The following is a 57,671-nucleotide window of genomic DNA, read 5'->3' as shown; positions in this document are numbered from 1 at the left end:
TTATCGAGTTCAACTTTTAATACCACGCTCTTTTTTTCCTCTTCAGTTAAAGGCACGAAAAAACTATTTTTCGTATAAACATGATTAGCATATTTCTTTTCATTTATTTCAGCGAGTGCTCCTTGTCCTAAAACTTTCGTTTGCTTGAAACGTTCAAAACCTTTGTCAAATAAATTCATATGATCATCCCAATCACTAGAAGCACTCAAAGTTACGACAATTAAATCTAGTCCATCTTTTGAAGCTGTCGTAACAAGTGTCCGTCCTGCTTTCTTCGTAAAACCTGTCTTTCCTCCTGTTGCAAATTCATAATAAGATGTCACAAGCTTATGTTTATTTTTCCACGGATAATCCCAAGAATCTGATTTATACGTTTTTGTTCCAAAAATTTTCTTAAAGGTCTCGTTCCCCATTGCATATTTCGTTAATAATGCCATATCATAAGCCGACGAATAATGCGATCCATCCCCATCCAAGCCATGCGGGTTTGAGAAGTGCGTATCTTTCATTCCGATTTCTTTCGCTTTTTCATTCATTAAATATACGAACCCTTCTATACTTCCTCCCACATTTTCAGCAATTACTTGTGCTGCATCATTACCTGATCTAAGCATTAATCCGTAGACTAAATCTTCTAACTTCACTTTTTGTCCAGGTTTTAAATAAATTGCTGATCCTTCTACTCGTACTGCTTCATTACTCACCGATACTAGTTCTTTCATTTTTCCTGATTCAGCAGCTAACAATGCTGTCATAATTTTTGTTATACTCGCAATTTTTTGTGGCTCATGTTCTAATTTCCCATAAAGTACACGACCAGATTGTTGCTCCATTAAAACTGCGTTACGAGCACTGACACCACCGTTCATTTTTGCATATGTAGGAATCGGCATAACGCTTGCATACATTATAATTAGCGTAATTATTATACAAATTCGTCTCATATTTCCCCCCCACGTCCTTTTGGCACTTTTTGTACAAGTGTATGCTTGGCCTTTTAAAATATGAACGAAATCTTCCTTCCACCTCCAATAAAAAAGACGCATGGGATATGCGTCTAATACGGCGTCCATTCAATTTGCTTTGCACTTTCAAATCTCTTTTCTACATCAGGCCAATTTACAACATTCCACCAATTTTTAATATATTCATCTTTTCGATTTTGATATTGTAAATAATACGCATGTTCCCATACATCAAGTACAAGGAGTGGTATCGTATCCCACTGTGTAAACAATTGATGAAGCGTGCTTTGCAAAATTTCTAACCTTCCTGAACGGGGTACCCATACAAGAATCGCCCATCCTGAACCTTCCACTTTAGAAGCTGCTTCTGTGAAATGCTTTTGAAAACGTAAAAAACTTCCGAAATCTTGCTCAATTTGTTGTGAAAAAGCCCCTCTCGGACTTCCACCACCATCTTTTTTCATGTTATTCCAAAATATCGTGTGTAAGTAATGACCTGATCCATGAAAAGCCGCTTCTCTTTCCCAATGCTTAATTAAATCAAATTGATTTGTTTTTCTCGCTTCTTCCATCATCTTCTCTGCTTTATTTAATCCTTCCACGTAACTACGATGATGTTTATCATGGTGTAACATCATAATTTCTCGTGAAATGTACGGTTCTAACGCACTATATGGATAAGGTAATGGTGGGAGTGTATGCCCCCCAATCGGAACAGCTCGTTCGCTATCCCCTCTTTCACATAGTTCATATTCCTCTCCTTCTTGCACAAATACCTCCTGTAAATGGTGTTGAATATGTTCTACATCATCACTTATTTCATACATAAACTCGGCATCTGTGTCGTATTCATGCTCTTTCATACGATCTAATAGCGTTTGAATTTTATAAGCAAGCATATGGACATCATACACTTCCATTGCACGGCTATCTAATACTTGAAGAACACTTTCACACCAACTTTCTACTTCATGAAAGTAATCTGTAAATACACCTTGCTGACTCATGTCACACCTCCTTGATGCTATCCACTTTAACTATATTCAATTAAAATCCCTTATATAACTGGACAAAAGGAAAAGAAGCTAAGTGTCCTTAGCTTCTTTTCCTTAATCAATATTTGTGCAACATTTTTGTTTGATAATCTGTCTCATAATATTCTAGTTCTTCACGCATCAATTGAAATTTCCCTTCTAAATCCTTCATCATTCGTTCTATAGATCCAGGTGGTGTTTGCTGAAAAACAATAGAATTTTCCCCTGTATAAGCGGAACGACTATTTTCATACCAATGATCATTCTTTGGTGAAAAAAACTCTGCAATTACTTGATGATAAATCTTATATAAAACTTTTTCAGCTGCTGTCTTTCGAAATGGCTGGCTATTCAGCAAAACAAAACATGCATCAAGTCCTTCTTCACAAAAAACAAGAAGTCTCCTTATTGACCCTAATATCCCTTTATAATATTGCTCGTTTCCTGTTGGTGTTTCCTCCAATAAAGAAGGTAATGTATGATAATTTACATAATTAGTTATTAAGGAAATGACATCTTCTAAAAATATAGAAACTTGTTCTGTTTGATTTTCAACCATCAAATTAGACATGGCTTCTCTCTCCTTTGCCGTTTTACGCTATTTCCACTCTTTTATTTTTATGTAATTCAGCTAATATTTCTTGTACTTTCACCACTGTTCCTTCGTCAAAGTATCGTTGAAAGTCTGTTACTTCATTGAGATACAAGCGCTTCTGCGCGCGTAGCTCTTTATTGTTCACTAAACAAGCGATTGCTACAATATCTCGTAAATATACGTCTTGTTCTTCTACTTTATAAACTGGATTTCCTTCAAAAGGGGTAATTTCTTGTAAAATTTCTTCAAAATATCGAACATATAAGACAGAAAAGGTTTTCTCTTGATTATTTAATACATATGTCACTTCAGATCTATTAAAAAAATCTTCTGATGTATTCGGTTTTGCTTTTTCTAACTCATATCCTGCATAACCTATTATAACCATCTACTTCCCCTCTCTTCCTTCTTTCACCTTATTTTAACCCAATTTTCCGATAAACGAAATATTCTTTTAAATATAACCTATATAAAAAATAGCTTCCCTATACAGGAATTTACCTTTTTATTTTTCTTGAAGTTTGTCATAATAATATTATTGTCTCAGTTTTCTTACACAAGGAGAGTTGTATTTATGTCGTTTTCATGGAAACGTTTCTTACAGATTGGGAAAATCATCTTCCCATTTGTTGTCTTAACAATTGTATTCTTTCAGGCTAAAAAAGAATTAGCAGGTATTTCTTTTTTAGAAGCGATCCAAACCATTAAAAACATTCCAACTGGAGGAGTCTTTTTAGCAATTACACTCGGTGCATTTGCCGTATCAACAATGTTCTTTTATGACTTTGTTATGCTTCGTTACTTAAAAGCAGATATACCTGTACAAAAGATTTTCCGCATTTCATGGATTGCTAACACTTTAAATGGATTTATCGGTTTTGGTGGTCTTGTTGGAGCTGGTGTACGTACAATGCTCTATCGTCCGCATATAAAAGATAATGGAAAACTTATTAAAAGCATTGCCTGGATGACAACTGCATTTATTAACGGATTAGCTATTCTTTCATTCCTCGGTCTCATCGGAATATTAGATACAAGATTTATTCTGCACGAAAAACCGTGGTTATGGCCTGTTCTTATCTTCTTTGCTCTTTTCGTTCCTATATATATTGGGTTTTCTAAAATTAAAAATAGAAAAACAAAACAAACTGAAGGACAAGAGAATGATGAAGAAGAAGAGAAAAATCCAACTGTTTTATATTCATTAGTTTCATTAGTCGAGTGGGTCTCTGCCGGCATTGTTATGTATGTCATATTAATATTGTTTGGAATTGATATCGACTTTCAAAAGTTTTTAGGTGTCTATGTAATTGCGGCTTTAGCCGGTGTCGTAAGTCTTGTGCCCGGTGGCCTTGGATCGTTCGATCTTGTTTTCTTAACTGGACTAGGACAATATGGCGTTGATACAGGGGTACTACTACCTGCTATGTTATTATATCGCCTTGTCTATTACATATTACCATTCTGCCTTGGTCTCATTTTTGCAGCCTTTGAAATGACAGGAGCGGCCATTAAAAAAATTGAAGATAAACCATTTATTGCACCTGCTTTAGAAACAACTGGTGTGATTTGGACTTTACAACGTGATTTTTTAGGGAAATTAGGTTCATGGGCATCCGCTGCTTTAACAGTATTTGCAGGCTTAATGGTTATTTTGTCAACCATTCTACCAACAAGTATCAATCGAGCTCACGCCTTACATATTTTAGCTCCAAAGCATCTAATTCAATTTTCTTTTAGCTTATCATTAACATTTGGGATTCTCCTCCTTATTCTTTCACGAGGAATATATTATGGAACAAAGCGTTCTTACTATATGACGATTGTTTCTTTAATTGGAGCGGCAATCTTTAATACCTTAAAAGGAATTGATATTGAAGAAACCTTTATTTTATTAATCGTACTTGCTGTATTATATATGCTTCGTAAAAGATTTGTACGAGAAAAAATGGAAGTCTCTCTTTCTGATGTCGTAAAAGTTCTTCTATTCTTATTGCTAACGTTATATTTATATAAAAACTTAGGTATTTTATTTGCAGGTGCAAAAGAAGCTTTCAAACCTGATTTTGTCGTTCGGAATATTACACAAGTTAAACGAAGTGCATTAGCAGCCGCCTTTTTCGTTCCTACTTTTTTACTTATCGGTTCACTAATTGCCAATCGTTACCGTAGTGAATTTCCCGGGCAACCAGCCAATGATAAAAGGTTAGAAAACTTCTTAGAGGAACATGGCGGGAATGTACTTAGTCATTTAGGTTTTTTAGGAGATAAACAGTTCTTCTTTAGTAGTGATGGAAAAGCACTTCTTCTCTTTTCAATTACTGGAAAACGTCTTGTTGTACTTGGTGATCCAATTGGTGATCCATCCTCCTACCGTACTGTGTTGCAAGAATTTTTAGCTGAAGCTGATCGATTTGGGTATATTTGCGTATTTTATCAAATTGAAAGTAAATGGATGAGCTTATACCACGATTTCGGCTATAACTTCTTTAAACTTGGCGAAGAGGCTGTCGTTGATTTAAATACGTTTACAATAACAGGGAAAAAACGTGCTGGTATGCGAGCTACTTTCAACCGTTTTGAACGAGAAGGTTATACATTCTCTATTCATGAGCCACCATTCTCAGACGAATTATACGAGGAATTAAAGAAAGTGTCTGATGCTTGGCTTGGCGGAAAAAAAGAAAAAGGATTTTCACTTGGGTACTTCGATCGTGAGTATATTAGCCGTGCCCCTATCGCTACTTTATCTGATGCAGAAGGAAAAATAATTGCCTTTACAACCTTTATGCCAGTATATCAAAGTGGCATATTATCTGTTGATTTAATGCGTTATTATCCAGACGCTCCTAGCGGCATCATGGATGCAATTTTTATCCACTTATTCCACTGGGCAAAAGAAAATGAATACCATTCCTTTAATATTGGTATGGCACCACTCTCAAATGTCGGTTTATCAACGCAATCGTTCTGGTCTGAACGAGTTGCCGCTGCAATATTTAATAACGTTCGTTACACATATAGCTTCAGCGGTTTACGACATTTCAAAGAAAAATACAAACCTGCATGGAGTGGAAAATATTTAGCATTTCGAAAGAATCATTCTTTACCAATTACAATGCTCGCTGTAACAAAATTAATAGGAAAACGAAAAAACAGCTAAGTACTTAGCTGTTTTTTCGTTTTTGCACTTGTATACTAAACTCTTTTGTATACTTCTTACCATTTATATAGAAATCTCCCCATATTTTATATGTTCCTTCTTCAGGAAATGTAATTCTATATTGTAATTGTTCATCCATATCAACAGGAATCGCGTATAAAAAATGCTCCCTCGTCTCATCAACTATATAAAGAGCGTTGACTTCTCCTCTTCCTGAATTTAATTTCAACTTTTCTCCCTTTTTCGCTTGAAACTGAAATGTTAATGTCGTTGCCTCATTCGGATGTAATGCACCAAATAAAAGAGACACTTGATGCTCTCCTATATTTTTTGTAAGTACAGTATCGACAGGTAGTTTCTTTTTATTCTTGTCCTTGTTTTTCTCCTTTTTTTCTTCACCAAAATCTTTCTTAGAAAATGATTCCACGGACTTGTTTTCATCTTCATACAAAAATATCGTGTACTCTTCACCTTTTGCTACATCTGAAGATAGCTTATACGATCCATTTCCAGCAAATATAGGCTTCGTTTGTTGTATGTTTTTCAAATTCCCATCCACTATCACCGCTCGAATTTGATCGTTCACACCACGAACTTCATTATTCATTTTATTTAGCAATTGAAACGAAATATCTGCTTTTTCATTTCCCTTTTTATTTTTCACATCCCATTTCACTTCTTGAACATCTCCGGTCGTTTCTACAGTTTCTTGATATTTTTTTATGTAAAATCCTCCTGCCACAATAAGTACTAGTGCAATAAGCCCAATGACAAGATTTTTCAAAATATCACCTACCATTTTTATTGTCTCTATCCATGCAAAACTTCTTATATATTTATTCTAGGTGATGATTCATGAAATCCTCCTATTTTGTACACATTACAAATATTAAAAAGGTTTTGATTGACAGGATTCGTAGTGTATAATGCAAATGATATTGATTTCTATCAATACATAATAAGGAGGACTTTTCATGAGTGTACATATCGAAGCAAAACAAGGCGAAATCGCTGAATCTATTCTATTACCTGGTGATCCATTACGTGCAAAATATATTGCTGAAACATTTTTAGAGGACGTTACTTGCTATAACAACGTACGTGGCATGTTAGGTTTCACTGGAACTTATAAAGGAAAGCGTGTATCTGTTCAAGGTACAGGTATGGGTGTTCCTTCTATTTCTATTTATGTAAACGAATTAATTCAAAGCTACGGCGTGAAAAATTTAATTCGTGTTGGAACATGTGGTGCAATTCAAAAAGATGTTAAGGTACGTGACGTTATTATTGCGATGACGGCTTGTACAGATTCTAATATGAACCGCTTAACATTCCCAGGTTTTGATTTTGCTCCTGCTGCAAACTTTGATCTTTTAAAGAAAGCTTACGATGCTGGAACAGAAAAAGGATTACACGTTCGTGTTGGTAACGTATTAACAGCAGATGTATTTTATCGTGAGAGCATGGACATGGTTAAAAAACTTGGAGATTACGGTGTATTAGCAGTAGAGATGGAGACGACTGCTCTTTACACATTAGCAGCTAAATATGGTGTAAATGCATTATCCGTATTAACAGTAAGCGACCACATCTTCACTGGTGAAGAAACAACATCTGAAGAGCGTCAAACTACATTTAACGAAATGATTGAAATCGCTTTAGATGCAGCAATTCAGCAATAGTACACTAAAGAACTCGTCATACGTCTGGCGAGTTCTTTTTTATGCTACAATACTTCGACAGTCACTGCACCTTCTCTTTATGTGACTTTCTATAAAAAACTACTTTAGAGAGAGACAGATTTCTCCCCTCTATTTTTTTGATAACCTTTGTTATAATTAAGAAATCATTTATATTACAGTATTTTTCATACGAGGTGAAACAGTGAAGAACAGAAGCATCGTCTTTAAACTATTTTTATTAACATCAACTTTATTTACAATCATATTTCTCCTTTTTTTCCTTGGACAATCTCTATTTTTAGAGAAGTTTTATATTAATAAGAAAGTAAAAACCGTTCAAACGGCTTTTGAAAAATTCGTAGATAATTACGAAAAAAGCGCTCAAGACTTTGAGGACACTAGAAAATTAAAACAAGAATTTCATGATAAAACAAATGCCGAAATCCAATTTTTAGATTCTAACGGAATTATTAAAAGTGAAAACAGTTTTTACATTGATGTGATTAACCCTAACAATAATAAAACCTATTCCATCCCCCTTAACAATCTTTTAACACCAGAAGAATATAATAAATTCGCAAACTTAGGATTAAAAAAAGATGGAATAATTTATGTAGACGGACTACTCCAACCGAATAATATGATAACACCTCTAGAATTAATAACTAATAATACTAGATGGGAAAATGAACAATTCAATTCAGATTTTCAATCTATTAGTGGTAATCCATCTAAAAATAAACTTAAAAATCGATATAATGATACTGGTTCTCCAATCGATTTTACTGGGGTAATATCTAAATTACAGCTTCCTTCCAAGACTGAGGTTCGTCTTGCAAAGGATTTTGAAACATTACAAGCTGTTCAATATTTTGCAAGAACTATTAGGCAAGGTGCTTCTAATTCAAATCAATTAAACACGTATATTTTAGATAGTGGGGAAAATATAAAAAACAGTGTCTTTGTAAAGCCTATTATGGAAAACGGAGAAATTAAGGAGTACGCTTTTGCGATAGCATCTTTACAACCCGTTAATGAAGCGATGCTCGTTTTAAAAGATTATTATGTCTATGCCTTAATTATCGTGTTTCTCGTTATTATTTTGTTATCCTTCTACTACTCAAAAATCATTGTTAAACCATTAATTAAGATAAATCGCGTTACAAAAAAAATGGCCAACTTTGATTTTAGCGAGAAGTTACCTGTTACAGCAGACGATGAAATTGGTGGGTTATCAGGTAGTATTAATACACTCTCTGTAAATTTAAAAGATCGAATCGACCGATTAAATGTTGCCAATACAAAATTACAACAAGATATTGAACGCGAACGTCAATTAGAAAAAACGAGAAAAGAATTCATTTCTGGTGTATCTCATGAATTAAAAACACCACTTAGTGTTATTCGTAGCTTCGCTGAAGGTATTCAAGATGGCGTAAGTAGAGATACGACATATTATACAAATGTTATTTTGGAAGAAACAGATAATATGAACAGGCTTATTGTTGAAATGTTAGAATTAGCAAAACTTGAATCTGGTACGTACAAACTAGAAATGTCGACATTCTCAATCGGTGAATTAATTCAACAAATCTATACAAAATTATTATTTAGCATGGAGGAAAAACATTTACAAGTGGACATACATGCTGACTCTTCTCTATTTGTTAAAGCAAATCGTAGCCGTATTGAGCAAGTAGTTGTAAACTTACTTAGCAATGCAATTCGATACACTCCAGATGGAGAAAGAATACACGTCTCTGTTGTAGAAACGGAAGATAATGTGAAAATTGAAATCGAAAACACAGGTAATCCTATTCCAGAAGAAAGCCTTGAAAAGATTTGGGATCGCTTCTACCGTTTAGACGCTTCTCGTAGCCGTCATACTGGAGGTACTGGTCTTGGGTTATCTATTGTGAAAAACATTTTAGATCTCCATCACGCCGAATACGGTGTGTATAATACTACTAATAGCGTTGTATTTTATTTTAATTTACAAAAAGTAAAAGAAGTCAAATAATTTGTCTTAATTTCACTAGGAGTTCACATGAAATTCACACTCTCCCTTTATAGTTAGAAACAAGTTAATCCTTTCCTTTACACACATAAAAGAGGAGAGTGCGTGAAATGAAACAAGCAGGACAACCTATTCAAAACGAAAAACAATTAGAAACTATCAAAAATATACTTTTACAATCTTCGAAACGTGATGGCTTATTATTCGTATTAGCTGTAAATTCTGGCTTAAAAGTAAGTGAAATTTTACAATTAAGAGTCAGTGATGTAATCGATGAAAATGAAAATGTTCGCCATTCCATTTTATTTTACAATGAAAAAGTAAAAAAACATAAATGGTTTGCTGTAAATGAAGACTTACAGCACGCAATCGAAGACTACATGAAAGAACGTAAAACTTGGAAACGCAATGAACCATTATTAAAGTCTCAAAAAGGGACAAAGTCTATTACGAGACAACATGCATGGTACATTTTAAACAAAGCTGCAAAAGAAGTTGGATTAGAAGGGATTAGCTCACATACACTTCGAAAAACTTGGGGCTATTGTGCATACAAATCAGGTGTTGATATCGCATTTTTACAACACTTCTTTGACCACAGTACTCCATCAAAAACTTTAAAGTATATCGGTATTGCTTAATAACTCTTATACATAAAAAAGGTTACCATTTATAAATCTGGTAACCTTTTTTATATTTCATATTCTCTTTCCTTGTCTCTCCTATACTGTAGTGGTACTCTAATAGTAAGGGGGAGAAATTATGAACACATTAACAATTGAATTACCGAAAGAAACGGCTGAAAAACTTGATTTATTAAAGAAATCTTATGAAAAGAAAACAGGTGCTACCATTTCTGAAAGCACTCTTGTTCAAACGCTTATCTCAAAGGAATTTATCCAAGCGATAACTCCTTTTGATTTACAACAATTCGTCAATGGAAAAGAACAGCAGTAATCGCTGTTCTTTTTTTTATTTATTTTCAAAATATCAAAAGTTTTTTATTTATTTTTCGAAAAACTATTGACTATGATAATGATAACCATTATCATTTATTATGAAGCCAACAATTGATGAATCAACCAAACGCTCAGTAACATTGTTACCCCTCTTTTTCATATAGAAAAGCACTGTACATTCCCCCTGTTTGTGCAGTGCTTTTCTTGTTTGTATTTATTCAAATAAATTTAATTGCTCCGGTTTCGGTTCACCATATGTAATATTCAACATTTCCATCAATTGTTTTGCATTATCCGCGGCATCTCCACCTGAATTATTATTAAACAAAACAAATATATCCTTCGTCTTCTTTTTCAATCGCTCTAATCGTTCTACCCATTCCGCCAACTCTTTACTATTATAACGATATAAACAGCGAACCGCTCTCCAATCTTCTCCTTTATCCAGCCAACCATGGACATTTCGGCCATGAAAACGTATTAACGCCATGTCCGAGTTTGTTGCCTCTAATACAAGCGGTACTGATCCTATTCCTGCCTGAGGCTCATCACAAATTGTATGAATCCATTTTTCTTTTTCTAAAAACTGTAACGTCTTATCTCTCATTTCTGGATAAAACCATGTTTGATTTCGAAATTCTATTGCGCATGGTAAATCTTCCATTTTTTCTTTCGTGTATCGAAGTAAATCTACATTTTTCACTTTACAATCAAACCATGGTGGATATTGAAATAAAATCATTTTTAATTTATTCGCTTCTATTAAAGGAAGAATGGATTGTTTATACACATCAAACATCTCATCGAACGTAGAAAAAGGGATTTCCCCTTTCATATGTCCTGTCATTCCTTGATAGGCTTTTACTATAAAAGAAAAATCTTTCGGCGTTTCCATCGCCCATTTTGTATAATTCCGCGCAGGTTGTATCGCATAAAATGAACTATCTACTTCCACAATGGGAAAATGTTCACTATAAGTTCGCAATTTATTTCTATTTTCATAGGGATTTACATATAAAGAATCATGATCTCCCCATCCCGTTACTCCAATAAAAAGCAAACGAATTCCTCCCTTCTCAACTTCAGCCTACACTCATTCTATATTACTTCACAAAAATACCATCCGACCAATTTCACAAAGTAGCTCTTTCTTTAAGAGTATCTATATAAAAATATGATATACTAGATGGAAGAATTTTTAAATTGAGGGGTTATTTATTTATGCTTCAAGACGATATTATTTTATCTCATGAAAATCGAATAAAAGAGTTAGAAAATAAAGTGCGGTTATATGAAGAGCTTGTAAATCAATTACCACATCATTTCACATATAAAAATCCACATATTGGTTTGCAAATAAAAAAAACGAGAACATCTCATTCTATTCAACCCATACAACAAAAAGATAAAGAGCCTACATTTCAGCTTACTTGCGATTCACTATTTTTATTTGAACAACTCGAAAAATATTTTGTTCATATTTTCGATGCATTTTCGCATCACGTCACTTTTATTGATAATAAAGGTAACATTACATTATGTAATCAAGCTGCTGCAGATGATTTTGGTGTCATACGAAATTCTATAATTGGGAAACCAATTCAACAGTTATTAAACTTACCTGAAGAACAAATTAAAGCTATTGAAACGTTAAAAACGGGAACCGAAATATATAATGAAGAAGTATTGGACAAAAACTACGGCATCGTAAACAACCGCATTATTCGTGATTATAATGGAGAGATTTTCCGAGTTATTAGTGTATTTCATTATTTAAATACAGAACGTGATGCCGAAAAGTTTTCTCTAGCTGGTCGAATTGCTGCTGGGATTGCACATGAAGTACGAAATCCTCTTACAACGGTACGTGGATACTTGCAATTTCTACAAGATAGCGTTTCTCCATCCAATAAAGAATTGTTTAAAAGTCTACTCATTCCTGAATTAGATCGTGCAAATAGTATTATCACAAAATTTTTAGCCATTTCAAAAACGCGTGAATTTACTAGAGAACCTTTTCCGATCAATACGTTTTTACGCGAATATATTCAACAACTACTTGCTAGTGAAGTTTTTTTGCACAACATTTCTATTGACTATGATTTTTCTACTGAATTAGATGGTGTACTCGTCAATATTGATCGCCATGAACTCGTGCAAGTTTTTTTAAATTTATTTCAAAATGCTATCGATGCTCGAGGCGAAAGACCTCTTTCCATTCAAATCTCTAGTTATCGCCTAGATAACTTTGTTCGGATTACTTTCACAGATAACGGAACTGGGGTTCCTCCAGCTATTCAAGAATATATCTTTGATCCATTCTTCTCAACAAAAGATTCAGGAACAGGACTGGGCTTGTCAGTAACGAAGAAAATTATTCAAAATCATAACGGTACATTAAAAATGTCTAGTAATCAAAACGGTACAACTTTCACTATTTCTATTCCAATTTTACCTAAAGCGAACTATGAACGAATTAATCATTAAAAAGGTTGTGCTGTTCCACAAACTGCACGCAAATTGTTAGATATAATTTAACAATTTGCGTGCAGTTTTTTTATTCTAGCCTATTCTTTTTTAACTCATATAAATCTTTCTCTATCTCTTCATTGTTCTTTGTTTTCAAAATATAGGTAAACTTCTTATTTTTTTGAAATAGTAGTTTGTCCCTCACGAATTCAGTTTAGTTTTCATTTTATTATATAGTAACGACTATTTATTCTATAAAAGAAAGGGAAAGTATTTTATGGTAATGATTGTTGCGAAGTAAGAGCTTGCAGTTATATTAACATCTCTAAGGCAGAACTAAAAGAGTATGCTAGACTTCTTCAAGCTCTTGGTCATAGTATTCAAGCTGTATTTCAAAACCCTTCTCAAGAAAACATCGATAAACTAATTGCTCTCCTGAATAATCTTCAAAAATTCCTCAGTTGCTTAGATTTATCACCTGCACAAGAAAAAATTGGTAGTTCTATTATTGCTAACTTATTAACTATCCTAAAGTCCTCACCTTTCTCATGCGGAGCATTGTACGTTGAGCTACAAAGTTTGCTTAATTATTTATTGTATATTACTAAGTTATTCAAAATCGATTGCTGTACTATCGATAAACTAGTTAAGCTTATTACAGAAATTCAAGCTATCCTAGTTCAATATGGATCAGGTTCCTTGGTGGAGGAACAATAGGACCTGCTGGTGCTACTGGCGCTCAAGGTGCTCAAGGACCTGCTGGTGTTACCGGTGCTACTGGACCGGCGGGCACACCAATCCCTGTAACTATAGCAGCAATAGGAAACTCCAATGCACAAACTATATTTCCTGGAACAAACATCCAATTCAATCAAGTTTTTGAAATAAATAATATAACTTTTAACGACACTTCAGATACTTTAACTATTCTAGAAACAGGAGTATACGATATTAGTTTCTCAGCATCTACAACCTTCCCGGGTTCTTCACCATTCGGGTTCGGTATTTCATTCAACGGTCAACCACCTACTCGCAATTTTTCAACTAACGTTATCGGTAGTGCTGTTTCTTTCTCTACAATCGTTACTTTACAAGCTGGTACAACAATCGCTGTACAACCTACAGCTAATACTATTTCTATTCCTAACACTGGTGACACAACAGCTACACTATCAGTCTTCCGAATTTACTAACTTTTAGTTTTTATCTTATTTTTGAAAGACCAAGAATATTTGGTTTATAGTAATTTGTATTATTTTGATTGTATGTTAAATCTCTCTTTTAATAAAAAGGAGTACTTATTTTGGAGGATAAGTACTCCTTCTTTACGTTTCTTTACTTCAAATTTACTTTAGCTTAATTCTCTTTTTGTATGATAAATAGTGAAGACAAAGACATGAAAGAGGGATGATAATGAGAATTATATCACTGACACGTTTTTGGTTTGTTCTTATGGTATGCATAATTTTATGTATAGGATTTCTTTTAACTCTAAAATATTCAAACATTTCAAAAGCAGAAAGAAAAACAGTTCCATACGAACTTCTGTATACAAAACAAAACGACATCCCGTATTCCTCTTCCACACAAAATGAAAAAAAGGTTATAAAAGGAATGCTTATTACAGAAGCTTCTAGTTACGAAGCGCTACTTCAAATTGCTGAAACGATTAAAGATCAGTATACAAATAAAGAAATTGATGAAATCACACTTTCTATTCACAATAAAAATAATGGTAATTATGAAGAAGAATTACCTTACGAACCTATTAGTATAGGTACCGTAATCGTCACATACGATTCTCAATCCTTTGGCAGTACGAATATTATACTTAACGAGTAATATCATTTATCCCAATTGATATGTACTAATAACAAGTAAAGGTATGCAAAGATTTCCACCGATTAAAGTTTCACTTTATTTTCCATACGAAAAAGAGGCGAATTTCGTTATTCGCCTCTTTCTTTTACCAAAATGATGGAATCCACTCTTTCACTTTGTCAAACCACTCTTGTTGCTCTTTTTTTCTTTGTTGTTCCTCTTCTTTTCGTTTTTCCTCTTCTTCTTTCCTTCGTTTTTCTTCCTCAATCATTTTTAATTGCTTTGTATAATCCGCCTCAGGTATTAGTGATAACTGAAATGCCTTTTGAGCTGGATTTCCATTCGCTTTCTTCATAATGTCCCGGAACATTGTCGTTGTAATTTGGCTGCCTCCTGGCACATAATGCTCACTATCTGTTTTATCATACCCTACCCAAATCGCACCTACTAAATCCGGTGTGTATCCAACAAACCACGAATCCTTCGCACCAGTGCTTGGTCCATTTACAAGCTGGGTAGTCCCCGTTTTGCCTGCGGTATCGATATTATTAACTTTCGCTTTTTCACCCGTTCCCCTTTCAATAACACCTTTTAATAAGTATGTCATCTTTTGGGCAACTTTCTCGTTCGTCACACGAGTTTCTTTCTTATACCATTTTCCAATTGTTTCCCCTTCAGCATTTTGGATTTCTCTAATAGCATGAGCTTCTACTTGGACACCATCATTTGCCAATGTGCTATACGCTTGAGCCATTACAAATGGAGAAGTCCCTACATGCATACCTCCTAAAGCAATCGGATACGTACGATCTTCAGGCTCTAATGGAATACCAAACCGCTCTAAAGATTTCAATCCTTTATCTAATCCAATTTGCTCTAATAGCCAAACTGCTGAAACATTATATGACTTTGCCACTGCTTCATACATTGTCACATTGCCATGGAACGTATGATCACTATTTTGTGGTGCATATTCTTTAATATTAAATGGTTCATCTTTTAAAACATCGTATACTTCATATCCTTGCTCTAACGCTGGTACATACACTGCAAGAGGCTTTAACGTTGAACCGGGCTGCCTTTTTAATTGTGTCGCATGATTAAACTGTAAAAATTGATATGGACCTCTACCTCCAACTAAAGCTGGAACACCGCCAGTTTTGGGATTCATAAGGACCACTCCAGTTTGCATAAGCTGATCTGAACCACTATCTTTAAAATAACTATCATTATTCACAACATCTTCAACCGCTTGTTGTTTTTTCGGGTCAAGTTCCGTATAAATACGATAACCACCTGCTAAAATTTCATTTTGTGTTAATTCATACTTGTCCATCGCTTCTCTAACAATATAATCTACGTATTGAGAGTATTTTCCCTTATATTTATCGTCAACACCACGTCGTAATACAAGACCTGATTCTTTCTCCTGATTATATTGTTCTTCAGAAATATATCCTTGTTCCTTCATTAAACTTAATACGACATTACGTCTTTCAATGGATTTATTAAAGTTTTTATACGGCGAATACGCAGATGGCGCTTTAATTAATCCTGCAATCGTTGCAGCTTCTGAAATTGTTAAGTCTTTTACATCTTTATCAAAATAAGATTTGGCTGCTCTTTTTATCCCCCAAGCACCTTCACCAAAATAAATTTGATTCATATACATTTCTATAATTTCATCTTTTGAATAAGTACGCTCTATTTTTTTTGTTAAAAAATATTCCTTTATTTTACGTGAGTATGTGCGATCTTGTGTTAAAAATACATTTTTTGCAAGTTGTTGTGTAATTGTACTACCACCAGCCACAACTTCACCAGCTGTAATGTTCTTAAATACAGCGCTTATGATTCCACTATAGTAAATGCCATGATGACTAAAAAATTCCTTATCTTCTACTGCAACAATTGCTTGAACCATAATATCAGGAATATCTTTCCTTTTGACCCCTTCTGTTTTAGAAGAAGCTAATTTAGTCGCAACTTCATTATTTGCATCATAAATTAAAGTCGGTTGTGGTACAGCTTGTTTTAATTCAGATATATCTTGAATGGAAATTATTATATTTACAGCAATAAATAGAGTAACGAGCAAACTTCCCAATACAATTAATGAATTGCGTAGTTTTTTCCTCTGATTGAACCACTCAAGCGTTTTTTTTAAGTGAGTGTTCTTCAATTTCATTCGTTCACTTCCTTCGTTTGTTTACACGCTTCTTTTTAAAAGGAAGAATATACCTCCTTTTAAATTTATTATAATAACGTAGTCTTTCCTATAGTGTAAAGCTTTTCTTTCACATTCATACTTTTTACAAGAAAAGGACATTCTACAAGTAAGATATTCACCATTAGTATTGATATTATTAATGCAACAATGTGAGTTATGTTAAGTTTTTGTAAACTTTTCGATAAAATGTTTTAAAAAACGACAGTTTTTTGTTAGAATTGACTAGCCAATATATTTTACATATATTACTTTTGTGGGGGTAACTAATAATGGTCTTTAAATCAAAAAAAGATAAATTTTCTGAAATGCTAATGAATGTTTCCGAAAATTTAAAAGAAGGCGCGCAGTTTTTCGTGGAGTATAAAATTAAAAATGCTAGCGATTTAAAAGAGTTTTCTATGCGCATGAAAGAGTATGAGTCAAAAGGTGACTCATTTATTCACGAAATCATTATGGAGCTAAACAAAGCGTTTATTACTCCTATTGAACGTGAAGACATCCTACAGCTTGCAATGAGTATGGATGATGTATTAGACGGATTAGATCATAGTGCTGGTCTATTCGAAATGTATTCTATTACAGAAGCTGATGAATACATGATTAAATTCGTAGAAGCAATTAATCAATGTGCGATTGAAATTGCAAACTCTGTTGAATTACTGTCTAAAAAGAAATTAGTCGATATTCGTACAAATGCGATTAAGATTAAGGATTACGAATCACAATGTGATGATATTCGCCGTCATGCGATTAAGCACTTATTCTCTCGTGAGAAAGATCCGATTAAAATTATTCAATTTAAAGAGATTTACGAAGAGCTTGAAGAAGTAGCTGATAGCTGTCAAAGCGTTGCAAACGTATTAGAAACAATCATTATGAAGAACGCGTAAGGAGTTTGATCATGGATACACTCTTGATACTGACCGTTTTAGTAGTCATTTGCGCTTTAGCTTTTGACTTTATCAATGGATTTCACGATACAGCAAACGCTATTGCAACGGCTGTTTCAACGAAAGCTCTAAAGCCTAGACATGCAATTATTATGGCAGCTCTTATGAACTTTTTAGGTGCGATGACATTTACAGGTGTAGCAAAAACTATTACAAAAGATATCGTTGACCCATTTGCTTTACCTAATGGTTCTCTTGTAATTTTAGCTGCTTTGCTTGCGGCAATAGCTTGGAATTTAATCACTTGGTACTATGGTATTCCAAGTAGTTCTTCGCATGCAATCATTGGCGCAATCGCTGGTGCAGCAATTGCTGCTGCTGGTGTTAACGCATTAAACTATAAAGGGTTTATAAAAATTCTTGAAGCTTTAATCATTTCACCGATTATCGCTTTTGTTATTGGTTATATCGTATATAGTATTTTTAAAGTCGTCTTTAAAAACTTTAACTTAACGAAAACGAACAAAAACTTCCGTATATTCCAGATCTTCACTGCAGCATTACAAGCTTTTACACACGGTACGAATGATGCACAAAAAGCAATGGGAATCATTACGATGGCTCTTATGGCCAATAACTATCATACTTCTGACGACATCCCTTTCTGGGTACAATTAGCTTGTGCAACTGCAATGGGGCTTGGTACTTCTGTCGGTGGGTGGAAAATTATTAAAACTGTCGGTGGACAAATTATGAAAATTCGTCCTGTAAATGGTGTAGCTGCCGATTTATCATCATCACTTGTTATTTTCGGTGCAACATTCATTCACTTACCGGTTAGTACAACGCACGTTATCTCTTCTTCTATTTTAGGAGTTGGTGCTTCACATCGTGTGAAAGGTGTAAAATGGGGAACTGCAAAACGCATGTTAATTACATGGGTAATTACACTTCCTATTTCAGCTTCTTTAGCTGCGTTATTTTACTACTTATTACACTTAATCTTTTAATCAAAAGTCGTCTTCCTTATTTTTCCAGGAAGACGACTTTTTTGTGAACAAGTCTATTTCTTATTAAAAAGCGTGTATAATGATTGTTGGATAAGTTATATAGAGGAGTTGGCAATTTTGGAATACATCATGTTACTTTTCATCGGATTAATCGCCGGGACAGTCGGGAGCCTAGTAGGGCTTGGGGGCGGAATTATTATCGTTCCGTTATTAATTGGATTACACAGTTTATCACCACAACTCGCAGTAGGAACTTCTATGGTAACAGTCGTTTTTACAGGGCTGTCTTCTACCCTTACATACATGAAACATAAACGGGTAGATTATAAAAGTGGACTTATTTTATTTATCGGGAGTGGCCCTGGTGGTATTATCGGGTCATGGGCAAACAAATTTTTAAACCAAGATACATTTTCTTTATACTTTGGGATTTTTCTTATATTCGTCTCCATTCTTCTTATGTTACGGGACAAATTGAAACCTCTTTCCTTATCAAATATGACTGTAATTAAACGATCTTTTACAGATAAAGAAGGAAATACTGTAGACTATCAATTCCCACCATTTCTCGCTATCTTTATCGCCTTTATAGTTGGATTTATATCCGGATTATTCGGAATCGGTGGTGGCGCCTTACTTGTGCCAGCGATGATGCTCCTTTTTGCGTTCCCAGCACACATTGCTGTAGCAACTTCGATGTTTATCGTATTTTTATCAGCAATTGTAAGTTCTGCAACTCACATCTCCCTTGGAAATGTTAGCTGGATCTATGCATTAATTTTGATTCCTGGTGCATGGATTGGCGGAAAAATCGGGGCTTATATTAACACAAAATTAAGTGGTAATGCCGTAATTAATTTATTACGTATCACATTAATTATTCTTGGAACTAGATTAATCATTACTTCATTTTTATAACGCGTTCTTTCTAGAATGCGTTTTTTCTTATACACATGAATATAAAAAGGCTCCTAGGAGAACAAATAAAACTAAACAAACACTTAATAGCATAAAATTTGAAATATGTACTTTCTTCAAGTTGATCACTCCTATAGCTACGACTGTTATCTTTATGATAGCGAAAAAACAGGTCGCATGCAGTTACAAAGTGCTAACAATGCAAAATCATTTATTACAAATTTTATCCTTATATTTCATTTCTTTGTATAATCTATCGATTCAATAAAAAAAGATGTCATATTGACATCTTTTTAGTGAAGAAGTGACCATCCCATAAAGTCTTCATGTACTTGGCACGCCCTCTTATCATTTCGATCATATAATTCAGCATAACTATCTGTTTCTTCATCATAAGCCATCGTATAAATAATTTGGCCGTCTATTTCAACGGATAAAACGACTCCACCATTCATCTCTTCTACATGAATGGTAGCATTCGCCGGAATTCTCATATCCGTCATCTTCATCGCATCTAACAATATACTAAACCCCCTACAGCGTATTCATTGCTAGTACTATTACACACTAAATAGTATACTACTGTAATAGCATACATTTCGTCAATGAAATTGCTGTTTAAAAAGCATATTGTCTTGATACATATACGCTAAAATATAAGAAATAGAAATGTTTTAATGGGGGGCTAACATTGATTCTACATAAGGGAGATGTATTATTCCGTCAAGGTGAGGACGGTCCATTATATTTTATAAAAACAGGTTTATTAAAAGTTATTCGGTTAGAAGCAGACGGAACACCATTTTTATTTAATATTATCGTTCCTGGTGAAACGATACCTCACCATTCTTTAATTTCACCGAAGGAATATCACGGTACAGCTATCGCTTTAATGAAAACAGAAGTTGAGCCTATAATTAGCAATGAATGGTACGGTCAACTTCAGGAAAATCCTGCATCGTATGAAAATATCGCTACGCAATTACAATCGAAATTAAGAATGATGCAACAGCGTATCGATCAATTGACAACTGTCTCTCCTAAAGAGCGCCTTCATCGTTTACAAGAGTGGTTCACCTTATATTTAGGTGACATTCCTATTTATGAAATATTAACACAAACTGAAATTGGTCAACTTATAGGTGTACGCCGCGAAACAGTAAATCGCTTATTAAGAGAACAAGCAAAAAACGAGGTAAAATAATACCTCGTTTTTTGCTTAGCAACGTTAATCTATTGTAAGCTTGCTGCAGGACCGAAAAATTCATAATGAATGTTCTCTTGTTTAACACCCAAATCAATTAATGCAGCATTTATATGCTTCATAAATGGTACTGGGCCACAGAAATAAAATTCTGCTTCAATTGTTGGAATAATAGTTTGTAACCATCCACGTTCAATGAATCCTTCTTTGTCAAAATTCTTCATTTCCACATCTTGCTCTGTCGGTGAAGAGTAGCAAGTATATGCTTTCACTTGTTCATACTCTTTTTCTACTGTCTCAACATGCTCTTTCATCGCATGTGTATTACTATTTATCGCCGCATGAACAAAGCATACATTACGCTTTGATTCTTGTTCGATTAGCGTATTTAACATACTCATCATCGGTGTAATACCTACTCCACCACTAATTAATACAACAGGTAATGTTGACTCCATATTTAACACGAAATCTCCCGCTGGTGCACTTACTGGTAAGACATCTCCTTCTCCTACATGATCATGTAAGTAATTAGATACTTTACCATCTGGTGTATCTACACCTTTTTCTTTCTTTACACTAATGCGATAGTATTCTTTTCCAGGAGCATCAGATAGGCTATATTGACGATTATGCGTATATGTTTCACCTTCAATATTTATTTGAATCGTTACATATTGTCCTGGGATGAATGATGAAACTTTCCCGCCATCTTCAGGTTTTAAATAAAATGATGTAATAACGTCACTTTCCTTCACCTTTTTAACAATCACAAAGTTGCGGAAATCTTTCCATCCACCTTCTTTATGTGCAGCTTCTTCATACATATCCGCTTCAATGCTAATGAATGCATCAGCAATGACGCCATACGCTTCTCCCCATGCATTTAAAACTTCGTCTGGTGCGCCTGCGACCTCTTTAATCGCTCGTAGTAAGCATGTACCTACTATTGGATAATGCTCTGCTTTAATACCTAAACTTCTATGCTTATGACCTATTTGTTTTACAACTGGAATAATAGCCTCTAAATTATCAATGTACATTGCAGCTGCATAAACCGCATTTGCTAATGCTTGTTGTTGTCTTCCCTTTTTCTGATTCGTATGGTTGAAAATATTCAATAACTCCGGATGTTCCGAAAATAAAATTTGATAAAATCTCGTTGTAATTTCAACGCCTTTTTCCTGTAATAACGGTACTGTTGATTTTACGATTTCAATTGTTTTTGCACTTAACATTGTATCCCACTCCTCTATTTCTTTAACTGATTTTAGTTTAACTGAATTGTATAATACATATTGTGATTTTAATCACTATTGGCATGGTGTTTTTGTGAAAAATATATGAACAATGCACATATTAAGTAAATTTTAATTAGCCATCATTAATAGTGCTCAAAAAAAAACTAACTAGAATTCTAGCTAGCCTACTACTTCGTTTGTATCGCTTGTTCAATTACTTGTATATTCTGCCCATCTCCAAACTCGGTATACCCCCACACATTCGTTTCACCTTTATATTTATTTACAAGTATATCCAAGTCATGATATACGCGATGAGCATAGACTACATACTCAATATTATGAAGCTCCACACCTTTTTTTACAATTTCATAACTTCTATTCACATCACGTTTTATTTTTTCATTTTTTATTTCTTTATGTATATTTTTTAAAGAAGGTTCTTGCTCTTGAAACCATTGTTTAAAATGTTTCCAATCCCCATCTGTGTATTCCTCTGCCTTACCATAGTTCAAGAAATTATTATAACTTTCATGCGTCGTACGAACAAACTCGAGTGTCTTCTTCTTCTCTTGCACATCTTCTATTTGTGCTACTGTATTTACTCCAGCAGACTTATTCGCATAATACAGTAGTACTTTCGTAAGACTATAGCTCGCTATTGCCATTACAGTAATAGTTACCAATACACTTAACAATTTCTTCATATACAGAACTCCTTTTCTACTATGAATATTACAATGTACTGTTACACTTGTAACATTCTCTCGCAGAAATGTAATTCCTGTTTAAATCCTTCTTGTCATTTCGACACTATTTTTCTACAAACTTCTCTTTGGTAAATGCTCTTGTAAAACAATATAACCTTCATAAGCTGTATAACCGAGTATAGCCATTAATCCGATATAACAAGCAAAAACTGTCCATTTTGTTTTCGTATCAACTTTATAATAATTTTCTTGTTGTTCCTTTTCTATTTCCCATTCATTTAATTTTCTTTCCGACACTTCAAATGCTTCTCTTATATGAATTGTATACTCATCTTTTTCATCTTCATATGGGACATAATCAAGCGGCTCAAACTTTGGTAAAAGGTATTCTAGCACTTCGATTTTTTGAATTTCTTCTGTTTTTAATTCTTTCTCACGCTCTCTTTGTCTTAATACATTCATCTCATGATGAATCATATAAATAGTGCGATGCACCGCACCAGTTTCTTTTAATTCCTCTTCAAGCCTAGAAACATATTCTTTCATTCCATCGATTTTATATCCTAATTCCTTAATCGGTTCATCTCTCTTTATTACTCTATACAATTCCATACAACCGATAATAACAATAAATCCACCTAAAATACTTTTGAAGTAAATAGAATAGCCAAGTAGTACAACTAGCCCTGCTCCCCAAATTTTCGTACTTACAACTGAAATTATTCTTCCACCATCTAACGGAGAAACTGGAATTAAATTAAAGAAATTAATCATACTTCCAAGCAAAATAATAAGCGCCCAAAATGGCTCTTTCGTTATTATATATAGTGGAATAGCCGGTAAAAATGAAAGCAAGCCGAAAAGAGGCCCCATAAAGGCGATGTAAGCTTCATCTTTTGCATTTTTCGGCATTTCTTTCATGCCAATAAGAGCTCCCATAAATGGAATAAAGATCGCCGGCGATGTTGGTATCCCTTTTCTTTTCGCGGCCCATAAATGACCCATTTCATGAACAAACAACAAATAAACGAGCGCTACCCCAAATTTCCATCCATATATAACCGCGTATGCCCCAAGCGATAAGAACATACTAAATACTGTTGAGAATTTTGCTAACTTAAAAATGGCAAATACCCACTTTAACTTAGACAGTAAAAATAACCCTATTGCAACGATAATTCCCCATAACCCTTTTTTATTTTTTTTCATATTCCTCTCCTTTATCTCACTTTACTGAGTCATTTACACTCACCAAAACCTATTCTTGTCTTTATTATGACATATTTTTTTCTATTGTTAGAAATAATGTTTATTACATCCATTTTTAGCCAAAAATATAAATGAAAGGAGGTATTACAAATGAAATTACAATCCCTTATGATAGGCGCTCTATCTTTTTTAGCTTCAACTCTTATTTTTTATACCGTTAGCTACGTATTATTATTAGATTTGTTGCCAAATCACTTATTTATTGCTCTTATCATTCTTTCCGCTCTTATGATTTCTTTTCTTATTACACGAAAATCAATGAATGAGCCATCTGCAAAAGCAAAGTAATAGAGAGGGGATTCTTTCCCCTCTCTTATCATTTCCTAGGAAAATCTGTATAGACTTTACGATTCACATTTATCCCGTAAACGCCCGATTGGTATAGGCTAATAATCAGTAGGGGATGGATCCCCCACTGATTAAAGTTTCACTTTATCTTTGTAAGTTCATTTTTTCACCATAATCTTTAACAATTTGAATAATGTTTTGAAATGCTCCTACTTTTTCTTTCTTACTATTTAATATTTGCAAATCGTAATTATCATAATAGGCTTCTAGTGATTTTAATTGTGATTCTGAAGCATCTTTTATCGGAACAGTAACATTCAATTCATACTGTTTATACCCTTCCTTTACTTTTTCTGCTGCAATTATTTCACTTTCTTTTGCTCCGATAAATTTTTGAACCTTTTCCGGGAAAATCAATTGCAAATAATATTCTTGTTCCTTCGCTAACTTATTATATAGTGATTGTGAAATCGTATAACGTACTGTATAATTCATTTTTTGATCACCCGCTTTAATATGGAACGCGGTAATCTGCAAATCTTTTTTCGTTATTTCCGTTAAAGGCCCTACCTGCATCTCATCTTCTTTTTGTTCTGGAATCTTTGGAAATATAGCCAAAAGTTTTTCCGTATCTTTTTCATTCAGCATATACATAGCTTTTTTATATTGCACCCATCCCCGTCGATCCTCTCCTCTTAACCATGCATAATACGTTTCTATTTTCCCATCTCTACTAATTTGTATTTCATATTCTGCTTCACCAAAGCTACCTGTTACTTCTTGTTTTTCTGCTTTGTTTATAATATCTACCACTAACTCCGCATCCATTTTCTTTAATTTTTTTTCTTCTGTACCTTTTTGTATAACAGTTACTTGTAATGGTTCTTTCACTTCATTCACTGTCTCCTCTACTTGTTTCGATTCTTTCTTTTGCTCGGCTTGACCACACGACGCGAGTAAAATAACACATAAAACCATTAAATATTTCCCTTTCAAATCGATTCTCCTTTTCCAATAAGAAATTCTTATAATCCTCATACATGAAACAAAAACGTTACATTATATAGAATGAGCTATACTATACAATGAAGGGAGGATTTTATAATGTCCATTAATTTTCATGATGCAAATAATAGGTATACGTATGCAAGTCGTAACGCACATATTTCATGGCAGGAAACAATAAACAATATTGCAGATGTGCAAAATAAACAAGTAATTGATATAGGTTGTGGTGGCGGCATTTATACGAAAGAACTTGCTCTTATGGGAGCCAAAAGTGTTGTTGGACTTGATTTTTCAAAAGAAATATTACAAGCTGCAAAAGAAAATTGTAACGGCTTCCCAAACATTTCATTCATTCACGGTGATGCGCACAACATTCCATACCCTAACGAAACATTCGACCTTATCATTTCGCGTGCCGTCATTCATCACTTACAAGATATTCCTATATTTATCCGAGAGGCTTCTCGCATATTAAAAAAAGACGGTATAATTATTTTACAAGACCGAACTATTGAAGATTGTACAATTCCAGGAAGTCCTGAACACATTCGTGGATACTTTTTCTCTGTATTTCCAAAACTCATTGAAATAGAATCAAAAAGAAGACCAAAAACCACTACTATACAGCAAGAATTACAAAAATATTCTCTTCAAGTTTTCCCCATTCAAACACAATGGGAAGTACGAAAAACACATGATTCTGTAGAAGCATTGCTGCAAGATTTATCTCCTCGAACCGGACGATCCATTCTATATGAATTAACAGATCATGAACTTTCTCAACTTCTACATCATATCCAAACAGCATTACAACACGTCTTTCCTATTATCGAAAGAGATCGTTGGACCATTTGGAGCGCCATGAAATTGTAAGGAAGGAAGCCTCACAAAATAATGTGAGGCTTCCTTCTTTCATAATCTAATTTTGCAACACTCTTGATATCCTCCACTCCTGGCCTGTGCACTTCCACACTTCGGACATACTAAATATCTAGACTGATTTGTCAACAAACTACCTTTTTGAAAGAGTAAAACTTCTGCTTGTTTAAACGAACGCGAATAATATAACCACATAAAACCAATTATAGCAATAATGCCAAATAATACTCCCATCGCAAGCATTTCAGTCACCTCTTTTGGTTTGTTCTTTCCAACAAGTGGATTGTTGTATTATTCTCTGTAAATTCTAACAATACCTTCTTTACTCCTCTAAATATCGATTTTCTCCATAAACTTTACAATTCTCTATAATGTTTTACAGCATTTTTACAAACAGCATTAATCCTTATATTCTCAGCTATATTTCTACAGGAAAGTGTATTTCCCAAAAAATATGTTGACTTTCTGAAAAAAACATGTGAAAATATTGTCAGAATACTTGAATAAAAATTCATTGACGAGAACGAGTACGTTATAGGGCTGTTCCCCAGAGAGTTGGTATTTTGCTGAAAGCCAATGCTCAGTTCGTAACCGAAAATCATCTCCGAGAAGTAGAACCGAATGCTGAAGTAAGTTCTTACCGGTCGTCCCCCGTTACAAGGAACACGTATCATGTTGTACGTTGTAAAGCCGTATACATATAGATATATTTCTACATGTATAAATTAGGGTGGTATCGCGGGTAAATATAACTCGTCCCTTTCTTAAGGGACGAGTTTTTTGTGTTCTTACAATGAATTTACAAAAAAGGAGGAAAAACAATGAACACTGTATCAAAAAAGCACGTTTTTTTCACAGGCCTTATGCTATTTTCTTTATTTTTTGGGGCAGGAAATTTAATTTTCCCTCCAATGCTTGGACAAAATGCTGGTGAAAACTTTTGGCCAGCGATGATTGGGTTTTTACTAACAGGAGTCGGCTTACCGCTACTTACTGTAATCGCCATCTCTCTATCAGGAAATGGCATGCAGCAACTTGCGAGTCATGTTCACCCATCATTCGGAATATTCTTTACGGTAATTGTATACATTGCAATTGGTCCATCTATGGGCATTCCGCGTGTCGCTAATGTCGCTTATGAAATGGGAGTTAGTTCTTTCTTACCAGAATCTATTCGCTCTAGCAGCCTAGCGCTATTTTTATACACAGTCATCTTCTTTGCTATCGTATTTTGGCTTAGTTTAAACCCTTCTAAGCTCGTCGATCGTATCGGAAGTGTATTAACACCTATTTTATTACTCTCTATTTTCTTATTATTCGTTAAGAGTGTATTTACACCCCTCGGGCAATCTGGACCAGCTATGCAAGAGTATCAAACTTCTCCAATTTTCAAAGGTTTTATGGAAGGATACTTAACGATGGATACCATTTCAGCACTTGCATTTGGGATTATCGTTGTAAATGCAATTCGCTCAAAAGGTGTGAATGACCGTAAATCAATTGCCATCGCAACAGCAAAAGCAGGACTTATTGCCGCTACTGGCCTCGTACTTGTATATGGTGCACTTGGCTGGCTCGGTACAACTAGTGTCTCTCTTGGATACGCAAACAATGGAGGACAGCTACTTACCGTTATCGTACAACAATTATTCGGTCCATATGGTCTAATTCTGTTATCTCTTATCGTTACACTTGCTTGCTTAACAACATGCGTTGGACTTGTATCTGCATGCAGTCAATACTTCTCAACATTATTGACAAAATTTTCATACAAAACGTTAGCAAGCGTCATTTGCTTGTTAGGATTATTAGTTGCCAATTTAGGTTTAACAAAAATTATCGCAATCTCTGTTCCTATTTTACTTGTTGTATATCCAGTTGCAATTGTACTCGTGTTATTATCATTACTTCATAAATATTTCGGTGGCTATCGATCTGTTTATGTATGTGCTTTAATCGGAACAGCAGTTGTTAGCGTTTTTGATGGATTAAAACAAGGGAATATTCCTGTTTCATTTATCACATCTTATTTCGAGTTTATTCCATTATATAATGAAGGAATTGGCTGGTTAGTGCCAGCATTAGTTGGGGCTATTATCGGTTTTATTATCGCAAAATTAAGTGGTGCAAAAGCAGTACCATTAACGGACCATTCACCTGAATCGAAAGCATCATAAAAAAACTCCCATTTCGGGAGTTTTTTACATTTGATAAGAAGTATGATTAAAGCTACTTACTTTATAAGCTTTCGTATAGTAATCAATATTCGTATCCACCGTTTCTACTTTTACAACATCATAGCAATCTTCTTGCTTTACTAGAAATAAATAATATTCTTCTGTTGCCTCAATAATTGCAATACGATCTGTTTCAATATCATATTGTTCACAAAGTGCTTGCAGCGCATCCACATAGTTACCTAATTTTTTCGTTTCATTCATTCCAAATATCGTTTGAACTAACATACACTCTATCCCCTTTGTATGTACTGTTAACACCTTAATGATAACGCTCACATAATTGACCGTCAACCAAAAGCTTTGACCATATTTAGTCAAAGCTTCCTTTTTATTTCGTCAATTGGTGTCTAAACGCATAAATAACCGCCTGTGTCCGGTCACTTACATTTAGCTTATTTAATATATTACTCACATGTGTCTTTACTGTTTTAAGGGCAATAAACAACTCATCTGCAATCTCTTGATTACTTTTCCCCTCTGCAATTAATAACAAAATTTCAGACTCTCTTTCTGTTAACTCCTCATGCAAAGGTTGTTCTTTCTTCTGACGCATACGAGACATCATTTTGCCAGTAACTTTCGGCTCTAATACCGTTTCCCCATCATAAGTAGCTCGTACAGCGTCTGCAATATCACTCGCTCTTGATGTTTTTAATAAATAACTTGTCGCTCCCGCCTCAATAACAGGATATAACTTTTCATCATCTAAAAAGCTCGTTACAACTACAATTTTCGCTTCTGGCCATTCTTGAATAATAGCGCGTGTCGCTTCAACTCCGTCCATCTCATCCATAACAAGGTCCATTAAAATAATATCCGGTCTTAACTGCAAGGCTAACTCTGAACCTTTTCTTCCATTTTCAGCTTCTCCAACTACTTCAATATCTGGCTGCGTTGATAAATATGCTGATACACCCATTCGAACCATTTCATGATCATCAACTAGTAATACTTTTATCATGATTCTCCCCCTCTCTCAATCATAATCGGTACTTTCACTTCTATTTGCGTACCTTTATTCGGAAAACTAAGGACTTTTAATGTACCACCAATTTCATGAACTCGCTCTTGCATTGACCTTAAGCCGTATGAACCTGCCTTATTAACCCCAACCTTAAACCCAACACCATCATCAATAATTTTCAAAATCGCATATTGATCAATTTTACGAAGGCGTACTTCGGTTTTCTTTGCCTTCGCATGTCGTAAAGTATTAGACAGCGCCTCTTGTACAATACGGAATAAATGATCTTCTACACCTTTTTTTAATTGAATCGGTTCAACTAACCATTCAATTTTCATATGTTGCTTTCTAGACAGTTCTGTTAATAATTCTTCTATACCCTCTGTTAGTTTCTTACCTTCTAACTGCACTGGGCGTAAATGAAGGAGCAATGCTCTCATTTCTGATTGTGCATTTACAACCATATTCTCAACAAGCTGCAACTGTTTTTTCGTCGTGTCTGGAATTTCAGCTACTTGTTCATTAATAGCTGACATCATCATCGACATTGCAAAAAGCTGCTGACTTACAGAATCATGCAGCTCCCTCGCCAATCGATGCCTCTCTTGGGAAATCGCTTCTTGTCTCATCTCTTCATTCCAATGAGCTCGTTCATTCGTTACTTTTTGAAATAGCCCCGCTTGCTCCTCTAATCGACGAGCCAGAACGATTACTTTTCGTTCCACTTCATGAAATTCATCATCCGCAGTAAACGAAACATCACTCGGAAAATTCCCTCGCTCTACTTCAAATAGAAAAGTATTTAATCCTTGTATACGCTGCTCTATATAATAACCGATTGCATACCCTACAATTCCTCCGATAAGAAGACTAGTACTCATAATAAACAAGCCAATTGGAACAGAAGCAATGGATTCTTTCCATAGTAAATCATAAACTTGTTGTTCGCTTTTCCATACATATACAATTGTACAAATAAGTGCGATACTCACAGAGGACAACATAGAATAACGAATATACATCCACGAAATATTCTTTTGTTTTTTCATTATACTTTCCTCACTTCCGTATCACCTACGACAAGCGAAGAAATAATTTTTATACGGCGAGGAGCTTCTTTATACTGTTCTGTTCTAAACGTAACATTACGGTTAAATCCTGTTTCTTCGTGTCCCGGCAAGAGCACTCGCCCAACAATAACAGAATGATTTAAGGACAGTTCGATATCATATGGCACATATAAACGAATGTTACCAACGACTCCCCGAATAACAATTACCGTTTCTCCCTCTGGAATCATCGCAGTTGTTAAATCAATCTCGACATCACAAGCGCCATATTGGACGTTAATATCCTCAAGTTCATAAATATGATCCATCATTCGTACATTACCTACGAACATATTTTTTATGTACGGTTCTGTACGATATATTTGTTTTTCTTCATCTATATATCCCTTTTCTTTAATTTCAACTTTCATTGCTTTTTGCTGGTGCCCTTGTTGAATAAGTTGATAACCAATTAAAGCTAAACAAGCAAATACAACAAGTACGAATGCTGCTGATGAAAATAAGAAGAATAAGAATACAATACCACCGACAAATAAAAATACATTTCCTCTTACATAACGATTTTTCTTTCGGTAATGCCTTCCAAACATAATCATAATAAATGCAAATATTAGACCACCTGGTTCAAAATGTCCAAGTATCATATCAAGAAAAAGACCGAATCCAAATATGATGAGGAGCATCCCCATTAATTGTGTTTTTGAAAAGTGCTTCTTCATTTCAGCTCCCCTCCCTCTTTGTCACATATACATAGAAGAAAAGGCATTGCTTTCCAACACCTTTTCTTCTATCACTATATCATAAGCCTGTTTTATTATATACTACAATTATTTTGTTACTTCTTTCGTTAATGATACTTCATTTTTCTCTTTCATCTCACGCTCTAGTTTTGCAATTTTCATATCAAATGTATCACGCTCATGCTCTTCATTTATACGAAGCTCTAAGTCACGAATGTGATCATCAATTTCTTCAAATCGTAAGAACGGATTATTTTCATCCATTTTATGCATAGCAGTATTCATACGACGGTTTGCATGTGCCATATTTTCACGCGCCATTAATTCCATACGTTTTGCGTTCATTTCTTTTAATTTATTTTTCATTTCTGAAAGACGACGCTCTAACTCATCAATTTGCTCTACAACACCAGCATACATTTCTTCTAAGCGAGTTACTTGCCCTTCATAATACGCTACTTCTTCTAATGCACGTTCATGCAGTTGTAACTCGCCTGCTTCTTGAGCAATGATAGCTTGCTTTGATCTTTTGTTAACAAAATAGCGTGCTTGCTCAAGCTCACGAGCGAAGTTAGATTTTAATGTTTTATGACGCTGAATTAACTTCTCAATTTTTGTTATTTCACGCTCACTATCGCGTAAATATTGGTTTAACATAGCAATTGGATTTTTTCTTTCTTTCTCATCTAACACATTATGAAAATCAGCTAAAATTGCATCGCGTACACGTCCGAATAAAGATTGTTTCATTATAAATCTTCCTCTCTTCTACTTTATAATTTAATTTAATTTAATTTAATTTATTTTATATTAGTTTTTCATTAACTTGTTCCACTCATCTTCAAAGTTGCTATATGGTTTAGAACTTTCTGGAGCAGAATCAACAACTACGTTTTTTTCTTTTTTCCACTCACGGTATCCGTAGTATAAAACTACTAATGCTGCGATACCGATTAATGCTGGGGAATGAGAAAGTGCAATGGACAAACCGATTAAACCAACAATACCCCAAGCTAACTTTCCAAAAAATGATTGTGCTCGCACAAATGATTTATAGCTCCAGTACACAACTCCTGCTCCGATTGCGAATCCTACAATACCAGCAAGACTACCAAGAGCAATTAAAGCCAAAATACCGGCCGCGATAAACGCTAGAAATTGTTTCATCTTGTGCTTGCCTCCCTTCGATTTGATACTCTTATCTTAACTATTTTTTCTTTTTTCCATAACGAGCTTAAGAACCGTTTTTAACTCAGACTTAAGACTGAGTTAAATTCAGCCTTTTGTAAAAACAGAAGGTAGGATAGGATAATTCCCTCTTTTATCACACATAAAAAGCCGTACAGAGAATATTCTCTGTACGGCTTCTGTTACTACGAATAACATCCATATTTAATTATGCTGTTTTATGATACTCTTTTTTTTCCGCCACTTTAGAAAATCTCGGGAAACCAATTAATATAGAAATGATTCCACATACTCCAACTAAGATCGGATAAAATGCATATGGTAACAATTCAACCGGAGATAACGCAGCAAATCCTGCCGCAGTTAACATTTGAGCACCATATGGGATTAACCCTTGTATACAGCAAGAGAAAAGATCTAGTACACTCGCTGATTTACGTGGATCAATTTCATATTGATCCGCAATGTTCTTCGCAAGAGGACCTGTAAAAATAATCGAAATCGTATTATTCGCTGTACACATATTCGTCATACTCACTAAACCAGCAATACCGAACTCTGCTCCTTTTTTCGAACGAATATTACGCGTTAAAAGATTCATTAAATATTGAATACCACCATTATATTGGATCAGTTCAACCATACCACCGATTAATATAGCAAGTAATACTAGCTCCATCATACTGCCCATGCCAGTCGTTACACTTTTAAAGAAACTTTCTAACGTGTAACTTCCATCTATAAGCCCTATAACACCTGATAATACAGTTCCACCAGTTAACACAATAAGTACATTCCAACCAAGTAACGCCGTAATAAGTACTCCTGCATACGGTAAAATCTTTATCCAGTCGAAACTATGGGCTTTAACTTGTGTATCACTTCCTAAAGTAATTATTACTAATAGTACAATTGTAATAATAGCAGCTGGCAATACAATTAAAAAGTTCGTTTTAAACTTATCTTTCATTTCTGTTCCTTGTGAACGAACAGCAGCAATTGTTGTATCTGAAATAAATGATAAATTATCACCAAACATCGCTCCGCCCACAACAGTAGCCATCGCAAGTGCAATTGAGATATCAGTTTGCCCACTAATCCCTACAGCAATTGGTGCTAGTGCTGCAATTGTTCCCATTGAAGTTCCCATCGCTAATGAAATAAATGCCCCTATAACAAAAATTCCAGCAACGATAAATCCTGGTGGCAAAATAGATAACGCTAAATTAACAGTTGAATCAACTCCGCCCATTCCTTTTGCTGTTTCAGAAAACGCCCCTGCAAGTACAAAAATTAATACCATAATCATAATATCCGGATTTCCTGCACCTTTAGCAAATCGTTCTACTTTCGCATTAAAGCTTTCTTTACGATTCATCACTAAAGCGACCCCTACAGCAATTGAAATTGCTACAAGTATCGGCAATTTATAGAAATCACCTGTAATAATTCCAGAACCAATAAATAGCGCCAAAAATATACCAAGTGGTAATAAAGCTAAACCATTTCCTCTCGTTTCTTTCAAAGTACCATCTCTCCCTAGTTTCAACCTTTTTCTAATGAATAACAAAAGACCTCTTCCAATGAGAAGAGGTCTTATACATCTATAAGAAACGCTCTTCTCATCTTTCAAGCACATGCTTGCTGGATTTGGCACAGCACTCTGAAATCGAGTCCGCTGCCGAGGCATCGTAGGGCCAGTCCCTCCGCCTCTCTTTATAAGAAGGTTTCATATTTATTTTTTAATAATAATTTCTTCCCTAACTTTACTCGCTTACAAAACAAAAGTCAATTATTTTTTGTATAGATTTTTTTGGTAATTATGCAAAAATTTGAATAAAACAATCATTTTAACTTTTCGATTTCTTTATCTAATATTGAAATCCAAGAAAATTCTCCATTTTTTATCGTTGCTACAATCCATTTTGTTATACGCCATGCTAATTCATATTCTTCCTTAGTAACATCACCTATATTATAGGCATCCTCTAACTCATCTTCATCCAATACATAAATCTCACCGCTCGGTAACAATACTACATCTAAGTATAAATCATCAAAATAAGGCAAACCACGATCGTCAATTTTAAATTCTTTCGTCACATCGATATAATATTGCACTAATTGTTTTTGATTGTCTAACATAGCTGTAATTGCAAAGTTTTTGTCGCTTATAAAATATTGCATCCATGTATACCCATCACCTGCAATGCAAATCTCTTTACTATTGTATTCTTTATAACTAGGCTCTCTCACCTTTTTTATATCCAATATTCCTAACATACCTGCTTCAACTCGTTTTACTGTGTATGTCTTCTCTATTAATCGCTTCCACGTAGAACCATCACCGTACTTACGTTTCATAACTTTCGCTCCTCTTCTACATACAGAAAAGCTCTCACATAATATGTGAGAGCTTTTCAAATCATAATTAAGCCGCTTGACCCTTTTCAGATATCTCTTTTAAATAGGCTTGTCCTTTTTCAGCGTCATATTGACCTTCCCACTTAGACATAACTACAGCCGCTAAAGAGTTACCTACAACGTTAACTGCCGTACGAGCCATATCTAGAATACGGTCAATACCTGCAATAAACGCTAAACCTTCAGCTGGAATACCTACTGTACCAAGTGTTGCTAATAATACAACGAATGATACGCCCGGTACACCCGCGATACCTTTTGATGTAACCATTAATACAAGTAATAACGTAATTTGTTGTGTAATGGATAATTCAATACCGTACATTTGCGCTAAGAAAATTGCCGCAATTGCTTGATATAACGTTGATCCATCTAAGTTAAATGAATAACCTGTTGGAATAACGAAAGATGTAATTGCTTTCGGGCAACCGAATTTCTCCATTTTCTCCATAATTTTCGGTAAAACCGTTTCTGAACTTGCTGTAGAGTACGCTAAGATCAGCTCGTCTTTTAAAATTTTAAAGAATTGGAAAATGTTAATACCGAATATTTTCGCTGTAAGTCCTAATACGACCACAACGAAGAATATCATTGCTCCATATACTACAATGAGTAATTTCCCTAATGGAATTAATGAAGCTAATCCGAATGTAGAAACTGTAACACCAATTAATGCGAATACACCAAATGGCGCAAACTTCATAACTTGGTTCGTTACATAAAACATTGCATCTGCTACACCTTGGAAAAATTGCAGAACTGGTTTGCCACGCTCACCAATTGCTGCTACACCTAAACCAAATAATACTGAGAAGAAGATAATAGCAAGCATATCACCTTCAGCTAATGATTTCATAATGTTCGTCGGAACAATATTTACAAACGTATCCGCGAACGAATGACTTTGTACTTGCTCTGTCGTATGTGTATATTTAGAAATATCTGTTTTTGTTAACTTATCCATATCAACGCCTTTTCCAGGTTGGAAAATGTTTGCTATTAATAGACCAACAGCAATTGCAATCGTTGTAATAATTTCAAAGTAAATAATTGTTTTTCCGCCTAGTCGGCCTAACTTCTTAACATCGCCAACACCAGCAACCCCAACAACAATACTCGCTACAACAATCGGTACAACAATCATCTTAATTAATCGGATGAAAATATCACCAATTGGTTGTAAGTACTTCACCACTTCTGGATTGCCAAAGAAAATAGCCCCAACTGCAATACCAAGCGCAAGTCCTATTAAAATTTGCCATGCAAGTCCTATTCTTTTCATACTTGTGGTAACCCCCTCTTCGATGTGTCACTCTATCTCTCATTCTATGTCTATAAAACTTGAAATTAAGAGTATTACATATTATTCGACAATTCAATACATTTTGTCCCTGTTAAAAATCATAAATCAAAAATTAAAATCTGACAACAAAATAAGTTTGCCCGAACACAAATAATTTTCTTGACAAAAATAAACCTCATGTCAGAAAACCTCACATGAAATCGATTCCTCACTAGTGATTGATAGGTTTTTGAAGTACTGTTTCATTATGGAAAACTCCATCATTTCCCATGATTTTTTTAAACAATATAGAAATTGATACCTTTTTCTATACATTCAAGAATTTTAACTTTATGACAAACACTACGAAAAGATGCTAAATTCCGACAAAACTTAGCAAAATTATAAAATTCTCTTTACATTATGATTACAACGATAGACACTCTTCTTCTTATGATATATAACATTCATAGGGAAAGGAGCCAGACAACAATGAAAAAGAAATTTGCAGCGTTTAGTGTTTTAGCAGCTGGAACGATTTTCGTTTCCCCGTTACTTTCACCCGTATACGCTGAAACGAATGAAAATAAATTATCTAATATTCAATCTGAATTAGAAGGCAAACAAAATGACTTACAAAATAAATCAGCTGAGAAAGAACAAATAGAAAAAGAAATCCAAGAATTACAAAAGAAAATTGATGAATTAACTACTTCTATTAATAAAAACGAAGCTGAATTAAACGATACAAAAAAAGAAATTAGCAACACACAGCAAGTTATTACTGAAAAAAAGAAGCATATAGAGCAATTACAAACGAACATAGATACACGACAGGAAGTTATTAAACAACGACTACAATCTATGCAAGAAAAGCCTCGTACGAGTATCATTACAGAAGTAATAACAAGTTCTGCAAATATTGCCGATCTTGTTGATAATATGTACTCTGTAAGTTTAATTTTAAATAACGATACCGATATTGTGAAAAAGCAAACAAACGATCAAAATGCTGTAACGACAGAAAAAGAGGCTGTTGAGAAAAAAGAGCAACAACTGAAAGAATCTGAACAAAAATTAGAGCAAAAACAACAAGAGTTAGTAAGTAATCAACAACAGCAACAAACTCTTATTAAAGATCTACATACGAAAGTATCAAAAGTAGATTCCGAGATTGAAGGATTAGAAGAGTCACAAGGTATTTTAGAAAACCAGCGTCAAGCTGTTCAAAAAGCAATTGAAGAGGAAAAACGTGCGGAAGAAGCTCGGAAAGCGGAAGAGGCACGCAAGGCTGAGGAAGCAAAAAAACAAGCCGCTGCTTCTGCTAAAGAAAGCACACAAGCCGCACCAACACCGCAAGATACGAACAAAGGTGGATTTATTAAACCAGCGGCTGGATCAAAAACTTCTGGATTCGGCGCACGTTCTTTAGATAACCATAAAGGAATCGATATCGCAGCTTCGGGAACAGTTCCAATTATTGCCGCTGCAGATGGTGTTGTTATCCGTTCAGAATTATCCTCTAGTTACGGAAACGTTGTTTACTTATCTCACCGTGTTAACGGAAAAACATATACGACAGTGTATGCACATATGAATAGTCGCTCTGTATCCAATGGACAAACTGTAAAACAAGGCGATCAACTTGGCTTTATGGGAAATACCGGTCAATCTTACGGACAACATTTACACTTCGAACTTCATATTGGGGAATGGAATGTTGGTAAGACAAACGCAGTTGATCCGTCTCCTTATATCGGATTATAAAAAAACTCGGTGCATACCGAGTTTTTTTTACTACTTCACACTTTTTAGGCGTTTTACATAAACTACAACTAAATGCCTATATTTTGCGGGGTGATAAATATGAATACACAATTACAAGAAGAAATAGAAGAAGCTAGAGAAGCATACATCGGCCGGTTATTTACATTCGGCGGCTCAGCGTTATTTTTAATTGGATCATTTATCGCAGTTGTCACAGCTTATAAAGCATATAATCGCTTATTAAATACTTCTACAACATAATAAAAAGACGGAGAAATCTCCGTCTTTTTATTATGCAAACGTTTTAAATACGCCTATCGCATTTAAAAATACGATAATTACAGTTACCGGAATAACATAACGAAGTAAGAAGAACCAAATGTTAAATAATGTTTTTCCTTTCGTTTCCGTAACTTCTAATTCTTTCATTAATAACTCTTTACTCATTTTATTTGGTACGAATAGCGAAATGGCTAGTACTCCTAATGGCAGTAACACATTACTGACCGAAAAATCGACGAAATCAAAGAATGTCTTACCAAATATTTTCACATCACTCATAATTCCAAACGATAACGCTGATGGAATTCCAACTGCAAAAATAAGAATACCAATTAATAACGAAGCTGATGGACGCTTCTTCTCATTATCTTTCGCAACAGATGCTACTACAATTTCTAGCATTGAAATCGCAGATGTTAAAGTCGCAAAGAAGAATAATACTAAAAACATAATGAAGAAAAATTGTCCAAATGGAATTTTTGCAAAGACAGCAGGAAGAACGATAAACAGTAGCCCTGGTCCTTCTGTCGGTTTAACTCCTAATGCGAAAATCGCTGGGAAAATCGCTAATCCTGCAAGTACTGTAATAAATACAGTTAAACTTACAATAGATGTTGCTGATTTAGCTAAATGCTCTTCTTTCTTTAAATACGAACTATACGTTACCATTACCGAGGCACCTACCGTTAGTGAGAAGAAAGATTGTCCCATCGCATATAAAATCGTATCTGCTGTGAGCTTTGAAAAATCTGGTTTTAAGAAGAATTCTACCCCAGCCATAGCGCCATCAAGCGTTAAGGCACGAATAATGATAGCAATAAATAAAATGAATAATAGCGGCATCATGTACTTACTTGCTTTTTCTATGCCTTTTTCCACACCTTTACTAACAACAAAAATGGTACAAAGCATAAAGATGAATTGTGCTCCAATAGCACTTGCTGGATTTGAAATTGTTTCACCAAACAATTGCCCATAATCGACTACACCGTTCCAGAAACTACCTGTGACACTATAGTATAAATAAAGTAAAATCCATCCGCCTACAACACTATAAAAAGATAGTACGCTAAAACAAGTAACAACTCCCATACGACCAATCCAAGGATATAACTTACTATTTGGTACTAATATTTTATAAGCTGTAACCGCCTCTTTTTGGGTACTACGTCCGATAACAAATTCAGCTATAAGGAGAGGCATACCAATAAATACAGTTAATAGTAAGAATACAAGGAAGAATGCGCCTCCCCCGCCATTACCTGCAACATATGGAAATTTCCATATTGCCCCAAGACCTACTGCGGCTCCGGCTGCTGCGAGTACAAAGCCTATTTTCGACGTCCATTGCTGTGTTTCTTTCATTATAATTTCTCCTTTTCTGAATATTTAAACTTTTACTAATTATACACTTTCATTTCATACTCGCACACCTCCTTTAGAAAATAAAAAAGTCCCCTACACGCAAATATGCATGTAGAGGACGATATATGTAATATAAATACCGTGGTACCACCTCAATTGGATTGATAAATCCCACTTGTTCAAGTACAGGAAAACTCCGATACTCTATCCTTTTAACGGCGGAACCCGGGTTGCCTACTACAATGTTCAGCATACCTCTCGCAAGCCCATTCTGTATATTTTATCGTACCGGGCTCACACCTTACCCCAGCTCTCTGAACGCCTCAAATATACGTACTCTTCTTGCTCATCGATTTCATCTATTGAAGTTACTTGTGATTATAAATTATATTTTTACATTTGTAAAGCACAATTCACTCACTATCCTACATGAAGTTCCCTCTCTAATTCTTGTAAAAAAATTTCTCTTTTTTGTTCATTTTGAACATATACCGACTTTAATACTTCTTGCAATAATATATTTTTCTTCCTTTTCTCTACTTGCAATTCTTTCACTTTTATTCTAACTTCATATAAAAAATCAAGATATGATTCATAGGTCTCATCATATTTATTTGCAATATCATCACGAATTTTTTTTGCAAGTTTCGGACTAGCCCCTCCAGTAGAAACAGCTACATTAAGTAGTCCACGATGAATTGCCGCCGGAAAATGAACATTTCCACTTTCCGGATTCGTAATAACATTTATCAATTGATTTGCCGAGGCATCTTCAGCAATTTGTTCATTTAGTACCGAATCGCTAGTCGCTGCGACTACTAAAAAAGCATCGTCGATATCACTTTTCTCATACTCCCTTTGATACCAACGAATTTGCTTTTCTTCTACAAGTTTTACTAAATTCGCATCTAATTCTGTACTTATCACAATTATATCCGCACCTTGTTTTAGTAAGGGAACAATTTTAAACCCTGCTACTTTCCCTCCGCCAATGACAACCACACGTTTCTTATCAACTCGCACTGTAAGTGGATACATATTGTTCTCCCTTCAGTATTTCCTCTGTTTTCTGAATTAACATCTCTCGAAACGCCACATTCTTCCCTAAATATGGACTTATTTTTATCTCTTCCGACTCATATTGACACACTTCTTTCTCAACATGTTTCATAAGTAAGCCTGTAAATAATAAGTAAGGTAACACAACAATGTTCCGTTCTTTTTGTTCTACAATTTCTTTCAACTTCTCATCAAACTTCGGCTCTGCAGCTGCTAAATAACAAACTTCCACCTCTTTAATGTTCTCTTCTTTTTGAAATAAAGAAGAGATCCAATTTATGTCTTGTAAAGTTTCCGGATCACTACTCCCTCTTGCAACAAGCAAAAGTGTTACTTCTTCTTCATAGTCTTTAATGCCACTTCCGTTATATACCGCTTTTACAAGCACTTCTGATACACCAAATGGATTACCATACACTATTTTGATATCCGGATATTCCTCGTTTAATTTTCGCAATTCAAGCGGAATATCTTTCTTTACATGCCCTGCCGCTAATAAAAAAACAGGAATAGCGACAATCTCTGTAGCACCACGCTTCACACATGTACGAAATCCTTCTTCAATAGAAGGACTCGCTAACTCAAAAAAACAAACTTCTTGAATATTTGCCTCTACACGATTCATACATGACGTAATAAATGCAACCGCTTCTTCTTTTGCTGCTTTCAAACGGCTTCCATGACATATATATAAGACAGCCTTCATTTTACAATACTCCGCTTACTGGATATGCATTTTCCGCTTGTTTCTCAAACCAATGTATCTTTTCTCTAAAACGGACAACTTCTCCAATAACAATCATACTTGGATTTTGAATCTGTTCTTTTTTAGCTACTTCTACTATCGTTCCTAACGTCCCTGTAACTGTACGTTGCATAGATGTCGTCCCCCGCTCAATAATAGCAGCAGGTGTACTCTTTTCTTTTCCGTACTTTATAAGTTGTTCACATATATAAGGTAAATTACTAACCCCCATATAGACCGCTAATGTATCCACACCTTTCGCTAAATTTTCCCACTTCACTTCCTCTTCAGCATCTTCTTTCCGATGCCCTGTCACAATAGCAAAACTTGCACTTGCATCGCGGTGTGTTACTGGAATTCCAGCGTAAGCAGGAGCAGCTATACCAGCTGAAATACCAGGAATAATTTCAAATGGGATACTTTGCTTCGCTAACGCTTCAGCTTCTTCTCCACCTCTTCCAAATACAAATGGATCTCCGCCCTTTAGCCTCGTTACAACTTTTCCTTTTTTCGCGTATTTAATAAGAAACGTGTTAATCGTCTCTTGCTTCATCGTGTGATAATTTGGCAGTTTTCCACAATAAATTAAATCAGCTTCAGACTTTGCGTATGAAAGCAACTCTTTATTTACAAGACGGTCGTATAAAATAACGTCTGCTTTCTCAATACATTTCAACCCTTTCACAGTAATTAAATCTGGATCACCAGGACCTGCTCCAACGATATAAACCTTCCCCATCATCTCTCCTCATTTCTACTATTAAAGTGAAACTTCCATCCTTATATACGAATGGAAGTTTTCATTATTTCATATTACCTGTTCCCTACTCATGAATAACAAATGCCGCACCTTTTCGAATCTTCTTTTTTTCAAATAGAGAAATTTCCTTTACTTCTGGCAGCGGTAAAAAATGCTTTTCAAGCTCCATCTCCGCGAGCTTAAATGCCTGTTCTTCACTTTGAGCAACGACAACAATTGGAACAATACTATTTACTAATACAGCTTCAAATCGATATAAGTCCATATTGCCCCCTCCTAAGATGCTATTACTTCTTCTAATACGTTATTTAGTACAATTTGTAATTCTTCCACTCCAACACGTCCGACGAAATCATAAAACGTTTCGGCTAGTAGTTTATTCTTTTGGAAATAATTCAAAAATGATACGAGGACATCAGGCAAATTTTCTCCATCTATTTTCCCTTTTAACTTTTCGTTATATGCTCCTCCGTCTAATAGCGTTCCGCCTACATATATTTCAAATGCCTCAACAATTCCTTTTTCCTTCGTTTTCATTTTTACTCCTTGCAAACCAATATCAGCAATTTGACGTTGACCACATGAATTCGGGCATCCTACCATATGAATTCGAACCGGAACATCGAGTGCGATTTGTGTATCTAAGTATTCGGCGATTTTACGCAATCTTTCTTTCGTTTCTACTAGTGCAAGATTGCAATACTCAATGCCAGTACATGAAACCGCATGACCGATAAACGATTTCGGATTTGCTGAAATTGCTTCAAACAACGGTTCACTTAATAATCCTGCAACATTTTTTGGCGGAACATTCGGAATAATGAAGTTTTGTGAGTTACAAGTACGAATTTGCCCGTTTCCATATTGCTTTGCAATTCTAGCAATCTCAAACATTTCTTCTGCATGTAAACGCCCTACCGGTACATTAAAACCGACATATTTTAATCCTTCTTGTTTTTGATCTTGGACGCCATAAAAGTATCCTGCATTCCATCCTTTGAGTGCACTTTCCCCTTTGCTTTGCAATGGTCCTGTATACTCTATTAATTTCTCTTTAAATTTCTCCGCACCCCAGTCAGCAACAAGAAATTTCAAACGGGCTAAATGACGTTTTTCACGATATCCAAAATCACGGAATATAGTAGCAATTGCAATCGCTACCGCCTTCACTTCTTCTGGTAAAACGAACACATCTAATTCATCAGCTAAATATGGACGGGCTGATAATCCCCCACCTACTTTTATATGAAAACCAACTTTTTTCTCACCATCTATCTCTTTCGTAGCAGGTGTAAATGCAACACAGTTAATCTCTGCGTTTGCTGAGTTATAAATGTTAGAACTAATAGACATTTTAAATTTACGTGGTAAGTTAGAAAACTCTTCATTATGTTGGAAATAGTCATATACTTCTTTCACAATTTGCGTTGTATCAAATAGTTCATTCGCATCAATGCCAGCAAGTGGATTCCCTGTAATATTACGCGTTATATCACCACACGCCCCTGCTGAAGATAACCCCACTCTTGCTAATCGTTTGAAAATATCTGGAATTTTCCCAATTTCTAACCAGTGAAACTGAATCGCCTGTCTTGTCGTAATATCTATTACATCACGCCCATAATCCTCAGCGATAGAAGCAAGCACTTCTGCCTGTGCATTCGTAATAATCCCCGAAGGAATATTTACACGCATCATAAAATAGCCAGCTTCTTTCGGTCTTTGTAAATACAATCCCGCCCATTTAAAAGCGTCCCACTCTTCTTTCGGAATAGATTCAAATCCATTCTCCGCATAGTAAGGAATATCATTAAATATTTCTAATCCGTCTTTCTCTAATTTCTTTTTCTCTGTTTGATTTAATTTTTCATTATTAGCCCACACTTTTTCATAACTCATCTTTTATCCCCCTATATGAAACTACGCTCTTGTAAGTACTTCACAATTTGTTCTGCACATTCTTCAATAGAATACTTGTGCGTTTCTACAATTAATTCCGCTCGTTCTGGTTCCTCATACGGTGAATCAATTCCCGTAAACTCTTTAATATCACCTTTTCTCGCCTTTTTATAAAGTCCTTTCGGATCACGTTTCTCGCACTCTTCAATTGGACATTTTACAAACACTTCTATAAACTCATCTGCAGCTAATAGATCTCTTACTTGTTTTCGGTCTACTCGAAACGGTGAAATAAACGCTGTAAGAACAACAGTACCTTGATCTACAAATAGCTTCGCCACTTCACCAATACGTCTTATATTTTCCATGCGATCACTTTCAGAAAAACCTAAATCTTTATTTAAACCTTGGCGAATATTATCCCCATCTAGCACATAATTTCCGATATTCTTTTCAAACAGTTTACGAGCAACCGCATTCGCTACTGTAGATTTACCTGAAGCTGATAAACCAGTAAACCAAACTACAAAGCTGTGATGCCCATTCTTCACTCTTCTCTCATCTTTTGAAACAGAAGCTGTATGCCAAGTAGTATTCGTATCCATCTCATTCTCTCCCTATTCTGTTACTACTTCTTTTTTCAAACCTTTAATTAGCACTTCCACTACTTCTTTACGACTAAATGTACTTGGCGGAATCTCACCATTTCTTAACATTTCTCTTACTTTTGTACCTGATAAAATGACACGGTCCTCTTTTCCGTGCGGACACGTTTTCGTTGAAGCCATCGCTTCACATCTAGTACAGTAAAAACTATGTTCAAAAAATAGTGGCGTAATTCCTAACTCTTCTAATGTAAAGTTCGTAAAAATTTCTTGTGCTTCATATGTTCCGTAATAATCTCCTACCCCAGCATGATCGCGCCCTACAATAAAGTGGGTACATCCAAAATTCTTTCTTACTAATGCATGAAATATCGCTTCTCTCGGTCCTGCGTAACGCATCGCTGCAGGGAATACACCTAAAAAGACACGATTTTCCGGATAATAGTTTTGAAGTAATACTTCGTAGCTTTCCATCCTTACATCCGCAGGAATATCATCTGACTTCGTTTCCCCAACAAGTGGATTTAAAAAGAGACCGTCTACAATTTCAAGAGCTGACTTTTGAATATATTCATGAGCACGATGTACCGGGTTTCTCGTTTGAAATCCGACTACTGTTTTCCAACCACGTTTTTTAAATTCTTCTCTCGTTTCAATTGGATCTAAATGATAAGAAGGAAATGGATTATTCCCAAAACGTTTTGTAAGAATAATAGCTCCTCCTACGTAAACATTTGGTCGTTCATATAATTTTTTTACTCCCGGATGATCCTCATCCGTCGTTTTATATACAAGTAACGCCTCTTTTTCTTTATCAGGTACAAAAATATCTTCTATTTGAATGACACCATATACATTCCCATCGTTAACAAGTTTTACTTCCTCTCCTACTTTCAGTCTCTCTGCTACTTCTTCTGTTACTGGTAATGTAATTGGTATACTCCACACGCTACCATTTGCTAAACGGAGCGTTTCTACGACTGAATCATAATCCCTCTTCCCTAAAAATCCCGTAAGTGGACTATATCCTCCTATCGCCAGAAGTTCTAAATCACTAAGCGCGATTTTGTCTAGCTCAATTTCTTTTACAATGTTCGATATGTCATATGTTTCATCAATACGGTTTACTAATTCATTTGTTGTACTCATCTTTTTATATCCCTTCTTAGCTTTATTTCAAAATCTACCTTATTGAAAATGAAGGCCACACTCTGTCTTCATTTTCCCCGCCCATCTACCATCTCTTGAGTCACCACCATCTCCTACAGGTAACGTACATTTTTCACACCCAATACTTGGATAGCCAATATCATGCAATGGATTATATGGCAAACTATGTTTGTATACATATCGCCACACTTCTTTCCACGTCCAATGAATAAGTGGACAAACTTTAATAGATTGAAAGCGATGATCTTGATTTATAAAATTTGTATGCTTACGTGTTTCTGATTGTTCCCTTCTTAAGCCCGATATCCACGCTTTTTCCGCTGCTAATGATTTTTCTAACGGTAATATTTTTCTAATTTTACAACAGAGGTTCGGATTACTTTCCCATAAATTCTCTCCATGGATCTTCGCCTGTTCTTCAAGTGTTAACTCTGGCTGTTTTTCTATAATATTTAATGAAGGAAATCGCTCTCGCACTTTTTGAATTAATTCATACGTTTCTTGAAAGTGAACATTTGTATCCAAAAATACAACTTTAGCAGATGGATTTACTTGGTTTATAAGATGCAGTAATACCATACCTTCTAATCCAAAGCTACATGCGTATACGATTTCATCTTTATATTCTTTATAAGCCCAACTTAATACGGATAGCGCGCCTTTCGTTTCATCTTCTTCTGAAAATGAAACACCATTTTCTTTCCACGTTTCATACGTCAACATGTTTTTTTCCCCCTGTAAAAGCAAAAAGACGGTTTTAACCTAATAAAATAGGTTAAAACCGCCTCTAGTTTTTCTAGTCAGCGCTTTTTACTTTAAACGTACTTTTTCACTTTTCTCTAATTGAATTACTTTTCCATCTTGCACAACAATTGTAATTGAGCCATATTTCATATCAGCAAGCATCGCTTGAATTTTCTCAGATACTTCCTCAAAATGTTCCCGTACGCTCACGCGAACAGCCCCCCTTTTTATTCATAAAAAAAATCTTTCCCATTTCGAAAAGACTGTTCGGTAATATATTTTACCTTATCTTTCAAAATGGATTCCATTTTGCTGGATTTAGCACCTTGCTTTCTATAAGCAGGTTGCCGAGCTTCGCCGGGCCAGTTCCCTCCGCTTCTCTTGATAAGCTTTGTATTTGTATTTTATCACAATTCTGTTTTTTTTCAATCCTAGTTTTCCGATATATTTTAATTATTTTATAAAAAAGGAATTGCCCCTCAGAACAACTCCTTTTCCCTACCTAAACAAGCTCTTTAATACGTATGCGATCGTTCCCAATAATATTTTCATACGTTTCACGCTCTACAACGATTTGTGATGTTCCGCCTTTTGCAAAGACGACAGCTGGTCTACGAATACGATTATAATTATTCGCCATCGAGTACCCATATGCCCCCGTACAAGAAATTGCTAGTAAATCAGAAGAAGCAACTTGCGGTAAGTTAATATCCCAAATCAGCATATCTCCACTTTCACAGCATTTCCCAGCAATCGAAACGAGTTCCTCATTCTCATCATTCCCTCGATTCGCTAACATTGCTTCATAACGAGCGTTATATAAAGCTGGTCTTAAATTATCTGTCATCCCACCATCGACTGAAACATATTTCCGAATACCAGGAATCTCTTTCACCGATCCGACTGTATAAATTGTTGTTCCAGCATCACCTACGATACTACGACCTGGTTCAATCCATATTTCTGGAAGCGGGTATTCACATACTGTAAACTGCTCTCTTATCGTACTCGTTACAGCCTCCACATATGTTTCAAGTGTTAACGGTGTATCAGACTCCGTATAACGTATACCGAAACCTCCACCTACATTCAATACTTTCACTACATAGTTTGTTCGCTCTCTCACTTCTTCTAAAAATTGACGTAGTACTTTAATTGCTCGAACAAAACCAGCCGTTTCGAATATTTGTGATCCGATGTGCGAGTGAATTCCTAGCACATTATAATTTGATTTTTGCAAAGCTAGCTCAATTGCTTGCATCGCTTGACCATTTGAAACACCAAATCCAAATTTCGAATCCTCTTGACCTGTTGTTATATATTCGTGTGTATGTGCCTCTACTCCTGGCGTTACACGGATTAATATGTTCACAAACTTTCCATGTTGCACTGCTAAATCATGCAAAATTTCTAATTCCAAGAAATTATCTACGACAAAACAACCAATATTCGCCTGAAGAGCCATCACGATCTCTTCTTCTGTTTTATTATTGCCGTGAAAATGAATGCGCGATGCTGGAAATCCTGCTTGAAGCGCAGTATATAATTCTCCTCCAGAAACAACATCTAATGACATATTCTCTTCACGAGCTACTCGGCACATCTCCATGCACAAGAACGCCTTGCTTGCATATGCTACTTGATAAGAGAAACCACTTTCTTTAAAAGCACGATGAAACGCGCGGCACTTTCCTCGAATAGACTCTTCATCGTATACATAAAGTGGTGTTCCGTATTGTTTTGCTAGCTGCGTCGTATCGCACCCACCAATTTCTAAGTGTCCTTGCCCATTGATTCGGCTTGTGCCGTGTAAATACATTTGAATTCCTCCCTTATTTCCTCTAAAACTCATAACCCCAATCTTCTATTCATTGCAGCACGCTTTTAGATAGACAAAAAACGCGCGGAACAATGTTCACACGCGTTTCTTATTAGGAAAAATATATATTGAAAAAATAAACGAGTTGTTATCTTCTCAAAATAAGAAACCGCATCAACATCTCCAAATAGCTCTCCATAAAATAAATCTTATGACAGTACTACATTTATTCAATGCAGTCCCAATATATGAATAAGATGGTTATTCTTATATTTCGGCAATAGTCCCTTTCAAACTATGATCACAGATTCCATTAAATCTCCCATAGCTTACTCTTTCCTATCGCGGCCTCTACCTTTGAGAGTAGATGAGGTAAGTCTATTTAATTTTCAAACATCTAATTGTTGCTATTAACAATACCAAAGGAACATTTTATTTGTCAAACAATTTTTTAAATTGTTTTTTTACAGTTTAATTTCGTTTCATCCGGTAAGCGCTTTATAGATATTTTTGTAACAGTCCATTCTCCTTCTTCATTGTTAAATGTCATACTTATCTTCTCAAATGGAGGAAGTACTTTACCACCTATTCCTGATTCATATTTCGTTATTTCAATTACTGCTTGAAATAAATATGTACCGCTATAAAGTTTTTTTAAACTAATAATTTTAGGACAATCAAACGGTTTTAATTTTCCATATTGCTTCTCAATCGCTTCATTTATTTTTGGAAATAACACAGAATAAAGAGCATCTTCCATGAGCGGTGCATCATATTGTGCTACTGATACACTCGGTGAAGAAAAAAGCATAAAACTAATGCATACTATTAGATATAATAATTTTCGCATCATAACCTCCGTACCATTGCGATACTTTCTATGTTTAACGAATGATAATAATCATACATAGAAATTCCATTTTATTGTCTCCCACTTCGCTTTTTCTACTCAATTGTTGCAAAAAAAGCCCACAACCCGCTTTTATTTTCGTATAATGATACTCATAGTATAATAATCATAATAATAAAGGACTGTTCGTATATATAAAGTGAAGCGCTATTCAAAGGGACTCACAAGAACTGTCATGCTTTTAAGAGAGGAGTATATTATGCTACAACGTCTGTTTCCAAAATTACGATTTGCACTAGTTGCAGTCGTTTTATTATGGATAAAAACATATATTGTGTACAAGCTAGCATTTGATATTAGAATTGATAACTTCTTTGAAGAATTTATGCTTTTTATTAACCCACTAGCTTCGTTACTTTTATTTTTTGGTTTCGCTTTACTTGCATCTAAGTACCGAAACCGAATTATTATTGTAATTAGTTTTATACTGTCATTTATTTTATTTGGAAATGCAATGTTTTACGGGTTCTATAACGATTTTGTTACTTTCCCTGTTTTATTCCAAACAAATAATATGGCTGACTTAGGAACGAGCATTAAAGAACTATTTACGTATAAAACATTACTTTTATTTGCAGATGCAATTATTTTAATGTTTATTTCACGTAAATTCCCATCATTCTGTGACAAGACGCCGCTTTCTCGCTCTGAGAAGCGAACTTTCTTTAGCGGTGTAACAGCATTATTAGCACTACAAATTGTTGTTTCAGTTATATATAAACCACAAATGTTCTCACGCTCATTTGATCGTCAAACTGTCGTGAAAAATTTAGGGTTATACACATATCATCTATTTGATATTACCCTTCAATCTAAGTCTTCAGCCGAGCGTGTATTTGCAAGTGGAGACGGGTTCTCTGAAATTAAAAACTATACAGACTCAAAAGATAAACAAGTTGATAAAAACTTATTTGGAGCTGCAAAGGGTAAAAATGTAATTTTAATTTCAATGGAATCTACACAAAGTTTTGTTATTAATAAAAAGATAAATGGAAAAGAAATTACTCCATTTTTAAATGAGTTTATTAAAGATAGTTTCTATTTTGATAACTTCTATCATCAAACGGGACAAGGTAAAACTTCTGATGCTGAATTTATCGTTGAAAACTCACTTTATCCGTTAGACCGTGGTTCTGTATTCTTCACTCATGCAACGAATGAATATACAGCTACACCAGAACAATTAAAGAAATACGGATATTCTTCTGCTGTCTTCCATTCAAACGATAAAACGTTTTGGAATCGTGATGTAATGTACCCTGCACTTGGATATGATCGTTACTTTAATTTAAATGATTACGTAGGCACGGAGCAAATGTCTGTCGGTTGGGGATTAAAAGATAAAGAGTTCTTTGAACAATCTATTCCAAAGCTAAAATCTTTACCACAACCGTTCTATACAAAATTTATTACTTTAACAAACCATTTTCCATTTCTTCTAAATCCAGAAGATCAATATGTTGATGAGTTTAATTCGGAAAGCGGCGTTCTAAATCGCTATTTCCCAACGGTCCGCTACACGGATGAAGCTCTCAAATTATTCATTAACCAATTAAAAGAAGAAGGACTTTACGACAATTCTGTTATTGTCATTTATGGAGATCACTACGGCATTTCCGAAAACCATAATGCATCTATGGCTCAGTTCCTTGGGAAAGACGCTATTACACCGTTTGATTCTATGCAATTGCAGCGCGTCCCTCTTATTATTCATGTACCTGGTCAAGAAGGAAAAGTTATTTCTAAAGTATCAGGACAAATTGATATTAAACCGACGCTTCTTCATTTACTTGGTATTAAAACAAATCAATCAGTTGAATTTGGAACTGACTTATTTATAAAAGAAAAAGACCCTCTCATGGTAATGCGCGATGGTAGTTTTGTAACAGAGGATTATGTGTACACAAAAAATATGTGCTACAAAAAAAGCTCCGGTGAAGAGGCAGATGTAGCGCTATGTCAGCCGTATATTGAAAAAGCAAAAACAGATTTAAAACTATCCGACAAACTGATCTATGGAGATTTATTACGATTCGATCCTAATAATCGATATAAAACTGGAACGATGATAACAAAATTTGAATAATGTAAGAAGCAACTTTATGAAAAGTTGCTTCTTTTTTTACTTATACTTCAATCTTGTCCTCTATGAAATCTTTCACAAATTGGGAATTTCTTTCGTATGAGGAAGAAATTTATGGTATGATAAAATAAGTAAACTTTCATACACTAATTAAGAATTTATAACAGAAAGCAAGGGATCAGATTTTGTATAGAGCAGCTATTCCAAACTTATTTACGCTCGGAAATTTATATAGCGGATTCTTGTCAATTGGCTATGCATCTTTAGGATATTATAAATCAGCTGCTATTTTAGTACTTATCGGGATGATGTTAGATAGTCTTGATGGTCGTGTTGCTCGTTTATTACGCGTTGATTCACAAATGGGAAAAGAGCTTGATTCACTCGCAGATGTTGTAACATTTGGCGCAGCACCTGCTGTTTTAATGTATTACACATCTTTTTCCAACTACGGAATCATTGGACTATACATAGCGGGATTATTCCCACTGTTCGGAGCATATCGCTTAGCACGATTTAATGTAACACCATCTTCTACTTCTATGAAATATTTCACTGGAGTTCCGATTACTGCAGCAGGAGGGCTTGTCGCTTTCCTAACATTATTTTCAAATACCATTCCAAAAATCGTTCTTATTACAGTATTTGTAACGTTCGCATTTTTAATGGTGAGCCGAATTCGCATCCCAAGTTTAAAGGATGTACCAATTCCACGATATAGCATCATTATTACACTATTTTTAGTTGGAAGCATTATCACAATGTACCAAACAGGTTTTGGTAATTTTTCTGTTTTCTTATTCATTGCCATTCCACTATATATTTTGTATATGCTATCTCAATTCCTTAGACAAAGACCTTCTAAAAAAGCAAATAAAGAAAAATAAAAAGAAACCTTCCGAAATTGGAAGGTTTCTTTTTATTTTGTAACTAATAATTTTTGATTTACAGGTGTTACAGGTTCTTCATCGTTTAATACAGCTAAAATATTTCTCACTGCCATTTCAGCCATCGCATCACGAGTTTCGAATGTTGCATTTCCTACATGAGGAGCAAGTACTACATTCTTTAATCCTTTTAGCTCTTCTGTAATTTTCGGTTCAAATTCAAATACGTCAAGAGCTGCACCTTCAATTTCATTCGTTTTTAGTGCATGAGCAAGTGCTGATTCGTGCATAATTGGTCCACGTGAAGCATTTATAATATATGCTGTTTTCTTCATCATTTTAAACTGTTCTTCATCAATCATATGATGTAATTTCGGATTATAAGCACAGTTAATTGTAATAAAGTCTGCTGTTTGTAATAATTCTTCCAATGTTACATATGTTGCTCCCAGTTCACTTTCCGCTTCAGGCTTACGATTTGGCCCCGTATATAAAATATCCATTCCAAATGCTTTCGCACGCTTTGCAACTGCCTTCCCAATTTCTCCAAGGCCAATAATTCCGATTGTCTTACCGTGTACTTCGCGGCCCAAGAAGAATAACGGTGCCCATCCGTTAAATCCAGTTGTACGACATAACGTATCACCTTCAGGAATTCTACGTGCAGCTGCTAACAGAAGTGCAAATGTTAATTCTGCTGTCGCTTCAGTTGATACTTTCGGTGTATTCGACACTGCAATTCCTTTTTCTCCTGCATAAGTGAAATCAATATTATCGTAACCAGCACCGTAGTTTGCAACAATCTTTAAATGAGGTGCCGCATCAATAACTTCTTTCGTCACCTTTGTAGAAAGTAAGCTTAACAATGCATCTTTATCTTTTACACGCTCTGTTAATTCATCTAAAGAAATTAATTCTTCTTTATCATACATTTCTACATCATGATCCTTTAATAGTTCTAATCCGATTTCTGGAATTTTCCCTGCTACTAATATTTTCGCCACTACTAACACCTCTTCTATGCAAAATAAGATATCTCTTATATTTCATTGTAAGAAATCCACATATAAAAACCAAGGAATTTGATTATAGTTTTGAAAATCTTCATTTTTTCACATAAGAAAAGAGGAGATTCATCTCTCCTCTCTTCTTACGCCTTCTCTTGCGATTCTTTTCCAAGCTTCGCATCAATTGTTCCTTCTGCAACTGTATCGCTAATTTGTTCCTCGATAACTGAGTTAGCTGTATTATTCGTTTCAGAAGTATAAGCTTGATCTATCACTTGATCTGTCACTTGATCTGTCGCTTGTACGTTTTGTTTATTTTGTTGTTTCACCATTTTTCACCCTCCTTTTCATTCTTTCTTATTTTGAACAAAAAGGGTGGTTTTCATCAAAAAATCGTGTTTTATTTTGAAATTGTTACTTCTTCTTCAAGTTGTCTCATTACTCTTACTCGTTTCGAAAATGTTGCGATTTGAGTAATACCGTGAGTCCGTAATGTTTGCACATTTTCTTTTACGTATTTCCCTAGATCATTCGGATAATGAGCATCCGAAGAAATCGTAATTGGAACTCCATATTTAGCTAACACTTGTAAATATAGTGGACTTGGACACATTTCACGAACAGGATAGCGATAGTACAATCCTGCATTTACTTCTGTTGCGGTATTCGTTTCTACTAGCGCACGCGCAATTTCCTTATAATAAAAAAGCTGTTCATTCTCATCTAACCGATAATTAAATACTTTTATGTTATCAAGATGAGCTATTATATCAAAGAGCTCAGAACGAACCGCACTTTCAACTGTAGCGAAAAACGTATGATATAAAGTATGTAAATCATGCTTACCAAAATACTCTTTCGCATCTGGATTATCAAATCCCCACCCCTCTATAAAATGGACTGAACCGATTACATAATCAAAGTCTCCTAATGCTAGTAACTCTTTTAGCTCTTGTTCGCCGCCGATAAAATAATCCGCTTCAATTCCAAGTTTGAGCGTTACCCCTCGTTTACTCCATCGCTCTTTTGCCTCTTCAATCGCCTTTGTAAAATCATAAAGAGACGTTACTCTTACTTGGTCTAGCCATTCCTTCTGTAAACGACCGAGTTTTGAATCACTAATATCTACATATTTTTCATAATATCCTTTCGCCTCGTGAAATCGATATAAATGATCGACAATGCCAACTTCCTTTATCCCTTTTCGCAACGCCTCTTCTAAATATAAATCAATCCATTTCGCTGTAAATGGGCCTTCCTTCACACGTTTTTGCAGGCGTTCTTGTGCTTTCATAAGCCATCCTATTGAATGTTTATCTTCTTTAAGCGGTTCATAATATTGTAGTGCATCATTTATTTTAGCAAGCCAACCTATTGAATAAGGTCCTTCTTCTAAATGAAGGTGATAGTCCACTTTCATCCATATTCCCTCCTTATAATGTATCTATTTCTTTTCGATCTCCTACTCTCGAAAGCTTTCCATTTCTTTCTTTCACTTCTTGCATGACATCTTCTAACGAAATATTTTTTTCAGCTAATAGAACAAAACAGTGATAGAACACATCAACCATTTCTTTTACTAGTTCTTCTTTATCATTATTTTTAGACGCGATAATTACTTCGGTGCACTCCTCACCAATTTTCTTTAAAATTTTATCTTCACCTTTTGAAAATAAATAATTCGTATATGATTCAGAGAGTGGATTTTTCTTTCGTTCTTCAATTGTTTCAAATAATAACTTAAGGATATCTTCCATATGTACCCCCCCTATATAATTTTATAGTGAAAACACGTTTTTTCTCCCGTATGGCAAGCAGGCCCTATTTGCTTTACGACAACAACGATTGAATCTTGATCACAGTCTAAATAAAGTGACTGAACATATTGAACATTACCTGATGTTTCTCCTTTATTCCACAACGATTGTCTCGAGCGGGAATAGAACCATGTTTTTTTCGTTTCCAACGTCTTTTCATACGCTTCTTCATTCATATAAGCTAGCATTAAAACTTCTTTCGTATCTTCCTCGATAACAACAGCTGGTATCAACCCATTTGAAAAGTTAGGTTTCATAACCGCACCTCAACGTTTGCTTCTCTTAATTTCCTCTTCACATCCTGTACAGTTGCCTCGCCATAGTGAAAGATTGATGCTGCCAATGCTGCGTCAACAGTTGTCTTTTGAAAGACTTCTATAATGTGATCCGAATGACCACACCCTCCAGATGCGATGACTGGGACGGAAACACTTTTTGAAATTGCTTCTGTTAACCGAAGATCATATCCATTTTTTGTTCCATCTGCATCCATACTCGTTAGTAAAATTTCTCCTGCCCCTAGCTGGACAACATGCTTCGCCCATTCGATTGCATCCATCCCTGTATCGACTCTTCCGCCGTTCACGTATACATTCCATTTATCTTCCTCTACTTTTCTAGCATCAATTGCTACAACAATACATTGTGAGCCAAAATGTTCTGCACCTTCCTGGATTAACTTCGGACTTCTCACTGCCGCTGAGTTTATTGAAACTTTATCTGCTCCAGCTCTTAGTAAATTGTACATATCTTTCAAACTTAAAATCCCTCCTCCAACTGTAAGAGGAATAAATACTTTCGAAGCTGTTTGTTCTACAACATCTATAATCGTTTTTCGCCCTTCATGCGTCGCATTAATATCTAAAAATACGATTTCATCTGCTCCCGCATCATTATATAAAGCTGCTATTTCAACAGGATCACCGACGTCTTGTAACCCTATAAAATTCACACCCTTTACGACTCGCCCTCCTTTTACATCTAGACATGGAATAATTCGTTTCGTTAACATAGCTTCGTCACCTGTAACACTTCTTCTAAATCAATCGTTTTCTCGTAAAGTGCCTTTCCAATTATGACGCCATATATATTCATGTCATTTAATTTTTTCACATCTTGAATAGATGCTACTCCTCCAGAAGCAATGAGACGAATGCCTACGCTTTTTTGTAATAACTCTAATTGCTCAAAATTTGGCCCTGCCAGCGTCCCGTCTTTCGAAATGTCTGTAAACACAATCGTTTGAACACCTAAATTCTCCATTTGCTTTGCTAAAACAATGTAAGAAATTTCAGACATATCAAGCCAGCCTCTCGTTGCTACAAAACCATTTTTCGCGTCAATTCCAACTATGATTTTCTCTTTGTATAGACGAACTGCTTCTTCTAAAAATGCCTTATCATAAAGAGCAGCTGTTCCTAAAATTACTTTTTTTACACCGACTAACAATAACTTCTCTACTGCCGCAAGTGATCGAACTCCTCCTCCAACTTGCACAGGAATACGTACCGCCCTGCATATCCTTTCAATTACGGACAAATTTACTGACTCCCCAGCAATTGCACCATCTAAATCAACAATGTGTAGTATTTTCGCTCCAAACTTTTCAAATATGAGCGCTTGCGCAACCGGGTCTTCATTCATTACTGTTTCCTTACTAAATTCCCCTTGATAAAGTCTAACGCATCGACCTTCTTTTAAATCGATAGCTGGGAAGATTTCCATGCTTCTACCACCCCTTTGAAATTTTTCAACATTTGCATTCCAATGTCACCACTTTTTTCAGGATGAAACTGTGCGCCATATATATTTCCTTTTGCTACAAAACCAGGTACTTGCACTCCATACTCACTTGACCCATACACAATTTCATTTGGACAATCTGCATAATAAGAGTGGACATAGTATACGAAAGAACCGTCCTCTACTCCATTCCAAAGCGATATTTCTCCATCTTTCTTTAATTCATTCCACCCCATATGTGGAATTTTATAAGGAACTTTTAACTTTCTAATGACACCTGGCAATAAATTTAATCCGTTACAGTCTTGTAGCTCCTCACTTTTTTCAAATAAAAGCTGCATTCCTAAGCAAATGCCCAAAAGTGGTTTTCCCGAACTCCCAAATTCTTTTAGCACACATACTAAATCTTTTTCTTCTAAAACGTCCATTGCTTTCGGAAATGCGCCTACTCCCGGTAAAATAACGCCATCACTTCTCAATATTTCTTCTTTATCATCCGTTACGATGTGCTCTGCTCCAATATATTTTAATGCTTGTTCCACACTGCGAATATTCCCCATTCCATAATCTATAATAGCAATCAATTACAACATCCCTTTCGTTGAATTTACACCAGTAATGTTGGCATTTCTTTCGACTGCTTCTCTAAGCGCTCGACCAAACGCTTTAAATAGAGCTTCAATTTTGTGATGTGTATTGCTCCCGTATAAAATGCGAGCATGTAACGTAATATTTGCTGCATGGGCAAC

61 protein-coding genes, 1 pseudogene, 3 riboswitches and 2 other annotated features (2 of these 67 running past the window's edge) are annotated in these 57,671 nt (G+C 35.1%); of the genes and pseudogenes, 19 read left to right on the top strand and 43 right to left on the bottom strand.

From position 1 onward, the window contains the following. From dacB to BAQ49_RS07855, 4 genes are all read right to left on the bottom strand, one after another. Positions 1 to 944 carry the 5' portion of a D-alanyl-D-alanine carboxypeptidase DacB gene (gene dacB / locus BAQ49_RS07870; RefSeq protein ID WP_071744874.1) on the bottom strand. 181 nt of this gene lie to the left of the window's left edge, so only the first 944 of its 1,125 coding nucleotides appear in the window; it begins with the start codon at positions 942 to 944; the stop codon falls past the left edge of the window. 113 nt (positions 945 to 1,057) lie between these two features. Next, positions 1,058 to 1,972, bottom strand: coding sequence for a superoxide dismutase (locus BAQ49_RS07865; RefSeq protein ID WP_071744873.1), 915 nt, complete (start codon positions 1,970 to 1,972; stop codon positions 1,058 to 1,060). 106 nt (positions 1,973 to 2,078) lie between these two features. Then, the gene (locus tag BAQ49_RS07860) at positions 2,079 to 2,570 is read right to left on the bottom strand and encodes a YpuI family protein (RefSeq protein ID WP_071744872.1); all 492 of its coding nucleotides are present in this window, start codon (positions 2,568 to 2,570) and stop codon (positions 2,079 to 2,081) included. A gap of 22 nt (positions 2,571 to 2,592) precedes the next feature. Then, positions 2,593 to 2,982 (bottom strand): hypothetical protein, encoded by a 390-nt coding sequence (locus BAQ49_RS07855; protein ID WP_071744871.1) that lies wholly within the window; start codon positions 2,980 to 2,982, stop codon positions 2,593 to 2,595. A gap of 186 nt (positions 2,983 to 3,168) precedes the next feature. Between BAQ49_RS07855 and mprF the strand changes: the two genes are divergently transcribed. Then, positions 3,169 to 5,757, top strand: a complete 2,589-nt coding sequence (gene mprF, locus BAQ49_RS07850) for a bifunctional lysylphosphatidylglycerol flippase/synthetase MprF (RefSeq protein WP_071744870.1) — start codon at positions 3,169 to 3,171, stop codon at positions 5,755 to 5,757. Positions 5,758 to 5,761: 4 nt separating this feature from the next. Here the strand turns inward: mprF and BAQ49_RS07845 are convergent, their stop codons facing one another. Beyond that, positions 5,762 to 6,556, bottom strand: coding sequence for a DUF8832 domain-containing protein (locus tag BAQ49_RS07845; RefSeq protein ID WP_071744869.1), 795 nt, complete (start codon positions 6,554 to 6,556; stop codon positions 5,762 to 5,764). 175 nt (positions 6,557 to 6,731) lie between these two features. On the opposite strand from BAQ49_RS07845, the gene deoD reads away from it, so the two are divergent. From deoD to BAQ49_RS07825, 4 genes are all read left to right on the top strand, one after another. Next, positions 6,732 to 7,439 (top strand): purine-nucleoside phosphorylase, encoded by a 708-nt coding sequence (gene deoD, locus BAQ49_RS07840; RefSeq protein ID WP_000110707.1) that lies wholly within the window; start codon positions 6,732 to 6,734, stop codon positions 7,437 to 7,439. A 202-nt stretch (positions 7,440 to 7,641) separates the two neighbouring features. Further along, entirely contained in the window at positions 7,642 to 9,459 is a 1,818-nt protein-coding gene (locus BAQ49_RS07835) for a sensor histidine kinase (protein WP_071744868.1), read from the top strand. Positions 9,460 to 9,566: 107 nt separating this feature from the next. Continuing rightward, the gene (locus BAQ49_RS07830) at positions 9,567 to 10,097 is read left to right on the top strand and encodes a tyrosine-type recombinase/integrase (RefSeq protein ID WP_071744867.1); all 531 of its coding nucleotides are present in this window, start codon (positions 9,567 to 9,569) and stop codon (positions 10,095 to 10,097) included. Between the two features lie 121 nt (positions 10,098 to 10,218). Then, complete coding sequence (locus BAQ49_RS07825; RefSeq protein WP_002149425.1) at positions 10,219 to 10,413, top strand: DUF3924 family protein; 195 nt, start codon at positions 10,219 to 10,221, stop codon at positions 10,411 to 10,413. 216 nt (positions 10,414 to 10,629) lie between these two features. Here the strand turns inward: BAQ49_RS07825 and BAQ49_RS07820 are convergent, their stop codons facing one another. After that, positions 10,630 to 11,475, bottom strand: a complete 846-nt coding sequence (locus tag BAQ49_RS07820) for a DUF72 domain-containing protein (RefSeq protein WP_071744866.1) — start codon at positions 11,473 to 11,475, stop codon at positions 10,630 to 10,632. Positions 11,476 to 11,636: 161 nt separating this feature from the next. Between BAQ49_RS07820 and BAQ49_RS07815 the strand changes: the two genes are divergently transcribed. The 3 genes and pseudogenes from BAQ49_RS07815 to BAQ49_RS07810 all read left to right on the top strand — a co-directional run bounded on the left by BAQ49_RS07815 (position 11,637) and on the right by BAQ49_RS07810 (position 14,726). Continuing rightward, the gene (locus BAQ49_RS07815; protein WP_071744865.1) at positions 11,637 to 12,902 is read left to right on the top strand and encodes a PAS domain-containing sensor histidine kinase; all 1,266 of its coding nucleotides are present in this window, start codon (positions 11,637 to 11,639) and stop codon (positions 12,900 to 12,902) included. A 243-nt stretch (positions 12,903 to 13,145) separates the two neighbouring features. After that, positions 13,146 to 14,077, top strand: a pseudogene (locus tag BAQ49_RS33460) (Gly-Xaa-Xaa repeat protein); the annotation flags it as partial. A gap of 220 nt (positions 14,078 to 14,297) precedes the next feature. Next, a complete protein-coding gene (locus tag BAQ49_RS07810) occupies positions 14,298 to 14,726 on the top strand; it encodes a hypothetical protein (RefSeq protein ID WP_071744864.1) in 429 nt (142 codons plus the stop codon). A gap of 124 nt (positions 14,727 to 14,850) precedes the next feature. Here BAQ49_RS07810 and BAQ49_RS07805 read toward each other — a convergent pair whose 3' ends face one another. Further along, on the bottom strand, positions 14,851 to 16,893 hold the full coding sequence (locus BAQ49_RS07805; protein ID WP_071744863.1) for a transglycosylase domain-containing protein: 2,043 nt from the start codon (positions 16,891 to 16,893) through the stop codon (positions 14,851 to 14,853). 311 nt (positions 16,894 to 17,204) lie between these two features. On the opposite strand from BAQ49_RS07805, the gene BAQ49_RS07800 reads away from it, so the two are divergent. From BAQ49_RS07800 to BAQ49_RS07790, 3 genes are all read left to right on the top strand, one after another. After that, positions 17,205 to 17,825, top strand: a complete 621-nt coding sequence (locus tag BAQ49_RS07800; protein ID WP_000231445.1) for a DUF47 domain-containing protein — start codon at positions 17,205 to 17,207, stop codon at positions 17,823 to 17,825. A gap of 11 nt (positions 17,826 to 17,836) precedes the next feature. Further along, on the top strand, positions 17,837 to 18,835 hold the full coding sequence (locus BAQ49_RS07795; RefSeq protein ID WP_071744862.1) for an inorganic phosphate transporter: 999 nt from the start codon (positions 17,837 to 17,839) through the stop codon (positions 18,833 to 18,835). 117 nt (positions 18,836 to 18,952) lie between these two features. Then, positions 18,953 to 19,753, top strand: coding sequence for a sulfite exporter TauE/SafE family protein (locus BAQ49_RS07790; protein WP_071744861.1), 801 nt, complete (start codon positions 18,953 to 18,955; stop codon positions 19,751 to 19,753). 293 nt (positions 19,754 to 20,046) lie between these two features. Here the strand turns inward: BAQ49_RS07790 and BAQ49_RS07785 are convergent, their stop codons facing one another. Continuing rightward, positions 20,047 to 20,274, bottom strand: coding sequence for a hypothetical protein (locus tag BAQ49_RS07785; protein WP_071744860.1), 228 nt, complete (start codon positions 20,272 to 20,274; stop codon positions 20,047 to 20,049). Positions 20,275 to 20,444: 170 nt separating this feature from the next. Here BAQ49_RS07785 and BAQ49_RS07780 point away from each other — a divergent pair, with 170 nt between their 5' ends. Further along, on the top strand, positions 20,445 to 20,957 hold the full coding sequence (locus BAQ49_RS07780; RefSeq protein ID WP_071744859.1) for a Crp/Fnr family transcriptional regulator: 513 nt from the start codon (positions 20,445 to 20,447) through the stop codon (positions 20,955 to 20,957). A 29-nt stretch (positions 20,958 to 20,986) separates the two neighbouring features. Here the strand turns inward: BAQ49_RS07780 and hmpA are convergent, their stop codons facing one another. The 3 genes from hmpA to BAQ49_RS07765 form a co-directional block, all read right to left on the bottom strand. Continuing rightward, entirely contained in the window at positions 20,987 to 22,195 is a 1,209-nt protein-coding gene (gene hmpA, locus BAQ49_RS07775; protein WP_071744858.1) for an NO-inducible flavohemoprotein, read from the bottom strand. Positions 22,196 to 22,386: 191 nt separating this feature from the next. Further along, positions 22,387 to 22,905 carry a hypothetical protein gene (locus BAQ49_RS07770; RefSeq protein ID WP_071744857.1) on the bottom strand — a complete coding sequence of 173 codons (519 nt, stop codon included), beginning with the start codon at positions 22,903 to 22,905 and terminating at the stop codon, positions 22,387 to 22,389. A 114-nt stretch (positions 22,906 to 23,019) separates the two neighbouring features. After that, on the bottom strand, positions 23,020 to 24,117 hold the full coding sequence (locus tag BAQ49_RS07765; RefSeq protein ID WP_071744856.1) for a site-2 protease family protein: 1,098 nt from the start codon (positions 24,115 to 24,117) through the stop codon (positions 23,020 to 23,022). Positions 24,118 to 24,267: 150 nt separating this feature from the next. On the opposite strand from BAQ49_RS07765, the gene BAQ49_RS07760 reads away from it, so the two are divergent. Beyond that, complete coding sequence (locus BAQ49_RS07760; RefSeq protein WP_000776285.1) at positions 24,268 to 24,465, top strand: hypothetical protein; 198 nt, start codon at positions 24,268 to 24,270, stop codon at positions 24,463 to 24,465. Positions 24,466 to 24,609: 144 nt separating this feature from the next. Here the strand turns inward: BAQ49_RS07760 and BAQ49_RS07755 are convergent, their stop codons facing one another. Next, positions 24,610 to 25,461 (bottom strand): YhfM domain-containing protein, encoded by an 852-nt coding sequence (locus BAQ49_RS07755; RefSeq protein WP_071744855.1) that lies wholly within the window; start codon positions 25,459 to 25,461, stop codon positions 24,610 to 24,612. 108 nt (positions 25,462 to 25,569) lie between these two features. On the opposite strand from BAQ49_RS07755, the gene BAQ49_RS07750 reads away from it, so the two are divergent. Further along, positions 25,570 to 26,346, top strand: a complete 777-nt coding sequence (locus tag BAQ49_RS07750) for a class I SAM-dependent methyltransferase (RefSeq protein WP_071744854.1) — start codon at positions 25,570 to 25,572, stop codon at positions 26,344 to 26,346. Positions 26,347 to 26,385: 39 nt separating this feature from the next. Here the strand turns inward: BAQ49_RS07750 and BAQ49_RS07745 are convergent, their stop codons facing one another. Continuing rightward, positions 26,386 to 26,595, bottom strand: coding sequence for a hypothetical protein (locus BAQ49_RS07745; RefSeq protein ID WP_000880630.1), 210 nt, complete (start codon positions 26,593 to 26,595; stop codon positions 26,386 to 26,388). 262 nt (positions 26,596 to 26,857) lie between these two features. Further along, positions 26,858 to 27,116 (top strand) — a binding site (T-box leader). Between the two features lie 57 nt (positions 27,117 to 27,173). On the opposite strand from BAQ49_RS07745, the gene brnQ3 reads away from it, so the two are divergent. Further along, positions 27,174 to 28,529, top strand: a complete 1,356-nt coding sequence (gene brnQ3, locus BAQ49_RS07740) for a branched-chain amino acid transport system II carrier protein BrnQ3 (protein WP_071744853.1) — start codon at positions 27,174 to 27,176, stop codon at positions 28,527 to 28,529. Positions 28,530 to 28,553: 24 nt separating this feature from the next. Here the strand turns inward: brnQ3 and BAQ49_RS07735 are convergent, their stop codons facing one another. From BAQ49_RS07735 to gltP, 9 genes are all read right to left on the bottom strand, one after another. Beyond that, positions 28,554 to 28,910, bottom strand: coding sequence for a DUF3992 domain-containing protein (locus BAQ49_RS07735; protein ID WP_116733440.1), 357 nt, complete (start codon positions 28,908 to 28,910; stop codon positions 28,554 to 28,556). A 10-nt stretch (positions 28,911 to 28,920) separates the two neighbouring features. Further along, entirely contained in the window at positions 28,921 to 29,553 is a 633-nt protein-coding gene (locus BAQ49_RS07730) for a response regulator (RefSeq protein WP_000598709.1), read from the bottom strand. Continuing rightward, positions 29,550 to 30,605, bottom strand: a complete 1,056-nt coding sequence (locus tag BAQ49_RS07725) for a sensor histidine kinase (RefSeq protein WP_071744851.1) — start codon at positions 30,603 to 30,605, stop codon at positions 29,550 to 29,552. The genes BAQ49_RS07730 and BAQ49_RS07725 overlap by 4 nt, the downstream gene beginning before the upstream one ends. Continuing rightward, positions 30,605 to 31,345 (bottom strand): cell wall-active antibiotics response protein LiaF, encoded by a 741-nt coding sequence (gene liaF / locus BAQ49_RS07720; protein ID WP_000716083.1) that lies wholly within the window; start codon positions 31,343 to 31,345, stop codon positions 30,605 to 30,607. Before liaF ends, BAQ49_RS07725 begins: the two co-directional genes overlap by 1 nt. A gap of 108 nt (positions 31,346 to 31,453) precedes the next feature. Further along, on the bottom strand, positions 31,454 to 32,116 hold the full coding sequence (locus BAQ49_RS07715) for a PspA/IM30 family protein (protein WP_071744850.1): 663 nt from the start codon (positions 32,114 to 32,116) through the stop codon (positions 31,454 to 31,456). A 60-nt stretch (positions 32,117 to 32,176) separates the two neighbouring features. Continuing rightward, positions 32,177 to 32,533, bottom strand: a complete 357-nt coding sequence (locus BAQ49_RS07710) for a lmo0954 family membrane protein (RefSeq protein WP_048370510.1) — start codon at positions 32,531 to 32,533, stop codon at positions 32,177 to 32,179. Positions 32,534 to 32,762: 229 nt separating this feature from the next. After that, a complete protein-coding gene (locus BAQ49_RS07705; protein WP_071744849.1) occupies positions 32,763 to 34,079 on the bottom strand; it encodes a Na+/H+ antiporter NhaC family protein in 1,317 nt (438 codons plus the stop codon). Positions 34,080 to 34,173: 94 nt separating this feature from the next. Further along, positions 34,174 to 34,279: riboswitch (SAM riboswitch) on the bottom strand. A gap of 120 nt (positions 34,280 to 34,399) precedes the next feature. Further along, positions 34,400 to 34,918, bottom strand: a complete 519-nt coding sequence (locus BAQ49_RS07700) for a ribonuclease FAU-1 family protein (RefSeq protein ID WP_071744848.1) — start codon at positions 34,916 to 34,918, stop codon at positions 34,400 to 34,402. A gap of 67 nt (positions 34,919 to 34,985) precedes the next feature. Then, positions 34,986 to 36,260: a glutamate/aspartate:proton symporter GltP gene (gene gltP, locus BAQ49_RS07695; RefSeq protein WP_071744847.1), complete on the bottom strand. Its 1,275-nt coding sequence runs from the start codon at positions 36,258 to 36,260 to the stop codon at positions 34,986 to 34,988. 492 nt (positions 36,261 to 36,752) lie between these two features. On the opposite strand from gltP, the gene BAQ49_RS07690 reads away from it, so the two are divergent. Together BAQ49_RS07690 and BAQ49_RS32815 are read left to right on the top strand one after the other, a co-directional pair. Continuing rightward, complete coding sequence (locus BAQ49_RS07690; protein ID WP_071744846.1) at positions 36,753 to 38,027, top strand: murein hydrolase activator EnvC family protein; 1,275 nt, start codon at positions 36,753 to 36,755, stop codon at positions 38,025 to 38,027. A gap of 99 nt (positions 38,028 to 38,126) precedes the next feature. Further along, positions 38,127 to 38,288, top strand: coding sequence for a hypothetical protein (locus BAQ49_RS32815; RefSeq protein ID WP_164881575.1), 162 nt, complete (start codon positions 38,127 to 38,129; stop codon positions 38,286 to 38,288). A gap of 30 nt (positions 38,289 to 38,318) precedes the next feature. Here BAQ49_RS32815 and BAQ49_RS07685 read toward each other — a convergent pair whose 3' ends face one another. The 12 genes from BAQ49_RS07685 to BAQ49_RS07625 all read right to left on the bottom strand — a co-directional run bounded on the left by BAQ49_RS07685 (position 38,319) and on the right by BAQ49_RS07625 (position 49,325). After that, positions 38,319 to 39,674, bottom strand: a complete 1,356-nt coding sequence (locus BAQ49_RS07685) for a sodium-dependent transporter (protein ID WP_071744845.1) — start codon at positions 39,672 to 39,674, stop codon at positions 38,319 to 38,321. 111 nt (positions 39,675 to 39,785) lie between these two features. Further along, positions 39,786 to 40,033: a binding site (T-box leader), on the bottom strand. A gap of 61 nt (positions 40,034 to 40,094) precedes the next feature. Further along, positions 40,095 to 40,712 carry an NAD(P)-binding protein gene (locus BAQ49_RS07675; RefSeq protein ID WP_071744843.1) on the bottom strand — a complete coding sequence of 206 codons (618 nt, stop codon included), beginning with the start codon at positions 40,710 to 40,712 and terminating at the stop codon, positions 40,095 to 40,097. After that, the gene (locus BAQ49_RS07670) at positions 40,687 to 41,439 is read right to left on the bottom strand and encodes a sirohydrochlorin chelatase (protein WP_071744842.1); all 753 of its coding nucleotides are present in this window, start codon (positions 41,437 to 41,439) and stop codon (positions 40,687 to 40,689) included. The genes BAQ49_RS07675 and BAQ49_RS07670 overlap by 26 nt, the downstream gene beginning before the upstream one ends. Before the next feature lies 1 nt (position 41,440). Further along, positions 41,441 to 42,217, bottom strand: a complete 777-nt coding sequence (gene cobA / locus BAQ49_RS07665) for a uroporphyrinogen-III C-methyltransferase (protein WP_071744841.1) — start codon at positions 42,215 to 42,217, stop codon at positions 41,441 to 41,443. Positions 42,218 to 42,302: 85 nt separating this feature from the next. Then, on the bottom strand, positions 42,303 to 42,503 hold the full coding sequence (locus tag BAQ49_RS07660) for a DUF3906 family protein (RefSeq protein ID WP_000366917.1): 201 nt from the start codon (positions 42,501 to 42,503) through the stop codon (positions 42,303 to 42,305). 11 nt (positions 42,504 to 42,514) lie between these two features. Next, positions 42,515 to 44,137: a nitrite/sulfite reductase gene (locus tag BAQ49_RS07655; RefSeq protein ID WP_071744840.1), complete on the bottom strand. Its 1,623-nt coding sequence runs from the start codon at positions 44,135 to 44,137 to the stop codon at positions 42,515 to 42,517. 11 nt (positions 44,138 to 44,148) lie between these two features. Further along, positions 44,149 to 44,742 (bottom strand): adenylyl-sulfate kinase, encoded by a 594-nt coding sequence (gene cysC, locus BAQ49_RS07650; protein WP_071744839.1) that lies wholly within the window; start codon positions 44,740 to 44,742, stop codon positions 44,149 to 44,151. 12 nt (positions 44,743 to 44,754) lie between these two features. Further along, the gene (sat, locus tag BAQ49_RS07645) at positions 44,755 to 45,891 is read right to left on the bottom strand and encodes a sulfate adenylyltransferase (RefSeq protein WP_071744838.1); all 1,137 of its coding nucleotides are present in this window, start codon (positions 45,889 to 45,891) and stop codon (positions 44,755 to 44,757) included. Positions 45,892 to 45,930: 39 nt separating this feature from the next. Next, the gene (locus tag BAQ49_RS07640) at positions 45,931 to 46,635 is read right to left on the bottom strand and encodes a phosphoadenylyl-sulfate reductase (RefSeq protein ID WP_071744837.1); all 705 of its coding nucleotides are present in this window, start codon (positions 46,633 to 46,635) and stop codon (positions 45,931 to 45,933) included. Positions 46,636 to 46,722: 87 nt separating this feature from the next. Continuing rightward, positions 46,723 to 46,866, bottom strand: a complete 144-nt coding sequence (locus BAQ49_RS07635) for a YezD family protein (protein WP_000116163.1) — start codon at positions 46,864 to 46,866, stop codon at positions 46,723 to 46,725. Positions 46,867 to 46,938: 72 nt separating this feature from the next. Then, positions 46,939 to 47,047, bottom strand: a riboswitch (SAM riboswitch). A 111-nt stretch (positions 47,048 to 47,158) separates the two neighbouring features. Further along, positions 47,159 to 48,475, bottom strand: a complete 1,317-nt coding sequence (lysA, locus tag BAQ49_RS07630; protein WP_071744836.1) for a diaminopimelate decarboxylase — start codon at positions 48,473 to 48,475, stop codon at positions 47,159 to 47,161. A 180-nt stretch (positions 48,476 to 48,655) separates the two neighbouring features. Continuing rightward, positions 48,656 to 48,837: riboswitch (Lysine riboswitch) on the bottom strand. A gap of 89 nt (positions 48,838 to 48,926) precedes the next feature. After that, positions 48,927 to 49,325, bottom strand: coding sequence for a DUF3888 domain-containing protein (locus tag BAQ49_RS07625; RefSeq protein WP_071744835.1), 399 nt, complete (start codon positions 49,323 to 49,325; stop codon positions 48,927 to 48,929). Positions 49,326 to 49,584: 259 nt separating this feature from the next. Between BAQ49_RS07625 and BAQ49_RS07620 the strand changes: the two genes are divergently transcribed. Together BAQ49_RS07620 and pssA are read left to right on the top strand one after the other, a co-directional pair. Continuing rightward, the gene (locus BAQ49_RS07620) at positions 49,585 to 51,471 is read left to right on the top strand and encodes an LTA synthase family protein (RefSeq protein ID WP_071744834.1); all 1,887 of its coding nucleotides are present in this window, start codon (positions 49,585 to 49,587) and stop codon (positions 51,469 to 51,471) included. Positions 51,472 to 51,653: 182 nt separating this feature from the next. Continuing rightward, positions 51,654 to 52,355 carry a CDP-diacylglycerol--serine O-phosphatidyltransferase gene (pssA, locus tag BAQ49_RS07615; protein ID WP_002158661.1) on the top strand — a complete coding sequence of 234 codons (702 nt, stop codon included), beginning with the start codon at positions 51,654 to 51,656 and terminating at the stop codon, positions 52,353 to 52,355. A 32-nt stretch (positions 52,356 to 52,387) separates the two neighbouring features. On the opposite strand, the gene BAQ49_RS07610 is transcribed toward pssA, so the two are convergent. The 9 genes from BAQ49_RS07610 to hisB form a co-directional block, all read right to left on the bottom strand. After that, positions 52,388 to 53,359 (bottom strand): NAD(P)-dependent oxidoreductase, encoded by a 972-nt coding sequence (locus tag BAQ49_RS07610; protein ID WP_071744833.1) that lies wholly within the window; start codon positions 53,357 to 53,359, stop codon positions 52,388 to 52,390. A gap of 146 nt (positions 53,360 to 53,505) precedes the next feature. Next, entirely contained in the window at positions 53,506 to 53,694 is a 189-nt protein-coding gene (locus BAQ49_RS07605; protein ID WP_071744832.1) for a DUF4025 domain-containing protein, read from the bottom strand. A 68-nt stretch (positions 53,695 to 53,762) separates the two neighbouring features. Further along, on the bottom strand, positions 53,763 to 54,782 hold the full coding sequence (locus tag BAQ49_RS07600; protein WP_071744831.1) for a histidinol phosphate phosphatase domain-containing protein: 1,020 nt from the start codon (positions 54,780 to 54,782) through the stop codon (positions 53,763 to 53,765). Positions 54,783 to 54,795: 13 nt separating this feature from the next. Continuing rightward, positions 54,796 to 55,119 carry a phosphoribosyl-ATP diphosphatase gene (hisE, locus tag BAQ49_RS07595; protein ID WP_000389488.1) on the bottom strand — a complete coding sequence of 108 codons (324 nt, stop codon included), beginning with the start codon at positions 55,117 to 55,119 and terminating at the stop codon, positions 54,796 to 54,798. An 11-nt stretch (positions 55,120 to 55,130) separates the two neighbouring features. Next, positions 55,131 to 55,436 carry a phosphoribosyl-AMP cyclohydrolase gene (hisI, locus tag BAQ49_RS07590; protein ID WP_071744830.1) on the bottom strand — a complete coding sequence of 102 codons (306 nt, stop codon included), beginning with the start codon at positions 55,434 to 55,436 and terminating at the stop codon, positions 55,131 to 55,133. Next, complete coding sequence (hisF, locus tag BAQ49_RS07585; RefSeq protein WP_071744829.1) at positions 55,433 to 56,191, bottom strand: imidazole glycerol phosphate synthase subunit HisF; 759 nt, start codon at positions 56,189 to 56,191, stop codon at positions 55,433 to 55,435. The genes hisI and hisF overlap by 4 nt, the downstream gene beginning before the upstream one ends. Further along, positions 56,185 to 56,904 (bottom strand): 1-(5-phosphoribosyl)-5-[(5-phosphoribosylamino)methylideneamino]imidazole-4-carboxamide isomerase, encoded by a 720-nt coding sequence (gene hisA / locus BAQ49_RS07580; protein WP_071744828.1) that lies wholly within the window; start codon positions 56,902 to 56,904, stop codon positions 56,185 to 56,187. The genes hisF and hisA overlap by 7 nt, the downstream gene beginning before the upstream one ends. Further along, complete coding sequence (gene hisH / locus BAQ49_RS07575) at positions 56,877 to 57,506, bottom strand: imidazole glycerol phosphate synthase subunit HisH (protein ID WP_071744827.1); 630 nt, start codon at positions 57,504 to 57,506, stop codon at positions 56,877 to 56,879. Before hisH ends, hisA begins: the two co-directional genes overlap by 28 nt. Continuing rightward, positions 57,507 to 57,671 carry the final stretch of an imidazoleglycerol-phosphate dehydratase HisB gene (hisB, locus tag BAQ49_RS07570; protein ID WP_071744826.1) on the bottom strand. The gene runs 420 nt beyond the window's last position, so 165 of the gene's 585 nt are visible here — the last part of the coding sequence; the start codon falls outside the window, past its right edge; the stop codon is at positions 57,507 to 57,509. It abuts the gene before it with no gap.

Origin of the sequence: Bacillus proteolyticus (genome assembly GCF_001884065.1) — a bacterium.
Classification (GTDB): domain Bacteria; phylum Bacillota; class Bacilli; order Bacillales; family Bacillaceae_G; genus Bacillus_A; species Bacillus_A proteolyticus.
This window is presented reverse-complemented; position numbering and strand designations above follow the sequence as displayed.

Excerpts from the sequence above, each read along its gene's own strand:
- BAQ49_RS07640 (WP_071744837.1), bottom strand. The coding sequence starts at position 46,635 with ATGTTGACGTATGAAACGTGGAAAGAAAATGGTGTTTCATTTTCAGAA.
- BAQ49_RS07660 (WP_000366917.1), bottom strand. The coding sequence starts at position 42,503 with ATGGACTTATATCGATTTGAAGCTGTATTAGTAAATAGTATTGTTCCA.
- liaF (WP_000716083.1), bottom strand. The coding sequence starts at position 31,345 with ATGAAGAAGCACTTTTCAAAAACACAATTAATGGGGATGCTCCTCATC.
- BAQ49_RS07830 (WP_071744867.1), top strand. The coding sequence starts at position 9,567 with ATGAAACAAGCAGGACAACCTATTCAAAACGAAAAACAATTAGAAACT.
- BAQ49_RS07865 (WP_071744873.1), bottom strand. The coding sequence starts at position 1,972 with ATGAGTCAGCAAGGTGTATTTACAGATTACTTTCATGAAGTAGAAAGT.
- brnQ3 (WP_071744853.1), top strand. The coding sequence starts at position 27,174 with ATGAACACTGTATCAAAAAAGCACGTTTTTTTCACAGGCCTTATGCTA.
- deoD (WP_000110707.1), top strand. The coding sequence starts at position 6,732 with ATGAGTGTACATATCGAAGCAAAACAAGGCGAAATCGCTGAATCTATT.
- BAQ49_RS07715 (WP_071744850.1), bottom strand. The coding sequence starts at position 32,116 with ATGAAACAATCTTTATTCGGACGTGTACGCGATGCAATTTTAGCTGAT.
- sat (WP_071744838.1), bottom strand. The coding sequence starts at position 45,891 with ATGAGTACAACAAATGAATTAGTAAACCGTATTGATGAAACATATGAC.
- BAQ49_RS07770 (WP_071744857.1), bottom strand. The coding sequence starts at position 22,905 with ATGAAGAAATTGTTAAGTGTATTGGTAACTATTACTGTAATGGCAATA.
- hisF (WP_071744829.1), bottom strand. The coding sequence starts at position 56,191 with ATGTTAACGAAACGAATTATTCCATGTCTAGATGTAAAAGGAGGGCGA.
- mprF (WP_071744870.1), top strand. The coding sequence starts at position 3,169 with ATGTCGTTTTCATGGAAACGTTTCTTACAGATTGGGAAAATCATCTTC.
- gltP (WP_071744847.1), bottom strand. The coding sequence starts at position 36,260 with ATGAAAAGAATAGGACTTGCATGGCAAATTTTAATAGGACTTGCGCTT.
- BAQ49_RS07795 (WP_071744862.1), top strand. The coding sequence starts at position 17,837 with ATGGATACACTCTTGATACTGACCGTTTTAGTAGTCATTTGCGCTTTA.
- BAQ49_RS07810 (WP_071744864.1), top strand. The coding sequence starts at position 14,298 with ATGAGAATTATATCACTGACACGTTTTTGGTTTGTTCTTATGGTATGC.
- hisA (WP_071744828.1), bottom strand. The coding sequence starts at position 56,904 with ATGGAAATCTTCCCAGCTATCGATTTAAAAGAAGGTCGATGCGTTAGA.
- hisE (WP_000389488.1), bottom strand. The coding sequence starts at position 55,119 with ATGGAAGATATCCTTAAGTTATTATTTGAAACAATTGAAGAACGAAAG.
- BAQ49_RS07815 (WP_071744865.1), top strand. The coding sequence starts at position 11,637 with ATGCTTCAAGACGATATTATTTTATCTCATGAAAATCGAATAAAAGAG.
- hmpA (WP_071744858.1), bottom strand. The coding sequence starts at position 22,195 with ATGTTAAGTGCAAAAACAATTGAAATCGTAAAATCAACAGTACCGTTA.
- BAQ49_RS07760 (WP_000776285.1), top strand. The coding sequence starts at position 24,268 with ATGAAATTACAATCCCTTATGATAGGCGCTCTATCTTTTTTAGCTTCA.
- BAQ49_RS07730 (WP_000598709.1), bottom strand. The coding sequence starts at position 29,553 with ATGATAAAAGTATTACTAGTTGATGATCATGAAATGGTTCGAATGGGT.
- BAQ49_RS07745 (WP_000880630.1), bottom strand. The coding sequence starts at position 26,595 with ATGCTTGCGATGGGAGTATTATTTGGCATTATTGCTATAATTGGTTTT.
- hisI (WP_071744830.1), bottom strand. The coding sequence starts at position 55,436 with ATGAAACCTAACTTTTCAAATGGGTTGATACCAGCTGTTGTTATCGAG.
- BAQ49_RS07805 (WP_071744863.1), bottom strand. The coding sequence starts at position 16,893 with ATGAAATTGAAGAACACTCACTTAAAAAAAACGCTTGAGTGGTTCAAT.
- BAQ49_RS07675 (WP_071744843.1), bottom strand. The coding sequence starts at position 40,712 with ATGTATCCACTTACAGTGCGAGTTGATAAGAAACGTGTGGTTGTCATT.
- BAQ49_RS07700 (WP_071744848.1), bottom strand. The coding sequence starts at position 34,918 with ATGAAACGTAAGTACGGTGATGGTTCTACGTGGAAGCGATTAATAGAG.
- BAQ49_RS07625 (WP_071744835.1), bottom strand. The coding sequence starts at position 49,325 with ATGCGAAAATTATTATATCTAATAGTATGCATTAGTTTTATGCTTTTT.
- cysC (WP_071744839.1), bottom strand. The coding sequence starts at position 44,742 with ATGGATACGAATACTACTTGGCATACAGCTTCTGTTTCAAAAGATGAG.
- BAQ49_RS07825 (WP_002149425.1), top strand. The coding sequence starts at position 10,219 with ATGAACACATTAACAATTGAATTACCGAAAGAAACGGCTGAAAAACTT.
- BAQ49_RS07765 (WP_071744856.1), bottom strand. The coding sequence starts at position 24,117 with ATGAAAAAAAATAAAAAAGGGTTATGGGGAATTATCGTTGCAATAGGG.
- BAQ49_RS07605 (WP_071744832.1), bottom strand. The coding sequence starts at position 53,694 with ATGGTGAAACAACAAAATAAACAAAACGTACAAGCGACAGATCAAGTG.
- BAQ49_RS07690 (WP_071744846.1), top strand. The coding sequence starts at position 36,753 with ATGAAAAAGAAATTTGCAGCGTTTAGTGTTTTAGCAGCTGGAACGATT.
- BAQ49_RS07750 (WP_071744854.1), top strand. The coding sequence starts at position 25,570 with ATGTCCATTAATTTTCATGATGCAAATAATAGGTATACGTATGCAAGT.
- BAQ49_RS07710 (WP_048370510.1), bottom strand. The coding sequence starts at position 32,533 with ATGAAACAATTTCTAGCGTTTATCGCGGCCGGTATTTTGGCTTTAATT.
- BAQ49_RS07600 (WP_071744831.1), bottom strand. The coding sequence starts at position 54,782 with ATGAAAGTGGACTATCACCTTCATTTAGAAGAAGGACCTTATTCAATA.
- BAQ49_RS07655 (WP_071744840.1), bottom strand. The coding sequence starts at position 44,137 with ATGAGTTATGAAAAAGTGTGGGCTAATAATGAAAAATTAAATCAAACA.
- lysA (WP_071744836.1), bottom strand. The coding sequence starts at position 48,475 with ATGTATTTACACGGCACAAGCCGAATCAATGGGCAAGGACACTTAGAA.
- BAQ49_RS07620 (WP_071744834.1), top strand. The coding sequence starts at position 49,585 with ATGCTACAACGTCTGTTTCCAAAATTACGATTTGCACTAGTTGCAGTC.
- BAQ49_RS07800 (WP_000231445.1), top strand. The coding sequence starts at position 17,205 with ATGGTCTTTAAATCAAAAAAAGATAAATTTTCTGAAATGCTAATGAAT.
- BAQ49_RS07725 (WP_071744851.1), bottom strand. The coding sequence starts at position 30,605 with ATGAAAAAACAAAAGAATATTTCGTGGATGTATATTCGTTATTCTATG.
- BAQ49_RS07855 (WP_071744871.1), bottom strand. The coding sequence starts at position 2,982 with ATGGTTATAATAGGTTATGCAGGATATGAGTTAGAAAAAGCAAAACCG.
- BAQ49_RS07685 (WP_071744845.1), bottom strand. The coding sequence starts at position 39,674 with ATGAAAGAAACACAGCAATGGACGTCGAAAATAGGCTTTGTACTCGCA.
- BAQ49_RS07860 (WP_071744872.1), bottom strand. The coding sequence starts at position 2,570 with ATGTCTAATTTGATGGTTGAAAATCAAACAGAACAAGTTTCTATATTT.
- BAQ49_RS07845 (WP_071744869.1), bottom strand. The coding sequence starts at position 6,556 with ATGGTAGGTGATATTTTGAAAAATCTTGTCATTGGGCTTATTGCACTA.
- BAQ49_RS32815 (WP_164881575.1), top strand. The coding sequence starts at position 38,127 with ATGAATACACAATTACAAGAAGAAATAGAAGAAGCTAGAGAAGCATAC.
- cobA (WP_071744841.1), bottom strand. The coding sequence starts at position 42,217 with ATGGGGAAGGTTTATATCGTTGGAGCAGGTCCTGGTGATCCAGATTTA.
- BAQ49_RS07670 (WP_071744842.1), bottom strand. The coding sequence starts at position 41,439 with ATGAAGGCTGTCTTATATATATGTCATGGAAGCCGTTTGAAAGCAGCA.